The sequence below is a fragment of the Candidatus Kuenenia sp. genome, from assembly GCF_027493735.1.
Taxonomy (GTDB): Bacteria; Planctomycetota; Brocadiia; order Brocadiales; family Brocadiaceae; genus Kuenenia; species Kuenenia stuttgartiensis_A.
Genome location: NZ_JAOSKF010000005.1, coordinates 57672 through 115342 on the forward strand (window position 1 = coordinate 57672; position 57671 = coordinate 115342).

Below are 57671 nucleotides of genomic sequence, written 5' to 3' on the forward strand. Positions count from 1 at the left end.
ATTTTTCTCGTAAACTATGGGGCAACAGATAAAGGACTTGGTCCCCATTTTTTTAGCCAAATCCAAACTGTGCGGGGAAAGGGTAGTCTCTATTTCAGTAATATCATTTATCAAAAAGGGTTTTTGTTCACGAAAGGAAACGACAAACACCCCTTTTGATGGGGGTCTGTTTAAACGGAAACAGGTATTCTTCAGCACGCTTAACAATTCATCTGTATATCCGAAACCTGTGCGAAAGACCAGTCTCGTTTTATCCTGATTTGCCAAAAGAATCAAACCACGATCATAATCAAGTCTTTTCTCAAAAACTTGTATGACGTTTGACAGAATACCATCAATCTCCATCTGCTTGCTAACGGCCATGCCCATTTCGTTTATCATAAGGGCGTTGTTATAATTCACATCAACCTGTTCCAAAAGCTTATCGGACGAATCTCTCAGGCTGTTTATAGCTGCATTTAATTCCCTTTTTTCGATGATTCCAGCATAGAGGGTTAATAACAAAACAGCAAAAACGGAAATTGGAAAAACCGTTATCGGCGTTATCCATGGATGCATGAAATAAGAACTAAGGCACGCTGCTGCAAAAAATATGATTGCGTAATTTCTTATTTTTTTCCAAAAAGATGATGGTGATTCTTTCCATGAAACTATATAACGGCAAACCCTTCCCCCTTTAAAAAGGCATTCTGGATGTTCTACCCCTGGCAATCTATAATTAAATACCATGGCAATAGCCTCAAAAAAACCAATTCTGTTTTCACATTGGAATGGTTTTTCGCTGACACCCTCATTCGGAACAACCGTAATTTCTACTTTATTGGTTCCTCTTTTTGTTGATTTATAGATTGCCGATTTAGTGAAATTATGAGCGTACTTCCCTGCTATCTCATAGGCTTTTGCCGGACCAACAAGGCCAAGGACATACTGTCTCATTATTCCTATAGCTTCCGGTGATGCCGCATACCTGCCTGCTTCACGGGCAATATTTTTATTTCCCGTTAGTTTTACCAGCCTTTCGTAAAAGAGGTCTACCTGCTCCTGGGTAAACCAGTGACCTTCGTCAGTAACCTGGTAAGATTCCATTCCGGCATAGTTTAAAAGTTCACCTACATTTATATAACTATAGTTTCTTTTAATAAGCTTAATATAAGTATCTATTATACGGCTGTTATATAAAGGCCTATTGTCTATCTTTGGCGTTTTCATAGATATTTAGATTGCAGACAGTATGCTTTGCGTAAATAGAAGTGGAGTGAAAATTGCGTTTTTACGTTTATCAGGAATATCAAAAGAAAAAATGTGCGCTACCTACAACCTTGTTTAATGAAGCGATTTGCATTCATCCCGAGTTATAATCAAAGTTTTTAAATAAATTATCAAAAAAGGGATTTACCCAAAATTTGCGCTATTCTTAAATCTATCCTTTTGAACACGACTAAATAAACCCTCCATGAACTCAAAGTACTGATCCGTATACTGCATATTCAGTATCCACAAATTATACACCTTATCATAAGGTATTGACTGCTCTTCAGCATAGCTGACAGGGTAAAGGAGTATCGGGATTTTTTCCTGCTCATAGTAGTTTGATAGCTTATACAGGCAGGAATAAAGGGCATCGCGGGGAACATCTTCAGACTCCAGCACTATAATATGAATGCAATTGGTCAGGTCTGACATGTTCAGCCCTGTGTCAGAGATGTTTAACATGATAAAAGCCTTAAGGATACCCTCTTTCTTCAGAGAGAAGAGTCTCCGTTCCCTCTTAAAACCAAGCCGTTGATATTCTCTGCTGAGTTCGTCACTATCAAGCATACTTTGCTCCAAATCCAGGGCGTGTATCATAAGACCTCCGGACGTATATTCATAAAAGCTTTCAAGCTCCGTAAGGTCTTCCGGTTGCACTTTCGTAAGCGACCACAAAGCTGACATTTCTACTTGATTTGCATTTTTATGATGATGAAAATAGGCAAAAGGATCGATGGAAGACCCTTTAGGGTCATGTATCGATTCCGTAACTCCACCAAATACCCTATGAGGAAAACGGTTGTCTGGCCTGAAGTAGCAAATAACATAGTTCATGTGTGTTGAATAGAGGCGGTGGAAATCGTTTATATACCGCTCAACCTGGCTCAACACAACAAGACCCGCCATGCTGTCACTTGACCTGCTCGCGGCATGGTGGTGAAGCAACCACGTATTCTCATAAAAACGGAGTATAGATATATGTCCATGAATTATCCCATTACTCTGATAAATGAAATGCCTTGCTATACCGGGATTTTTTATGTACAGCTTCTCATACGTCTCTTTAAACCGTTCCTTATTGTTATGCATAAGGGCATATTTCCCTGGATATACAAAACCCGTCTCAAAAAAGAACTTCCACAGGGCATCCAGGTCCACCCAGTTGCAGGCGTAGGTTTTTTTGTTCGCTACATGATGCAGAATGCCTGAAAGCCTTCCCTGGTCATGAATATCCATATCCAGAAAAGCAATACCACACCTTACAAACATTGTGCTGTCTTTGGTTCTGGCTGTATTCCTGTAAACAACCTGTGCCTTGCACTTGAGCTTAAAACCATCTGCAAATTCTATAAAAAGTTCAGGCACGATTATACCCGGCAGAAGTATGGAATTGTAGTAATACTCCTTCACAGATAAACCCGAACCTGCCAGGTCTTCAACCTCCAGATTGATCATCTTACTGGTTAAGGGATGCAGGAAAATGATATTGGGTGAAGGTATCAGTTTGTGCCTTGAACTACGGTATTTTTTAGGTTTAAACCTGCGCATCTGTTTGTCAATGGATTCTAGTATGAATGACCTCGTTTTCTGACCATCGGTTTGTCTGGTGATTCTGCATGACCCTGAATAAAAAGTATCCTGTTCGTCTTTAAAAACTATATAGACGGGGCATTCAGGATTTACCCAATAGAAGGATTGAGGCGGTACTGTTGATACTTCTACGCAGAATGAAACAGCGCCAAAATCCAAAAGACGTCCGGAAAAAACTGTACCGTTTTGAATGAAATCAACCTGAACGCCTTCACATGAATACCTTTTTACCCGCTGATGTCCGAGTTCATAGCAGGTATCAGGGAGAGAGAAACGTATTCCTTCCTCGCGTATAGCCATCACATCAGTTTTAATACGAATAAGTTTTTCTCCCTCAGTAAGAAAAATATCGAGGAATTCATAGGCATTTAGCTTCAGTCCTTTTGGTCGAAGCCAAATGCAGTCGAAACTATCGTCAAGGCATGGTTTCGGCCTGGCTTGAAGGGATATGATATTGTTGTATTTCAAATGCTTGAAATTTATAAGGATGGTGCCGGACTGGAAGTGAATATAGTTCAAAATGTTGATCAAATGTTTTTTGCTGACCGTCTTCCAGTCTCCCGGCTGATTGTCCAGGCGGATGTTTTGAGCTAGTTGAATAATCTCTTGAAGGCTAACCACTTTTCACCTCAATCCCATGTTGTCCCGGTTCAGTAATTGTGAATGAGTACCAACGTTTTGCATTTTGTTTAAGAAAGGAATGTTCGCTTATTTCCCTTCTGAAAAGACTTGTCTGTATGTTGTCGCATAACATCGGCAGGGTGGATAATGGGGTGCGTAATTATTCTTTTCCCGTGAGCTAACTTGTTATCAGCAACGTAATTATTGCGCAAACCAGGCCTTAGGGTCAGATTGAAGGTAAAGTATCTCGGTAATCATATTCTCAATCAATAAATTGATATTGGCATTATAGTCGAGATACTTTAAAGAAGTTTTTATTCTCTCTAAAATCTTAAACAGGGTCTTTTCTGACAGAGATTTACTTTTCGCTATCAAGGCATCCTTCCAGTCATCGTAATAGAGAAGAAAATGCTCCCCGCCTGCTTTACAAATAAGTATGTCCCGGTAATACATCAAAAACAGCAAAAAGAGTTCTTTTACATGCGATCTTTTTTCCTCCAACACTTCCATGTCCTGTATATTCCATTCATTTAATAGCTCTTTGGAAAAGGTCAGATTATCCTTCAAACTTACTTCAAAAAGTTTTTCTGCAAGCCAATGTTTCTTCTCCAAAGCGTTTGCCTCCATAAACATTGCAGCTCTTTTAAGGCTGCCACCGGAGATTAAAGCAAGTTGTCCGGCCAGTTGTTTATCTAATTGGAACCGGTCAGTGAGTATATTCTCCATTGCTTTTAGTGATAGCGGAGAGAACCTCACTACCTGGCATCTTGACTTTATCGTTTCGCTGACAGATTCCAAAGAAGTTACTATTAATAATATAATGGCATATAATGGCGGTTCTTCTAATGTTTTCAGCAAGCAGTTAGAGGCTTCCTCATTCATCTTGTCCGCATCTTCGACAATGACAATTTTGTGCTTTGATTCTAAAGGTTTTACAAAAAGAATTTCCTGTAGATATTTTAATTGTTCTAATTTAATTACACGATGGTTTTTCTCTGGTAACAGAAAAAAGATATCCGTAAAATTATCGGCATCAATCCTTTTACATATATTGCAATTGTCACACGCGCCGTCGATTTTGCCCGATTGGCAAAATATCTTCTTTGCCAACTCCCTTGCAAACGACATTTTGCCAATCCCTTCCTGCCCGGCAAAGATGTAAGCATGCGCTAAACGTTCATTTTTAAGGGCATTTTTAAATAAAGATAAAACCTGCTCCTGGCCAATTATTTTCGCAAAAGACATAAAACCCTTAAATGAAGGCAAAGAAATTGAAAATTATCCATTGTCCATTTACCGCCGCACCTATTCTTCTTCGTCTTCATCCTCGTCCGCCTCTTCGTCTTCGTCATCCTCCTCCTCTTCCGTCTCAAGTGTTGCTAAGATATCACCTACTTTTACCACATCACCTTCTTGTACATGAATTTCAACTAACCTTCCGGTAATTGGTGCATTTATGTTGAAGGTCGTCTTATCCGTAATCATTTCAACAAGATCTTCACCTTCTTCAACCGCCTCATCTTCATCCACATACCAAAAAGAAACTGTTGCCTCATCCCCATTACCCTCTATTTCCGGCAATTCCACATCAACTTTCATAGTTATTCTCCTAAAAATCGTGAGACAAAAAAAGCTTTTAAAAATCAGTTTATTCCCTAAAAGGAAGGCGATTATACTGAACAGCGAAAAGCTTGTCAAGCGCCAAAGACCGCATCTGAAAATCACGAAAATATTATCTTTAACAACCTTCCCAACAACACTTAAACCTTTTAATATTAGATATATAATTAGCTTGACTTGGCAAAAAAGATAAATTATTATTGCAGTTTGGACTATTAATGAATGATGCGAAATATGCAAAATTGAGTTACACCTTGCCCTTATAATTATATTTTCGTAAGGAATTTTATAATTTTTCTCAAAAGAATATCCATTTCCAGTTAGTAGCATTTTCATTATTATTTCTTATTTAAAAATAGTTGAACGATTGAAAGGCTTCATCACTAAGGGTTATTTTTATTTGTCATACAATGTATTATTGTTGGAATCAGGGGATATGAAAAGCGACTTTCTCATTAATCTGAAAGTTTAATCCGATTTTTGACTGGGATTTCTCTAATGTTATTGTTAACAAAACGGTCAGCATCCAATATGATATTTATGGATCCAAAAGAAAAAATATACAGATAACAAAATCTGGTAAAATTAATCCCTCACGTTAATTTGCCGGAAATGCATCTTGGTAAGTATTTTCTCATATGTTTGTCACTGTTGCATTATTTTATCAAAATATAGCACATAACATTACATAGTATCCCGCTTTTTCATTCCTCATTAGGTCCCGGTAGCATATCCTTAGGTCTTGCCGTTCTCCGGCAAAGGCTTTTCGACCTTCAGAAGTAGTTTTTCCCATAGTTTGGTACGACCACTATTACGTTTTCATTTTTTCCCCGGAGGATGGGCGCGATATATCTGCTCATAAAAATATAATGCAAATCTATCAGTTTCCTTGTTATCTCCTTTTTCCTGTTTGTATTGCCATAGGCTATTTTATCTGCATTGCAGTAATTAGAAAAAAACAGGCTGCAAAGGAAAAGAAGGTACAGCAACTTATTGAAGATTCGAAGAGAGAGGCTGAAAAAATAAAAAAAGAAGCCGAACTCTCGGCAAAAGCCGAATTGTTTCAACGCAAAGAAGCAATAGAAAAAGAGATGCAAGAAACAAAAATCGAGCTGAGACAACAGGAAAGAAGGTTAAGCAAAAGAGAAGACAACCTTGAACGAAAAGTCGAGTTATTAACAAAAAAGGAAAAACACCTTGATACACTATCCACTAATTTGGGTATTAAAGAAAAAAAAGTTGATGAAAAGAACGTAGAACTGGAAAAAATCATAGAAGAAGAGAATAACACGCTCCTTAAAATTTCCAATATGTCAAGGGATGAAGCAGAAAAACTATTGCTGACCAGGCTGGAAAGAGAACTTGATATCAAATGCGCCGAATTAATCTCGAAAAAGATAGAAGAGGCAAAGGAAAATGCTGAACAAACGGCATTATCATTAATTACCACATCAATTCAACGGTGCGCCTCTTCTCATACCGCAGAAAATATTGTCAGCTCAATTGAACTGCCCAACAACGAAATGAAGGGACGTATTATCGGAAGAGAAGGCAGAAACATCCGCGCCTTCGAAAAAGCAACTGGTATCGACGTTATAGTAGATGATACTCCCGGAGTAATTGTCCTCTCCGGTTTTGATTGTGTACGCAGGGAAATTGCCCGGCAATCTATGGAAAAATTGATCGTTGATGGAAGAATCCACCCCGCCCACATTGAAGAAATCGTAAAAGAAACGGAAAAGGAAATAGAACAAGTCATCATGGAAACAGGAAAACAAACATGCTTCGACCTTGGTGTACACCACATCCATCCGGAATTAATAAGACTTGTCGGAAGGCTGAAATACAGAACCAGTTACGGGCAAAATCAACTAAAACACTCAATAGAGGTTGCGAATCTCATGGGCATCCTTGCTGGAGAATTGAAACTAGATGTTGCCCTTGCGAAAAGATGTGGACTTTTGCACGATATTGGAAAGGCAACCGGGTCTGAATCCGAAGGGACACATGCTCTCGTAGGCGCTGATCTTGCAAAGCGTTACGATGAAAGAAATGAAGTGATTAACGCAATTGGCGGACATCACGAGGAAAGGCCTGTTGAATCTGTTTACACTGTTTTGGTAAGCGCAGCAGATGCGATTTCTGCAGGAAGGCCCGGCGCAAGAAGAGAAACGTTGGAAAAATATATCAAGCGCCTTGAAAAACTTGAGGGAATTGCAACCTCTTTCAACGGCGTAGAAAGCGCTTATGCCATTCAGGCGGGAAGAGAAGTCCGCATAATGGTTTGTCCGGATAAAGTAAACGACAAGGCCGCGGCAAAGATGTGTTACGACATTGCAAACGAAATAGAAAAACAATTAGAATATCCGGGAGAGGTTATTGTTACCGTTATTCGGGAAACACGCTTTGTAGAACGCGCGAAATAACATATGCATACGGAGTTTGATGTTATTGTTGTTGGCGCGGGACATGCCGGATGCGAAGCCGCTTTAGCCTCGGCGCGCATGGGACTGAATACCGCCCTTCTCTCAATAAACCTCGATACAGTCGCACAAATGTCCTGCAATCCTGCAATCGGGGGTATTGCCAAGGGGCAGCTCGTGAGAGAAATCGACGCATTGGGCGGAGAAATGGCGCAGGTGATTGATGCAACGGGTATTCAGTTTCGCATGCTCAACACAAAAAAAGGCCCCGCAGTACATTCACCACGCGCCCAGGCCGATAAAAAAGCCTATCAGATAACCATGAAAAAAAGATTGGAGCACCAGGATAATCTTTTTATGAAACAGGAAATTGCAGACGGCCTTATTGTCGTTGACAATAAGGCCGCCGGCGTTGTCGGCCAGAGTGGTTTACAATACAAATCAAAGGCGGTGATCCTTACCACGGGCACATTTCTAAAAGGCGTAATCCACATCGGAAACTACATAACGAGCGGCGGCAGGATCGGAGAACTCTCTTCCGAAAGATTATCCGGGTCCCTTCGTGACCTTGGGCTTGAAGTACAAAGACTTAAAACCGGTACTTCTCCCCGTCTTAACAGCCGCACTATAAACTACAAAAACCTTAAACCACAACATGGCGACGAAAATCCGCGGCCATTTTCATTTTCAACAAAAACATTATCCGGTGCACAAGTACCCTGTTACATAACCTACACAAACCAGACCACACATGAAATTGTCATGTCCAATCTTAATCGCGCCCCGCTTTATACCGGTCAAATTAGTACGACCGGCCCAAGGTATTGCCCCTCGCTGGAGGATAAAATCGTGCGTTTTCCAGACAAACTGCAGCATCAGATATTTCTGGAACCGGAGGGACTCGATACACTGGAAATATACTGTAACGGCATTTCCACAAGTATGCCTCATGACGTGCAGGAAAGAATAGTCCATTCCATTGAAGGGCTGGAAGCGGCGGAAATCGTTCGATATGGCTATGCGATAGAATATGATTTCGTGCCGCCTACGCAACTAAAAGTATCCCTGGAAACAAAGGCGGTGGAGAACCTTTATCTTGCCGGACAAATCAACGGCACTTCCGGTTACGAAGAAGCTGCTGCACAGGGAATAATGGCCGGGATTAATGCCGCCCTGAAAATACAGGGAAAGGAGCCGTTTATTCTTGACCGTTCGGAAGCATATATCGGAGTACTCATTGACGATCTTGTTACAAAAGGCACCGAGGAACCATACCGTCTGTTTACTTCCCGCGCGGAATACCGCCTGCTTTTGCGTCAGGACAACGCAGACAGACGACTGATGAAATACGGGCACAAATACGGACTCATTTCAGATCAGCAATGGAGTACATTACAGGAAAAAGAACGCCTCATTGCAGAAACCCTTGCATAAACAAAAACATTATCCGGTGCACAAGTACCCTGTTACATAACCTACACAAACCAGACCACACATGAAATTGTCATGTCCAATCTTAATCGCGCCCCGCTTTATACCGGTCAAATTAGTACGACCGGCCCAAGGTATTGCCCGTCGCTGGAGGATAAAATCGTGCGTTTTCCAGACAAACTGCAGCATCAGATATTTCTGGAACCGGAGGGACTCGATACACTGGAAATATACTGTAACGGCATTTCCACAAGTATGCCTCATGACGTGCAGGAAAGAATAGTCCATTCCATTGAAGGGCTGGAAGCGGCGGAAATAGTTCGATATGGCTATGCGATAGAATATGATTTCGTGCCGCCTACACAGTTGAAACTATCTCTGGAAACAAAAGCGGTAGAGAATCTTTATCTTGCCGGACAAATCAACGGCACATCCGGTTACGAAGAAGCTGCTGCGCAGGGAATAATGGCCGGGATTAATGCCGCCCTGAAAATACATGAAAAGGAGCCGTTTATTCTTGACCGTTCAGAAGCATATATCGGAGTACTCATTGACGATCTTGTTACAAAAGGCACCGAGGAGCCATACCGGCTGTTTACTTCCCGCGCGGAATACCGCCTGCTTTTGCGTCAGGACAACGCAGACAGACGACTGATGAAATATGGGCACAAATACGGACTCATTTCAGATCAGCAATGGAGTACATTACAGGAAAAAGAACGCCTCATTGCAGAAACCCTTGCATACCTGAATTATAAAACGGCGGGGCAAGACGCGTTAGCAAAAATACTCAGCCGCCCGGAACAAACGTTTGATCAACTTCTCGGAATAGACTCCGAACTTGCAGAAAAAAACGTGCCCGGAGATGTGCAGGAACAGGTGGAGATTGAAATAAAATATAAGGGATATATAGAGCGCCAATACAGCCAAATAGAGAAATTCAAAAAGATGGAAAACCACAAGATTCCGGATTGGCTGGACTATTCACACATTACAGAATTAAGAAGAGAGGCACGCCAAAAACTTTCACAGATACGCCCACTATCTTTAGGACAAGCCTCACGCATTTCGGGGGTATCACCGGCAGATATCTCAATCCTTATGATCTACCTCGCAAAAAAAGCAAGAACGTAATCATTGAAATAAATAAAAACAAGGGAGACCGTATTACTATGCCAATTCAATGGCACAAAACAACATGCCCCTATTGCGGCTTCGGCTGCGGTTTGATGGCCGGAGTGGAAAACGGGAAAATCATTGAAATTAAAGGTATGCCAGGCCATCCGGCCAACGATGGAATGATATGCACCCTTCCCGCCAACTCTGTACCCGTTTTCTGCGCAGAGGACAGACTGACAAAACCAATGATCAGGCGGGACGGAAAGCTCTCCCCTGTTTCCTGGGAAGAAGCAATCACCCATGTCGCCTCCCGCTTTCAAGAAATCATAGAAACACATGGTCCCGGAGCAATTGCCATTCACAGCGGAGCAACATGTACGACGGAAGAGTATTATCTCATGAATAAACTGATAAAAGGATGCATTGGCTCCAACAATATCGAGTCCAGCACCCGTCTGTGTATGGCAAGTTCGGCAATGGGCTTTATGTCGACTATCGGCGCAGACGCCCCTCCGGCATGCTATGCGGATATAGAACAGGCAGATTTGTTCTTCATTGCCGGCAATAATATGGCCATCTCTGTGCCTGCCCTGTTCGCAAGGGTAGCAAGGTCGAAAAGAAAGAACGACGCAAAGGTTATTGTCGTTGACCCGCGCAGGTCGGAAACTACCGGCATAGCGGATATTCATCTTCAGATTAGGCCCGGAACGGACGTAGCGCTGAATAACTCCATAGCCCATGTTTTATTGAAAGAAGGGTATGTCAACGAAGAAAAGGTGGCGGAATACGCATCAGGAATCAAGGACCTTAAGGAACTTTCAGAGGAATACCCCCCTTCAAGAGCATCAGAAATCACCGGATGCCCCGAACAGCTTATCATTGATGCGGCGCGAATGGTTGGCCGGTCTAAGGCAATGCTCATTTTCTGGTTCCAGGGATATAACCACTCCACGCAGGCGGTATTTAAAAATAACACATTGCATAATTTATGGCTTCTGACAAATAATTTTTGCAAACCGGGCGCAGGGCCGTTGTCAATCACCGGGGAATGCAATGCGCTCGGCTGCCGCTGGGTTGGCGGATTATCACATCTTTTGCCCGGCATGCGGATGGTGGCAAACCCACAGCATCGGCAGGAAGTAGCCGATTTCTGGGGCATTCCCACAGAAAAACTCCATCCGGTTCCAGGCAGGTCCATAATGGATATAGTCAGTGGCCTTCATTCGGGCGACGTACGCGCCCTCTGGGTCATTGCCGCAAATCCCGCCGCATCGCTGCCGAATACAAAGTGGATTTTAGACGGGTTATCAAAGGCGGAGATGCTTGTTGTTCAGGATATTTTTCACCCCACTGAAACCACCAAACTCGCGGACGTAGTATTGCCCGCCGCCCAGTGGTGCGAAAAGGCAGGCACGTTTATTTCTTCAGAGAGGCGCATCGAACTGGCGGATAAAATAATCGACCCGCCGGGAGAAGCGAAGCCGGACTGCGAAATATTGTGGCTTGTTGCGCGTGCGATGGGCTTTGAAAAGGAATTTCCCTACTCTTCTCCGGAAGATGTCTTCGGAGAGTTTAAACAAATAACAAGTGGCCGCATTTGCGATATGAACGGAGTGACGTATGAAAGATTACGCGGGAATACGGGTATTCAACTGCCATGCCCGGATGTGAATCATCCGGGAACGCCTCGCCTGTTCACGGACAGATATTTCCCCAGAGCCGATGGGCGCGCCGCCCTGCTGCCTCGCGAATACCTCCCTCCAAAAGAAACCATTAACGAAATATATCCCTTTGTTCTTATCACCGGGCGCCAGCAATGGCATTTTAACACCGGTGTCCGGACAAAACGTATTCCCTATTTACACCAACGCGCACCGGATAACTTCGTCGAGATTCATCCGCACGATGCCGCACAACTACGCATACAAAACGGAGATGAGGTTGAAGTTTCCTCTTCACGCGGCACGACAAAAGGCTTCGCTCAGATTTCCGGCCGTGTGCTTCAGGGAAATATTTTTATGCCAATACATTACGGCGGCGCTATAAACAATAAAGATGCCAGATTAGCTAATCTTGTAACAAACAATATCTGTGACATCCACTCAAAACAGCCCGAATATAAATTCAGCGCCGTCAACTTAAAGAAATCTCAGCCATGTTGACCACAGCACATAATACAATGCCTGACCGTCTCATTAAAAATGAACTTGAAGCGGCGAAACGGACAATCCGGTTCTTTGAGGCAATTTTACGTTCCACGCACAATGGCATAATAGTCACTGACGCAACGAAAAATATTATTGTAGCCAATGATGTGTTTTGCGCTTTGTTCGGCAATACACTAAGAAATGTAATAGAAACAAATCTGTTTGTATGGCTCGAACAGCTCGACGGTAAAGCCGGCGAGCAATGGGCGACGCTGGCGGATAATGTATGCCGGAACGGCTTCAGCCAGGATGTGTGCTTTCAGAAAACAACCCCAGACGGCATTAGGTATTTCAGCGTCAATGCCTCTCTTGTAGAAAATCCGGATATGAAGGAGCAGGGCATCATTGTAAGTATCTGGCGCGATATTACCTTGCACAGACAGATGGAAAACGAAATTATTTCTTCAGAACGGCTCGCCGTATTGGGCAAAGTTTCCGGCAGTATTGCCCACGAAATCAAGAACCCACTCGGAGTAATCGACAGTTCCGCGTATTATCTTGGGCTAAAACTAAAAGACGCTGATGAAAAAATAAAGACGCATATCGACCGTATAAAGTCGCAGGTGAAAAAGGCTACGGGGATAATACAGAATCTAGTCGATGTGGCAAAAATGAAGGAACCATACACGGAAACAGCAGGGATACACGCTATTATTGAAAACGTGCTTACAACACTGAACCTGCCACAAACTATTGCCGTCAAAAAGAAAATAGAAGACACCCTTGTTGCCAAGGCAGACAAAGGACAATTAGAAATGGTCTTCAGAAATATCATTGTAAATGCCGTCCAGTCAATGGAAGAATGCGGAATATTATCAATATCATGTCTGGAAAAGCCTCTTGAGAAAAACAGATTTATAGAAATACGCATTCAGGATACAGGGCCTGGCATTATGCCGGAAGACAGGGAAAGAATATTTGAACCGCTTTTTAGCACAAAAACTACAGGCATCGGCTTTGGTTTGACTATTTGCAAGATGATTATTGAACGCCATGGAGGAACAATTACAGTGGAATCAGAAAAGGGGAAAGGTGCGGCTTTTATTCTGCAATTGCCCGTGACATATGAAGAGACAGCGTAGCTATTCCCTATATGGGTCATTCAGCAGTTTTTCAATAAGGGAGAAATAAATGTTGCAGGTAAATACCGTGGAAAAAAAACTTCATATTCTTATCGTGGACGATAATGCAGACTTTTGCACGAATTGCATTGATATTTTTGAGTCAAAAGGCTATTCGGCAACCGCAGTTCATGATGGATTTGACGCAATAGAGGCAGTGAAGGAAAACCCATTTGATCTTGTTTTAATGGATATAAAAATGCCCGTTATGAACGGCGTTGATACATACAAAACGCTCAAACAGATTAATCCACTGCTGCCTGTAATTATGATATCTGCTTATGCCGTTGAGGGACTTCTTGTAAATGCTCTAAGGGAAGGTGCTTTTGCCATTTTCCACAAACCTCTCAACTTCGGAAAGCTTTTTTCAACCATTGAACACACCCAGAAAAATGGAGCGTTCATTATGGTCGTTGACGATGACAACGATATTTGCGAAAGCCTGTCAGACCTTCTCCATGAAAAAGGCTACAGGGTAAAAACGGCAAATGACGGCAGCACTGCCGTGCAAATGTCCCGGGAAAATCTTTTTGACGTCATACTCCTGGATATGAAACTACCCACCATGAACGGTCTGGACGCCTACCTTGCCATAAGAGATATCCGCCCTTCTGTTGTCGTGATTTTAATAACAGGATACCGGAACGAATTAAGAAACCTTGTTGATAGGGCGCTGCAGAGAAACGCCTGTGTTTGTCTGGATAAACCTTTGGATATTGACAGGCTGCTGGATATTATACAGGAAAAAACCTGACCCGGGCGAGTCAGAAGGAAAATGCGATATAATGACAAAACCATTTAACATACTCCTCGTTGATGACAACAAAGAGCTTGGGGAAAACATCAGGGACATCCTGGAGATAAACGGCTACGCCGCCGAAAGAGTTTCTCTTGGCAGCGACGCTCTTCTCTCCGCCCAAAACAAGCATTTTGATTTAGCACTTGTTGATATTGAACTTCCCGATATTAAAGGCACAGAACTTGTCGGAAAATTAGCGAGTATTTCACCTTCCACGCAATACATATACATAACCGGCCATGCAACGCTCGACAGCACAATCGAAGCTATTAAGCAAAAAGACGTGATCTCTTACGAGGTAAAACCCCTCGATATCGACCGCATGCTGCTCACCATCCAGCAGGCAAAAATAAGAATACAAACAGAAACGGAACTGCATAAATCTGAAGAAAGATACCGGAGACTGATAGAAGGCCTTCAGGATAATTATTTCTTCTTCACACGTGATGCCAGCGGTGTTTTTACATATATCAGCCCTTCCATCAAAAACATCCTCGGCTATACTCCTGAAGAGTTTTACACCCGCTACCGCGAATATCTGACCGATCATCTGGTAAACAACGATGCCGCCCAATGCCTGGCGCGGAGCGTAAAGGGGATCAAGCAGCCGCCTTATGAAATTGAAATGTACCACAAAAACGGTGCAACACGAACACTGCAGATGCAGGAAGCGCCCGTATTCGACAGCAGTAAAAACGTCATTTCCATAGAAGGCATTGCCAGAGACATTACCGAGATAAAAACCTCTCAATCGCAGCTTGTATTTTTAGCAGATCACGACCCTCTTACCTGCCTGTTTAATCGCAGGCGTTTTAAGGAAGAACTCGAACTACGCCTTCTGGAAGCACAAAGAAACCATATCAAAGGAGCACTTTTATTTCTGGATTTGGACAATTTCAAATATGTCAATGATACCCTTGGCCATCAGCACGGGGATGAATTGCTGATAAAATTGTCCTGTATTCTGAAAGAAAGGCTGCGGCAGACAGACATTCTCGCCAGGCTTGGAGGGGATGAGTTTGCCGTGATATTGCCTAATACCGAGGAAGAACAGGCACAGCACATCTCAAAACAACTTGTGGAGTTGACAAGAAACTGCCTTGCGCTTGACAGTCTGAATCCACTGCATATAACCGTCAGCATCGGCATTGCAATGTTTCCCGCACACGGCGATACTGCGGAAACACTGCTCGCCAACGCTGATATGGCAATGTATCAGGCAAAAGATGAAGGGCGAGACCGCGGCTGTATCTTCTCGCTGGAACATAAAATACACATCGAGACGCAATACGACTGGAAGCGCAGAATCAAAATAGCGCTGGAACAAAATAGCTTTGCACTGTATTTGCAGCCGATAATAAATGTGAAAACCCGCAAAATTACTGCCTATGAGGTATTGCTCCGCCTGACTGAAAAAAATCAGGAGGTTGTCCCACCTTTAAAATTCCTCGGCACCGCCGAACGATTTGGCATTATACACGAAATCGACAGATGGGTAGTCGTCAACGCAATCCGCATTATAAAAGAACTGAAACTGCATGAAAACGGTATATTTCTTGAAATAAACCTGTCAGGCAAGGCATTTTCCGACAATGAACTATTGTCCATAATAAAAAGGGAAATCGGGGAAAATATCCTTCGTCCCGAAATGCTCATTTTTGAAATAACAGAGACGGCAATCATAGAGAACATCGCAAAGGCGCAGCATTTTATCGCAACGCTTAAGTCAATAGGATGTCGTTTTGCCCTGGATGATTTTGGGAGCGGTTTTTCATCATTTAATTATTTGAAACATTTGCCAGTGGATTACCTCAAAATAGACGGCAGTTTTATTCAACACCTTTCACAAAACTCTGTAGATCAGCATTTGGTCAAGGGAATGGTAGAGGCTGCACGCGGATTAAAAAAACTCACCATCGCCGAATTTGTTGAAACGAAGGAAACATTTCAATTACTGAAGGAAATAGGCATAGATTACGCGCAAGGCCATTATTTTGGGAAACCACTTTCTGTATGTGACGCACTGCAACAGTTTAATTTTTAGCAAAACAGCAATGGTTAAAAATGTCTTTGTGCTGCTGCTATGCAGAGGGAATTCACGAATTGCCGCTAAACAAATTCTCTCCGCCGATTCCCAAACTCTTGTTTGGTAATGTAATGGCACTGGAAACTACATTTGGTGATGTGATTGATGAAAAGGTGCGGTTGTCAGCCGCCGGGGAAATGGTAGCGGGCAAATGGCAAAAAACACCGCAGATGCGTAAAAATGTTTCCATGGATACATGGATTATGGAGAATCAGGAACACATCCCATATTTCTTGCTTAATCTTGTGGAAAAATATGGGATGTGTCCCTATATTTATATTTGATTGAAATACTGTGAGTACCTCATATGAAGCGTATTAAATGTGCGTGCAAATGAATCCTCTTTCTCAGGGACACAAACATGCTTAGTCATAAGACAATATGCCCAGATTTTTAAGGGGTATTTTGTACTGTATTCCTGTAGCCATTGAAGATATCGGATGAAATCTGATTCATCTTCAAAAACTGGCTGTTGATAGTTTCCTCTTTGAGTTACATGATGTGGATAACCGGAGGCTACCGTTCTTGCAATTCGTGGTATAAAATACACATATAACCATTTTGCCTTGACTTGGTAATGATAAATAGCCGCTGTCCCTATTTTCCCTTCTTTTTATGCGACAACTTTTTTCTCTATTTGTTGGTAGGATATGTCTGGCAGATGCGCTGTTGTTTTCGCATGTTCAATTGTCATGCTAACAAGATTGCCATTTTCATCAATGTCGATATATATATTCTCTGATATCTCTCGTGTTTCTTTTACCTGCTTTTCTGTAAATTCCAGCAGAGCCGTGTCCGTATCATTAAAATATTTTATTTTCATAACTTACACCTTTAATTTTTGCCCATTTTCTTATTCGCCCATCGGATTGTATTTGAGTTTGAACAGGATTCTTGATAGTGAAACCAATCCATTCATCTTTTATATATGCCCTGTCAGGTCTTTGGCGTGTGTAGAGAAAGTATTGTGTGTATTTCATTTATATTATTCCGCCTAACTACCACAGGAAACAGGAACATCGAATATTTATTGGTTTTGCCTGATCTTCCCCACGGAAGATTCCTTAACCTTCTTCCAAATAATGTTTCAAGTTTTTTCATAAAGCCATCATTACCATACGGTCTTCCTGTCATTTAACATCTCTTTATACTACTATCCATCAATTTCTTGTTTTTTATGCGTGTTTTTCATGCCGCCATTTCCGTAAGTGCTTTAATATCAAGGGCTGAAGCGGTCATCAGTGAACAAGAGAACTTCTGGCCTTTCTCCGTCAAAACATAGCGGTTGGCCCTCGGAACTTTGCGGATTAGACCGTGTGCCCGCAGCATCTTTATCCGTCGGGTCGTTCGTCCGGAATATTTCTTTTGCTGATCCTTGCCGGATTGTTCGGATTCCCGGTAAAGCCACTTACGCAAATCATGGTTGCGGAATCCATTTATCGCGTTTTCGCCTTTGGACAGGAACATCAGCATCTGGTAATCATCCTGCTGCCAGGGATTCAAACCCCGATACCTCTTGCCCTCTTTGACAACCTTGTTACAAGCGCTGCTCACCACTTCTTTCAGTTTCTCCTCTACCTGAGCCGCCGCCAAAGCATCCCCATAACGATCATTGCATTGTTGGCTCACCTCACACCGTCGATGAAGATCGCTTACGCCCTTACGCATCTTCTGCCATGACGCCGGTTTGCCTTCATCATCATTGGGACTCCGAAAGACCTTAAAGTCCCGCGTATTATTGATCGTTGTCTCAATACGCAAGAGACTACCGCTCTTGTTATACATCTTCACTGAATTATAATTCACACTGTGCTTGACCCGTATACCTTCATAGCGTCTTCGATAGTCGCTGATAACCTCATCAGGGGCAGCGCCTGCAAGGTTACGCCTACCCAAATACTTCATCACCGAAGAACTGTCGCAAACCCGCATCGCATGATGAACAAACGATGGAAACAACTCCTCCAATGCCTCAACCGATTTAAACATGATGTCCGTCGCCCACTCCGTCTCATCCGCAGACCAGTAATACTCCGGTTCCAACGGACGAAGAATCTGCGACAATGCCGGGCAACTGCCCAACGCAAGCCCGTTCAGCAGCTTCGCCCAGTCAGTCTTAAGCTGCTCATGGAGCAGAACCTGCGCAGCCGCAATATCCTCTATACGCACAAAACAGTTGCCGTCCTTAACATAATCAATACCTTGCTTCTGAAGTTGCCGCTCCAGCCAATGACGACCATTGAGACAAATGAAAATATTAAACGGCGCCCAACTCTGGATACGAACATGACCAAAACCAAACACTGGATCATTAAAATAATGATACACAAAGACACACTTGCGGGGCGCCATTACCAACTCGAGCTTCTTGCTGGCCTTGTTGCCCTTGACCATCGGCGCAATACAAGGCTCTACCACACTCAACAGGCAGATGGAACCTTCCGTAATCCTCTTATCCGCCGCGATCTGGCGAGCCAACTTCTCCTTATCAACACCGCTGCTCATCAAATACCGCACCTCGATACCCAAATCTTTCGCCCGCGATTCACAACTGTCTCGCACCTGTGCCGTAAGCCCATTGACCCAACCGGAAAAATCCTTAAGCAGAATTCTCGCTTGGTTCATGAATGTTCCCATCCCACGCTCACTGGCCAACCACCGCAATGTCCCGCGAAAACGAATCCTGTCCAGACCGCTTATTGCACCCACGATCCTGTCTCGATATAATTCCATCAACTTATTCATAAGTAGTGTCCTCCAAATTGTCTGATTACTATTTACGAGGATACTACTATACTTTATAATAAACTAAAAATCACCTTTTTGGTTGCGGCCAAAGGCCGCGCTAGGTTCTCTATGGCTTGTTCTTCCTCTTTTTCCTTTAAATATTATGACCAATCGTCTATCTCTTTTCCCAGATAACAATCTTGAGACAAAATAGGATTTGCCTCTTATTCACATAACTGCCCGCAAATGTCTTTCATCAAGGATACAAGAGTAAAATCTACCCTGCCAGAGGTGTACTTTCAATTTTCTTTTCTGATTGAAATACTGTGAGTATCTCATATGCAGTGTATTAAATGTGCGTGCAAGTAAATCCTCTTTCTCAGGTACACAAACAAAATGAACATGATTAGTCATAAGACAATATGCCCAAATTTTTAAGGGGTATTTTGTACTGTATTCCTGTAGCCATTGAAGATATTGCCTGAAATCTGATTCATCTTCAAAAACCGGCTGTTGATAGTTCCCTCTTTGAGTTACATGATGTGGATATCCGGAGGCTACAGTGCTTGCAATTCGTGGTATAAAATAAACACATAACCATTTTACCCAGACTTGTTAATGATAAATAGTCGCTGTCCCTGTTTTCATCGATAAACGGGCTTCCGGATTTGGAAAACCAAAGCCAAAAACAGGATGAAACCATGAAGTTTTTGTGAATTTTATAAAAAGAAAGGAATGGTGTTGATATTAAGAATCTATGCCTTGACTTAGTAACCGGGAACGTTAGTTCCACATGTAATAAAGCTAAATACCTTCTTTAAGGCCGTCAAGCTTCCGAAGTATTTCATTTAATGTCTCCCCGCATTTGGCATAATTATTAATTATATCATCTATTAATGACTTATACACCATCTTTATACTTTCAGGCGCTTTATCAAGTTGCCCCGAAACACTTTTCAGGCTCAATGTGCTCAAATCCTTGCCCTCCATGCTGTTACGGTAATAAATAAGCTGACCTACCACACTTGATAGACCAGAAAGCAAAAAGGCGAGTTCACGCATAGATGAATGTATCTCCGTGGGGAGTTCATTAAGTGTTTTTATGAACTCTTCTTTTGATATGACCTCCGCCTTTACATCGGTAATGGCTATTGTAGACGCCAGCCTTCTTTTTTCCTCTAAACAAGAGAGTTTCCCGATAACCGCTCCTTTTCCCAGTTTCAATATAGGAACTTCCCTGCCGTTTATATTTTTTAGTAACTGTGCTTCTCCCTCCAGGATTCTGTACACATAGTAGGTAAAATGGCCCTCTTGTGCTATTGGTTCGCCTTTTTTAAAGACAGTTGTATCCATGGTATGCCTCGCTTTCTTTGTAAGTGTGTTAGTAAAAAAACAGACTGTATAGAATGGTCTCTCTCAGACCCCTTGCACAAATAGCGTTGGCAATGATAGCGTAACAGTTTTTAAAACGCAAATATTTTCCTTAATTACCAATATGAGTATTTGCGCCTGCTTGCTGTATGCTTCCCATATCTTTAAGAGATATTTCATCAACTGCAGACATGGACATGGTACGGCACAACTCTTATGCCCGAACAAAAGGGTTATCCGGAGTTTTTTGAGTTCTTCGTAGATATATGAGTTAATATCCGGGGTTAAAGGGATAAGTCCGGTTTTTTAAAATTTCCGGGTAGGAACGTCTCCGTTAATATAAGAGGATGCATCTTTTAAATCCCAGTAACACACGCAAATGGGTTAACACAAACGGCCCGTTTGGAAGACTGACAATATTCGCGTGGGAAGAAGTATTTTTCATCATGAGTTAATCTTCAGCAATCCTTTGAGGTGGGCTTCGATACATAAGGGTAAACCGGATAAATGATATCCTCCCTCCAAACAGGATAAAAGCTTACCGCCGCAATGTTTTTCCGCCGCTTCCACAACGATTTCAGTTAATGTATAAAAATGCTCTGTCTCAAGGTTTAAACCGCCAATGGGGTCTTTTTTGTATGCATCGAAACCTGAAGATAAAATGATGAATTCCGGCGCAAATCTGTTTACGCTGCCTTCTATTACCCCGGAAAACAATTCAATGTACTTTTGGGGGTGAGTATCCATAGACAATGGTATATTGATATTGAACCCTTTTCCATTTCCCTCGCCTGTTTCATCTTCTGCCCCAGTCCCGGGATAGAATGGATAGCGGTGCATTGAAAAGTACATTACCGTAGGGTCAACATAAAATGCATCCTGCGTGCCATTTCCATGATGAACATCCCAGTCGATTATAAGAATCCTTTTCTGTTGGTAATTTTTCTGCAGGTATCTTGCCGCAATGGCAACATTGTTAAAAAGGCAGAATCCCATACCCCTGTCAGGGGTCGCATGGTGTCCGGGTGGGCGAACAAGGCAAAAAGCATTTTTTGCCTCTCCTTTCATAATTAAATCTATCGCGGTGAGGGCTGCTCCTGCGGAATATAATGCGACATTGTATGAATGGCCGGACACGGCAGTATCACCATCTAACCAGCCGCCGCCGGAATCAGCAATTTGTTGAATGGTACTGATATACGTTTTTGGATGGATAAAGCCTATTTCTTCAGGTAACGCCGCACGGGGCTTTTCTATCGTTACGTGCGCCAAAAAATTATCGGACTCCAGATATTTAATGGTATTTTCTATCCGCCTGGCATTTTCAGGGTGTCCAATACCGGTATCATGTTCCAGGTATATATTGTCATATATCAGCAGTGTCATACATTTTCAGTTTTGTAAATGGGAAAAAATATCTCTTCAGGCTTTAATGCAAAGTAATAATAAAATATGGCATGAAAAAAGTTGGTAAACCATCTTATAAAAAGCACATATCTAAAGCAAGTTTTACTTGAAATTACGATTTAAATTTGTTATTTATAGCCACTGCCTAATCCGCGCTTAATGTTTTTTAACGTGCGGTATAATTGCCCGACTAACAGAAAAAAAGGAATGTTTCATTTATACTATATAACTTATCACCTGTTTATTTGTGTGACAGTGTATAGTTTACTTGAAAATTTAATCGTAATGAAATAGTACATTGGAGGTTTTCAAAAAGAATGAGAAATTTTCTATTAAATCTATTAGAACGGTTCGAGACAACTGTACACAAATTTAATGGAAATGGAAATGGAAACGGCAATGGAAAACATCCTATTCCAGAGTTGATTAAGCATGAATTGAGTTTGGAAAATACTTACTTCAGAACAACTGCATCTACAACGCAGAAAACAGAGAACCCTTTGGATGATTCGATAGACAGGGCGCAGAGATATCTCATCAATCAGCAAAATATAACGGATGGTCACTGGGTAGGGATTTTGGAGGCAGATACCACATTGACGTCCGAATACATTATGCTGATGCATTTTCTTAATAGGGTAGATTATGAAAAACAGGGTAAGGCTGTCGCATTTCTCCTGAAACAGCAACTGACCGACGGGGGTTGGAATATTTATTATGGCGGAGCAAGTGAGATCAGCGCATCGGTAAAAGCATATTTTGCATTAAAATTAGCGGGATATTCGGAAAATGAATCATTCATGAAAAAAGCGAAAGAATGCATCCTTGGCATGGGTGGAATCATGAACGCCAATTGCTTTACCAAAATTTATCTTGCCATGTTTGGCCAGGTTGATTGGCAGGCGGTGCCTGCCGTTCCGGTAGAAATGATTTTGTTCCCCGCAGGATTTTATTTTAGTATTTATGAAATATCCTACTGGTCAAGATGTATTGTCGTTCCCCTTTCTATTGCCATCGCCAGGAAACCACATGTTACCGTAGGCGATGATTTGCTGAAGGAGTTGTATCTTGTCCCGCGTGAAGACGTCGTATATCGTATAGAAAGGGATCAGGATGGGTTTTGCTGGTACAACTTTTTTATTGATGCGGATAGTATCTTCCGCCGGTATGAGCAGCATCCCATTAAATTCATCCGGAGAATTGCGAAGAAGATGGCTGAAAAATGGTTGCTTGAACATATGGAAAAATCGGGCGGATTAGGGGCTATCTGGCCGGCAATGATTAATTCGATTTTTGCCATGAAGTGCCTTGATTATCCGGATGATCACCCCGCTTTGACCGCACAGATGAAAGAGGTGGAAGCGCTGGTTATCTATGAAGGCGATATGCTTTATTTGCAACCGTGCGTATCTCCGGTATGGGACACTGCATGGTCCATTATTGCAATGAATGATTCTGGTATTCCAGGGTCTCACCCTGTTCTGCAAAAAGCAGGTAAATGGTTATTGAGCAAGGAAGTCAGGGATTTTGGTGATTGGAAATTAAAGTGTAAGGTTGAGGAACCGAGCGGGTGGTATTTTCAATATGCGAATGAATTTTATCCCGATACTGATGATACCGGCGCGGTGCTCATGGCATTGCAGAGGGTCTCTCTTCCAGAAGACATGCATAAAGAAAAAACTCTTTTACGCGCCTTACGATGGCTGCAGGCTATGCAATGCGATGACGGAGGATGGGGGGCGTTTGACCGCAACAATAATAAAACGATTTTGAATAATATACCCTTTGCCGATTTTAATGCGCTTCTTGACCCAAGCACCAGCGATGTAACAGGCAGATGTATAGAATTTTTTGGCCGTATCGGATTTAATAAGACATATTTAAATATCAAAAAAGCTGTTGAATTTCTGAAAAAAGAGCAGGATGAAGACGGTTCATGGTTTGGGCGTTGGGGTTCAAATTATATTTATGGTACATGGTCTGTGATTTCCGGGCTGATAGCGGTTGGTGAAGATATTAATAAGGCATACATTAAAAAGGCAATTGCCTGGCTGAAGAGTGTACAGAACTCGGATGGCGGCTGGGGAGAAACAATAAAATCGTATGAGGACAGTGCATTAAAAGGAATAGGCAAAAGCACTCCTTCTCAAACAGCCTGGGCATTACTGACCCTGATTACTGCCGGCGAAATAAAATCGTCTTCCACAGAGAGAGGAATAGATTTTCTTTTGTCCACTCAAAAAGAAGACGGTAGCTGGGATGAGAGAGAATTTACGGCAACAGGTTTTCCCAAAGTCTTTTATTTGAAATACCACATGTATCGCAACTATTTTCCACTAATGGCGCTGGGAAGATATCGCCACTTTACTCATAAATTGGCAACTTCTCAATAACTTGAGGTAAACATCCCATTGATCCCTTTACTAATGGGAAGACTGTGCTCTCGGCAAATTGCAGATTGCGGCCAGTTAACAAAATTTTTTATTACCATTTTCTTAACTAAGCCCCCATTTTGCCATTTCATAAATGTCTGACAAGCGTTTTCCCCCTTCCAGCACGACCGTTGGTTCGAAACCACAATGCATCATGCAATTTTCACAGCGCGGGTCTCGTCCTTCCTGGTATTTTTCCCAATCAGTTTGTTTCATATACTCATCAAAGGTTTTATAATGTGTGTTCGTGATAAGATAACAGGGGCTTTTCCATCCTGAATAATTACGGGTAGGATTACCCCAGGGCGTACATTTCAATGTCCTTTCCCCTTTTAAAAATTTCAAATAGAGGGGCGAATTTAATATTTTGTATTTTTTTGAAATACCATAAATAAACCCAAATCGTTCTTCTATTTCCTTTTGACAAAGAAAAATTGCATTTTCATTGTGTTCGAATCCATAACCAGGAGAAACCAGCATGCCGTCAACGCCAAGTCCCTGCAAAAATGAAAATAATTCCACAATTTCTTTTTCGCTGGTATCTTTAAATATAGTAGTATTTGTACAGACTTTAAAGCCTGCTTTTTTTGCTTCCCTGATGGCGTTTGTCGCCCGGTCGAATATTCCTTTGCCTGCTATTTTGTCATGCGTTTCCGCAAGCCCGTCTATATGAACATTAATATTGAGATATTTGTGCGGTTTCAGTTTTTTTAAAGCATCGACTAATAATATTCCGTTAGTGCATAAATAAACGTGCCGTTTCTCCTTTATTATCCCGGAGATAATTTTGTCTATTTCCGGATGCATAAGCGGCTCTCCCCCTGTTATGGTAACCACCGGGGTCGGGCACTCATGAATCGCCTGCATACACTCCCCAACGCTTAACATTTCACGCATGGTATCATGGTATTCCAGAATACGGCCACATCCTTCGCAGGCAAGATTGCAGAGATGGGTTACTTCCAGCATTAATACGAGAGGAAATCTTTTTTTAAATAACAACCTGTTTTTAATCAAATATTTTGTCAAAGAAAGGCTTAAAGCCAGTGAAACCCTCATTGTTGCATGTGCTCCGTTCCATAGTAGGTTTTAAAAAGGTACGCCAGTCAGGTGAAAATTCATAAGCAAAAATGCTATATTAATCAAGGTATACTGTCAAGTTTTATTTAATGTGTGAAAACTACTTCCGTTGGCTGTTTTTATCTAAAACAATGCCGCTTTAAGAGGAAAGAAAAATATATAAATGTAGACACTATGAACTGTTTTATGCTTGGGTTTGAGAAGATTCTTCGTTCTTACTTCCGGCAATTTTGACCTCTTTTCGAATTCCTCTGGAATCAAACTCCGTAATCAGCAATATATTATTTAAACGTTGAATGCGTTATGCCAGCCTCATGATAATACTATCTTTGATTTTATCGCGGATACTCGTCCCTAATGAATCAAACATTTCTTTATTAACTTTAACCACAAGAACGGTATCATCCGCAATAATAGTAGCGGTTCTTGGGGTCTTGATGAGAATTGATATTTCTCCAAAAAAAACGCCAGAAGACCGCCCTGCAATTGTATATGAACTTGTTCCTTTAACCACCTACACTTTGCCGGAGAGTAAGATAAAAAATGCGGAATCCATGTCTCCCTCCGAACAAGGTATTCTCACTTTTGAAAAATGATAAAATGCGAATTCAGACATACCATTCTATTTTTTCCCTGCATTGATAAGTTGCTAAAGAAAAGGGGTTTTTCTATGATGTTTAACATTCTTTTTAAATCTACCTGGTTAATTATTTGCATCCATTCATTCCTTAAAATAGGGGTACTCTGTTGGCTCCAGTTCCAACTACATATTGTAGTGATTGGTCTACATCCCCTCATGGGTAGTCTTTCACGCCCCAATATACCGTATCATGGGGCTACTGGAGATAACAAAATACCTCCATATTTGTTATTTGACAAAAGGCTTTCATTTGTTATAATCCCCGCTGATTATAAGATTTACTCATTGTTGCATGCAAGTGTTAAACATTTATTAGGAGAATTATAATGCTTTTTTGGCAAAAAATGAGTATTTGCATGTTTTTCCCCCTTCTTTATTTCATGAGCGGATGTTATTCTCCACCAACAATTCCACCAACATCGACTATTATGAAACCAAGCGCGAAACTACCTGAAAAAAAATTGGACTTCTACCTGAGCAGCGATATTAAAAACCAATTGGAACGTTGTTTTGTTCGCGACTGGAAGTACATTGTTGTCCATCACAGCGCATCCGATACCGGAAGCGCTGAAGAATTTGATAAATATCACCGGCAATCGCGCGGATGGCAAAACGGGTTGGGATACCATTTTGTTATAGGAAATGGAAAGGGTTCCGGCGATGGTGAAATTGAAATGGGTGATAGATGGAAAAGGCAGATAGATGGTGCACACGCAGGGATAAAGGAATATAACCAATTTGGCGTAGGAATATGTCTGGTAGGGAATTTTAATAAAACGTATCCTACGCAAGCACAGATGAAATCACTTTCCGCATTAGTGGAATACATACAGGAACGTTGTCACATCCCTACTGATAATGTTCTTATGCACAGGCACTGCAAACAAACCGATTGCCCTGGACGGAATTTCCCCTATTACAAACTGCTTGCCAATACCTTTCAGTAAGTAACTTCTAAATAAATTTATGTAAACAACTCCACTGTTTTGCTTCCTTTTTTAATGGGGAATTTCTATATAGTCAGCACACTGCAATCTACCGTCGGCAAATTGCAGAGTGTGGACTATAGAAATTATTGCTAAAATCTAAACTTATTGAGAAGTTATTTCAGTAACAAAAGGTAACTATTCAGCGTAATTTATTAAACTACAAGAGATCAGAGCGCAACTCGTTCCCAAACAGATACTTCACTATGCTCAGTACAAGGTTTGGAACGAGACGTGTATTGTTTACGCTGAATAGTTACAACAAAAGAGTATAGTTTTTTAAGAGATGAATTTTTACCATTTCGGCCAAAAAACAAATGATACCAATCCGAGACCGAAATCCATCCGGAACATTCCCGCTTATCACGGTTATTATTATCCTTATAAACGTACTGACCTTTCTTTTTGAACTCTCTTTAGGAAGGAATTTAACATATTTCCTTTTCTCCTATGGCATAGTTCCCCTCAAAATTTTCCAGTCGGCGGATATCCCGGAGGTGAATATGGCAAATACATATTTCCCTTTCCTGAGTTACATGTTCCTCCATGGCGGGCTTATTCATCTTTTAGGTAATATGTGGTATTTGTGGATTTTTGGAGATAATATCGAAGACATATTGGGGCGTTTCGGCTTCGTGGTTTTTTACTTAATTTGCGGCATTGGTTCAGCGGTGGTGTATATTTCCTTTAACCGCCAGTCAGGTGTGCCTTGTATTGGCGCAAGTGGCGCGGTTGCGGGTGTATTGGGTGCTTACATGATAAGCTATCCGCGGGCGCGTGTGCTGGTTTTGCTACCGCTCTTGTTTATCTTTGAATTGCCGGCGTATATTGTATTGGGATTCTGGTTTTTCATACAATTTTTTAATGGTACGGCGGCCATTGCAAACACCCGGGATGGCGGCGTAGCGTGGTGGGCACACATCGGGGGTTTCGTGATAGGAATTATTCTCATAAAACTGTTTCCCAGAGCATACTACCGCCATTATTAACAATCATTCCGATTAAATCTTATATCATGCGGTACCAAATGCAATGCTCACCAAACAACCGTTTTTCTCATTGTTTTTCTTCTGCGCCCGTTCTTTTTCTTAGCGGAAAGGGTGCTATTCTCCGACAAAAGACAATGCCAGCATCACCAACACCCCTAATATGAAAAATACTAACTGGAGGATTGATTTCGTAATTTTCACCTCTCTGTGCAATTCCGGTATAAGGTCGCAACTTGCAATATAAATGAAGCCTCCCGCGGCAAAAGGCACTAAAAAAGTGGTTAATCCCTCCACATAAGATCCCATTACCAGGACGATAATTGCGCCGAGTATGGCGGTTAATGCGGAAAGAAAATTGAAAAAAAGCGCCTTTATTTTACTGAATCCGCCATGTAATAAAGAACCGAAATCTCCAACCTCCTGGGGGATTTCGTGGAAGACAACTGCCATTGTCGTGGCAAAACCTAGCTGAATGCTCACCATGTAACTTGCTCCGATGATCAATCCATCGATAAAATTATGCACGGCATCTCCAAACAACACCATTAAAGAAAAAGGGTGGGGATGTTCTTCTGTTGCTGGTATGTGGCAATGTCGCCAGCGGACAAATTTTTCTACGCTAAAGTAGACAACTACCCCGCATAAAACAAACAGGGAAGTGCTTAACCGAAAGGTTGAACCTGCTTTTTCAACGGCCTCCGGAAGCAGGTGTAAAAAAGCGTTGCCAAGTAAGCTTCCTGCGGAAAAACTAACAAAATAAATAAGGACTTGCTTTAGATTCGTTTCTCTAAATGATAACGTTACAACCCCTATCAATGAACATATACTGATAGCAAAAACACTTGCCAGCGTATAAAACCATACGGTAATCATTTTTAGTATATCTCTCTATTAATCATTAATACCTTATCAGTAATTTTTTGTAACTATTCAGCGTAAACTATTAAACTACCGAAGTACAACTCGTTCTCAAACCTTGTACTAAACATAGTGAAGTATCTGTTTGGGAACGTAGGTAAAATCCAATGCCCAAATCCCTGTTTGGAATCTGGAATTTATTTGCCATTTGTTCTGCGAATAGAAGGCTGGATTGAAAGTATAAAACGTTTGGTTCTGGTTGCAAACCTGAACCCGCCGGGATCTTTTAATCTGTACTACTATCCATCAATTTCTTGTTTTTTATGCGTGTTTTTCATGCCGCCATTTCCGTAAGTGCTTTAATATCAAGGGCTGAAGCGGTCATCAGTGAACAAGAGAACTTCTGGCCTTTCTCCGTCAAAACATAGCGGTTGGCCCTCGGAACTTTGCGGATTAGACCGTGTGCCCGCAGCATCTTTATCCGTCGGGTCGTTCGTCCGGAATATTTCTTTTGCTGATCCTTGCCGGATTGTTCGGATTCCCGGTAAAGCCACTTACGCAAATCATGGTTGCGGAATCCATTTATCGCGTTTTCGCCTTTGGACAGGAACATCAGCATCTGGTAATCATCCTGCTGCCAGGGATTCAAACCTCGATACCTCTTGCCCTCTTTGACAACCTTGTTACAAGCGCTGCTCACCACTTCTTTCAGTTTCTCCTCTACCTGAGCCGCCGCCAAAGCATCCCCATAACGATCATTGCATTGTTGGCTCACCTCACACCGTCGATGAAGATCGCTTACGCCCTTACGCATCTTCTGCCATGACGCCGGTTTGCCTTCATCATCATTGGGACTCCGAAAGACCTTAAAGTCCCGCGTATTATTGATCGTTGTCTCAATACGCAAGAGACTACCGCTCTTGTTATACATCTTCACTGAATTATAATTCACACTGTGCTTGACCCGTATACCTTCATAGCGTCTTCGATAGTCGCTGATAACCTCATCAGGGGCAGCGCCTGCAAGGTTACGCCTACCCAAATACTTCATCACCGAAGAACTGTCGCAAACCCGCATCGCATGATGAACAAACGATGGAAACAACTCCTCCAATGCCTCAACCGATTTAAACATGATGTCCGTCGCCCACTCCGTCTCATCCGCAGACCAGTAATACTCCGGTTCCAACGGACGAAGAATCTGCGACAATGCCGGGCAACTGCCCAACGCAAGCCCGTTCAGCAGCTTCGCCCAGTCAGTCTTAAGCTGCTCATGGAGCAGAACCTGCGCAGCCGCAATATCCTCTATACGCACAAAACAGTTGCCGTCCTTAACATAATCAATACCTTGCTTCTGAAGTTGCCGCTCCAGCCAATGACGACCATTGAGACAAATGAAAATATTAAACGGCGCCCAACTCTGGATACGAACATGACCAAAACCAAACACTGGATCGTTAAAATAATGATACACAAAGACACACTTGCGGGGCGCCATTACCAACTCGAGCTTCTTGCTGGCCTTGTTGCCCTTGACCATCGGCGCAATACAAGGCTCTACCACACTCAACAGGCAGATGGAACCTTCCGTAATCCTCTTATCCGCCGCGATCTGGCGAGCCAACTTCTCCTTATCAACACCGCTGCTCATCAAATACCGCACCTCGATACCCAAATCTTTCGCCCGCGATTCACAACTGTCTCGCACCTGTGCCGTAAGCCCATTGACCCAACCGGAAAAATCCTTAAGCAGAATTCTCGCTTGGTTCATGAATGTTCCCATCCCACGCTCACTGGCCAACCACCGCAATGTCCCGCGAAAACGAATCCTGTCCAGACCGCTTATTGCACCCACGATCCTGTCTCGATATAATTCCATCAACTTATTCATAAGTAGTGTCCTCCAAATTGTCTGATTACTATTTACGAGGATACTACTATACTTTATAATAAACTAAAAATCACCTTTTTGGTTGCGGCCAAAGGCCGCGCTAGGTGATCTGTGGTTCCATTTTCGTATTTTTTATTTCTTTCCTGCCTGCCTGGTTTCTTGCTATGCCTGCTTAGACTCTTTACTGGGCTGTTTTTTTAAGCAATAATCCTACAGTCATAATTTCATCATTATAGCCAAAACGTGTCGTAATCCATGGGTCTTTCGTAAAACACACAACCGTTGTTTTGTAGCGCTTTTCCTGAGTTTCTGTAACGGAAACAGAAATATCTTCTCCCACAATTACCAGTGGTATGGAAAGGTACATCTCACCGTATTTTTCAGCAATTTTGGTCTTTACTCCTCCAGCAATCATATTGAGTACTTCACCCACTGCATCTTTTACTTCAGTGGACAATGTTGTTTGCTCTTCCATCAGCATATTTGAAGCAACTTGTAATGCAAGCTCCTTTGTACAAAATAAACTTACAATGCCATGGTATCTGCCGGTGAAGCTTATCATGCATACCACATCGCTTTTTATTTTAGTCTCGTCAACCAGTGCATACTCTTTGAATTTCATATCCATCATAATCATTGTTTCAAATAATGATGTTGTTGCTTCCCTGATATCAACGGATATGTTTTCTGCAACGGCATTGAGATCTATAGGCTCATCCGCCTTGTTTGTTACGTCTGTTCCAATTGTTTGCAGAGTACAGGCGTTATCGCCTAAGAGTATATCCGTTTGTTTTTCATAGATTGCGGCGGTTTCATTCTCTGCATTTTCCTTTATGACACTATCTTCCGGCAAAATATCTTCTTTTGGTTTTTCAGCAAAAATGCCTTCTGTGTTTTCTGTTTCCAGTATCAGGGAAACCTCCTTTCTGAAATCCTCGTTATCACTGTTTCCTCCGCTAAGGTCTTTTTTGTTTTCATTTATCCGGTTATTTTTTTCACCATGAGTCTGCCGTCCGTCTTCACAAAATATATTATCAATATTAAGTAATAGTTTTAGTTTTTCCTTTATTTTTGCAATTCCCAGAAAAAAATCGGCGTCAATGTTGCTTTTCGATTGGGGAAAAGGCTCCATATCATCGGCGTTCACAACGAGCACCTCCGATACCATATCAACGATTATCCCTTTCAGACCATTGCATGTCTCAACGATAATGATACATCTGCCGTCTCCGGCCATTGATTCCCGCATTCCTAATTTTAACCGCAAATCAATGACAGGAATAATCTTGCCGCGGAGATTTATTATGCCTTTTACATATTCAGGGGTTTTTGGCACAGGCGTAATTTTTACCATCCTAATAATCTCTTTTACCCTTAAAACTTCTATGCCATATTCTTCCCCGCATATTTCAAATGTAAGATACCTTGCTTCCTGTTCAGATACGTTCGAAATGTTTAATGTATTTTTTTTTGTTAGTAATTGTTGCATACAATAAGCCGTTCTTAACTATGTAAATGCTATTTCAGTAAATTAATGGGGATATCCCGCTATTTTCTGCCAGCAGGATGTTTGATAAAAAAGAATAAAACGGTACGTGTTGTCATACGTAAAGTTTTACGATTATGTCATAACATGCAGGTATTTTCAATTACATTCATTTTTTAATAAAGTCCTCCTTGCAGGATATGAAACCTAAGATTTCATGAGTTATACCGTTTTTGGCGGGTAAAATTCCGCAGATTATCCCTATTATAATTGCGGAGGAGTTTTTGAAACACCTTCTGCTTCTTCAAGCTTTCCTTCGGAAATTTCTTCTTCCAGTTTTACCACTTCACGAAAAGCAATTCCTTCCTTCCAGAGAAAGAAAAAACCCATAGTTGTGGCAGGGAAGATAGATATTGCCCACAAAATAATAGCATAACTCTGAGCTAACGTTGTTTCTATGCCAAAGATATGCAGCGATTTTAAAACGGCAATGTGAAAAACGCCGATATAGCCAGGGGCTTGCGGCAGTGCTACTGCCAGGGCAAGGCAAACAGCAACAAGACATGCCCCGGCAAAAGGAAGCTGCAAATCGAAGGCAAACCCCAGTATATAGATTTCTATTCCACCCATGAGCCATACAATCAGTGATAAGATAAGTATCCATATCGTCTTTGATTTATTTTCCAGTATTTTCAGGCCAAATACGAATGAATCATACAGGTTGAAAATTTTATCTTTAAGTTTGTGGGGAAGAAATGAACACCATGTGGTGAGTATGTTTTTAAAAAAAAGTGGTTTTGCCACGATAAGAAAAAGCAGGATAATGGTCATGCTACCAAAAGCGGCAAAGACTTCTGTCCATTTTTTTAATGAAGGAATTATCGACCCTCCCGTTTTTACCACATCAGTGGTTATTAATTCGAAAGACGGGATATGATGGGAGGTATCAGGGTTGGGAAGCAGGAACAACGTTGCAACGGCAAAGAGAATGAGTCCCAGCATGTCGAAAATTCTTTCAACAACAACCGTTGCAAATGAGGTAGAGAATTTAATGTTCTCTTTTTTATAAAGGAGAAACGGCCGCAATACTTCTCCAACCCTGGCAGGAAGTATATTGTTTGCCATGAAACCAATGGAAGTAATCGATAGCAAGCTCCATGGGGAAATTGGTTTTATGTGCGACAGCAGACCCTGCCATCGAAATGCCCGCACCACATAGAGGAGAAGCGCCAATATCGTAGCGGGGATTATAAACCAATAATTTGCCTCAATTAACGCATTCTTCAAAGACGCCCATTCTATGCTTCGTATGAATAGCCATGAACAACCAAGGCTTACTATAATGCTCACAATAAATAGGATGTTTTTCTTGCTCAATGTTGTTTTTTGCCTTTCGTAAAATATATTTTTGTACGACTCATAAAAAGTAGTAACACTTTAGTTTTCTGAAAAATTCCAATAATCGCAGTATAGGGGCGAAGCATTTGCCGTAAATTGTCATAAATGCGTTCAAACACAAACAGAGCAAATGCTTCGCCCTTATTTTTTCAAAAAACTAAAGTGTTACAAAAAGTATGGTTTTAAGTATGCGCCCGTATGGCTTGTTTTTATTTTAGAAATTTTCTCCGGCGTTCCGCATCCGATTACATATCCCCCTTCATTGCCCCCTTCAGGGCCAAGGTCGATAATATAATCGGAGGATTTAATAATATCAAGGTTATGTTCCACCACGATGAGAGAATGTCCCGCCTGGAGCAATCTTTGAAAACAATTCAGTAATTTCTGAATGTCATCCATATGCAGGCCGATGGTTGGTTCGTCAAAGACAAAGAGCATTGACTCCATATTTTCCTGCGATATATACGTGGATACCTTGAGACGTTGCGCTTCACCCCCCGACAAGGTTGTTGCTGGCTGACCCAATTTTAAATAACCTAGCCCGGTTTCCTGCAAACACTTCAATACCTTTGTGATATTCACAGATTCACGAAAAAATTCAATTGCTTCATCCACCGTTATGCTCAGAACTTCATGGATATTTTTATTTTTATATTTCACCTCTAGTACTTTTTTGTTAAACCGCTTTCCGCCGCATTTCTCACATGTGACAAAGATATCAGCAAGAAATTGCATATCAACCTTTACATATCCCGCGCCTTCGCAAAACTCACATCTTCCGCCGGCAATATTAAAAGAGAATGAACCGATGGTCAATTTGCGCGCTTTTGCCTCCCTCGTGAAGGCAAAAAGTTTTCTTATTTCATCGAATATTTTTATATACGTTACGGGATTAGAACGTGGTGTGCGCCCAATAGGGGATTGATCAACGAGAAGGATGTCATTGATAAACCTCTCACCTTCAATGGCCGTATGTTTTCCCACAAACCCTGAATAAATTCCCAGCTTCTTTTTCAGTGCGCCGTAAAGAGTATCCTGTACGAGCGTACTCTTTCCCGACCCCGAAACGCCCGTCACACAGACTAGCATATTAAGCGGAAATGTGACATCGATATTTTTTAAATTATTTTGCGACGCGCCTTTTAAAACGATAGCCTTTCTGGAAGGCTTTCTCCGGGAAGAAGGTATTTTTATCGCCTTTTCTCCTTTTAAATACTGCCCAGTCAGAGAACAGTTATTTGCGGGCAGTTGTGCAAAGGTGCCATGATAAACAAGCCTCCCTCCGTTTTCTCCGGCGCCGGGTCCTAAATCAATAATCATATCTGAGTTCTTTATAACCTCCGCATCATGCTCCACCACAACAACGGTATTTCCAATGTCCCTTAACCGCGTCAGTATATGAATCAACCGGTCAGTATCCCTGGGATGTAGCCCTACGCTCGGTTCATCCAGTATGTACAAGGTGTTTACCAGAGAAGAACCTAATGATGTGGTAAGATTTACCCTTTGGGCTTCACCGCCTGATAACGTACGAGTCATACGGTCCAGAGTGAGGTATCCGAGTCCGACCTTGATCATATAGCCAAGACGTTTTGTTATCTCCTGCAGGATTAAGTGCGCAATATTTCTTTCATAGTCAGAAAGCTGCAGCTTTTGAAAGAACATGTGCGCCTGTTCTATGGTCATAGTGCAAACTTCCGCAATACTTCTCTGCTGAATTACTATGGTAAGCGCCTCTTTTTTCAATCGGGTTCCTTCGCAGGTGCGGCACACATTATAGCCCCTGTATTTGCTAAGGATAACACGAACGTGTATCTTGTATTTTCGGCCTTCCAGCCAGTTGAAAAATTCGTTAATACCGCAAAAATCCTTTGTTCCTTCAAAAAGCAGATTCAACTGTTTTTTTGTCAATTTCCGGAAAGGAACATCCATGGGAATGTCATATTTTGAGGCGGCAGATTCAAGTTCCTCATACAACTCCCTGTATGCGGGGGTATTCCAGGGAACTATCGCACCCTGTTCAAGAGATTTCTCTTTATCGGGAATAACGGCATCCATATCTATGTCTATCGTGTGACCGAATCCCTGGCATTTGGGGCATGCCCCTATTGGATTATTAAAGGAAAATAAGGCAGGGGACGGTTCGGGGTATTCAATTGCACAATAACTGCAAAAAAACTTTTTGCTATATTTCATTTCAACCCATGGTGAATCCTGAATGCGCACAAGATCATCTGTTGATGGTTTTATCGCTTCACTGGAAAGCGCATCGTTAGTATAAAAGATACTTAAGTGCCCTGAACCCATACGGTATGAGGTTTCCAGAGAATCGATAAGGCGGTCTTTTATTGTGTATTTTACAACCAGCCGGTCGATAATTCCGTACACAGTCTTTGCGGCACGGATGTCAAAACTGTTTTGTTCGTTCGTGATGTCAACAATGTCGTTATCAGCCAGGATTCTCACTATGCCGCGTTCTTTCAGGAGATTTATTTGTTCCTCACCCGAAATTTTTTGGCTGATATTGAGAGGAAATGTGACTAGAAATTTCGTGCCCTCCGGCAAGGAGAGTATAAATTCTACAATATGCGAAACAGTGTCAATCCGTACCTGCCGCTTGCAGCTTTTACAATACGTCTTTCCAATGCGGGCATAGAGCAACCGCAGGTAATCGTTGATTTCTGTTGCGGTGCCTACAGTCGAACGACGGTTTTTTACAGGATTTTTCTGCTGAATAGCGATTGCAGGCAGGATACCTTCTATGTGATCGACATCAGGCTTGTCCATTTTTTCAAGAAATTGCCGCGCGTAAGCAGAAAAAGATTCCACATACCTTCTTTGTCCCTCTGCAAAAAGGGTATCAAATGCAAGGCTGGACTTGCCAGAACCGCTCACACCCGTAATGACAACTAATTTGTTATGTGGAATTTCAACGTCAATATTTTTTAAATTATGTACACGTATACCGCAAGCGACAATAGAGTGTTTCATTTTTTGTAAGTTCTTGTATATTTGTTAAAAAGCAATTATCACTACAGCGACATTTTATTCTTACGTCCTGCACAAGAATATGATAAGTTTTCCCCCATCATGTGGTGTGGGTAAAATCCGTCAAGCAGTAGGATGGATTAAGGCGCGGTTTTTTCGCACCGAATCCAACAATTATTAATATGGAAAGGTGGATTCGCTGTCGCTTAATCCACCCTACGCGTTTGAAACACCAAATGAAACAACATAGTATTTGCAAGCATGGTGTATTAACCCTGACAGGGTTCCAAACCCTGTCAGGGTAGTTTCTTTCATTTTCAGATGAAGTATACAAAAAATTGCCGCAATATCTGAAATAAAAATACCGTTGTAGTGTTATAGCTGGGAAGGTGAATTCGCTATCGTTTTAACCCACCCAACCATAAAATAAAATCAGTGCCACCCTATTAACAACTTAGAATTCACATTTTATAAGCATCTTGAGTATATTACAACTTTCTCATGTTTGTCCGCATTTAATAAAAAAAGCCCATGATATTATACATATCATGGGCTTTTTATTTTTGTATGCCGTCGCTCTTTTACTTGGAGATTGTCTTTTCAATCCCGGCTAATCTGCGTAAACGAGCAGCTTCTGCCTGTATCCTTGTCATTTCCATCATCATAGGAGCCTGTCCCCACCACCATGAAACATCCTGCTGGGCGTGTGCAGTTCCTTTGTACCCCTGTAGTTTATACCAGAACCATAATCTGTTGTACATATTTTCGATGTCAGACGGATTATCCTGCATTTGCAAGAACATACCATAGACGCCAAGAATAGGTCCTACAACAGGGAATTTACCCTGGAGCGTCTTAAATGCATTATAAACCGGTTCGCCAAGGAAATCCGCACTAAGTTCTTTAACAATCCCATCGCTTAACGGATAGGGATCTCTGTTCGCTGCATCAGGATATAAAAGACCATCAGCAATCAGGTCTTCAACGATTTTTTGCGCCTGATCAGCAAGGGTGTGCGCCTGAAACATGAATTGATCCAATGATTTCAGGTAGGTATCCGCAAAACGGTCGCTATGGCACTTAGCGCAAACCTCTAACCAATATGACCTCTTGGCAACATTTTCCTCTGAGTAAATATCGATCTTATCTGCGATGATCTTAATTCCGTAAGGATAGTCCTTGAGCGAAGAGGTATACTCTAAGTTAGAAGGCGGAACCGTTCCCATACGCCAAATACCCTTCATAACAGGATTATGAATAAATCTGCCATGTTTTTCGTACATGTGGCAGTACTGACATGTAGGCGTACGATAATCCTCTCCGGGACGAACTTCTACGAGTGGCTTTGTAAAGTCGTAATGTTCTTCCTCTTTTTCATAAATCTTGCCATGTTTTGATTCGCCATAGGATTCTGCATCAGGATGATCAGGACCCATATGGCACGTCATACAGGCTTCTGGCTGCCTGCCCTCTACAGCGCTGAACTTGTGCCTGGTATGACAAACATCGCACTTTTCAGCCCCGGAATGGCACATATCACAACCATGCTGTCCATATAAATAGCCCCTTCTCGCAGCCTCTGCATACCAAGGAACTATAGTATTCGCCTCCCATGATTGTAAGTGGTTTGGGCGGCCAACCTCTCTTTCCCTGAGGAATTCATCAAACTGCTGCCTATGACATCCGCCGCATACTTCACCGGTAGGCATCCTTATCTGATTCTTTTCCGTATCGGCATGGCAATCAAAGCAGTGTACCTCGTCTAGAACCCTGCCGACGTTTTTCTCTATCTGGGCGGTCTTGCTTGAAAGATAGGGGGTGCTTTTTGGATGTTTATGTCCGGAACTCCTCCAGTCCGCTACTATGCCTGGGGTGGCTTCCTCGTGACATATAACGCACAAATCCCTCCTCTCCTGTTCAATGAAAATTGAATGGTCCAGATTTTCCATTGGTTCATAATGTCTGTTCGGCTGCCAGTACATATCCAGCATCTGTGCCTTAAAGTACTTGGTAAATGGACCTGAACCCTCACTCAGCCCAACATTGTCTTTGTAAACTGCCTGGTACCAGGCAGGCGTATCCTTATACAAATCTGGCGGTGGAATCTCTTCGGTTTTTTGTTCTGTAGCCCAGGCTACATTTGACTGGCCCGAAGTCCATTCCACTATAGCGGGCAACATCACAGCAAACGCAACCATGCCCAATAATATCTTTTTCATTTCAAAACACCTCCGTATGGTCAACATTTAAAGACAGAAAACTATTAATTTTTTATTTTCTACATTTCTCTGGTTGAACGAGTGACATAACATAATGGGTTAAATACCATCTTTCGTCATCGCTAAGTTCTTTCGCGAAAGAAGGCATTGGTGTTCCGTTCAAGCCCGTGGTAAATCTCAGATAAACATCAGTTGGCGAATTGCCGCCTTTAAACTTACCAGTAGTAAAATCGAATGGTTTTATCGGAAATCCAAAATCGTCTTCCTGTTCCGATGCGCTTGGGCCGTCTCCGCGACCTTCAACACCATGACACTTCCAGCATTCTAATTTTTCTTCATATATTTTTTTCCCTGCCAAAATGGTTCTTTCTGTCGGTCTCAACGGCAGACCAACATCAACGGAAGGTTCCGGTTCGCGATACTCGAAGGCTTCTGAAAAACTCTTGAGAACCGGCACTACGGAAGCACGTTGCTCCTCGGTTAAAATATCCCAGGGAATCATGGTAGAATTTGGTACACCATATGATATCGTCCTATAAATATCTTCATCTGTAGGAAGCGAACCGCTTGGTGTCGTCCTAAACTTATAAGCCCCCAGTGTGAAATTGCGAGGTTTGGGGAGCATCGATCTTGAAAGTAGTCCATCTCCGCCACCCTCTTCACCATGGCAAGGGGCACAATACTTCTTGTAAACATTTTTTCCTTCTTCAGTAACTTCTTTGGGAATTTCAATTGCTGATGCAGTATTAGGGCGCATGACAACAGTCAGCACTGCACAGGAAAATACTGCGGCGCTCAGAAAGCCAAATGTATAAAATAAACCCTTAGGTTTCATATCAGCAAATCCTCCTTTCCGGTTGCGAATGTAAAAAAAACCTAATTAAAAATCACCCGTCATTGTTACAATGTTCATTTCCCATTAATTCTGCTCATAAACAATCTCTATACTTTCTGTTTTTCTCGGCCGTATCATTACCTCCTTTTCTCGTTTTCCTAATTCTTCATGCCATACCCTAAACACATAAGTGCCTTCAGGAATATCGCATATTTCAAAATATCCGTTCCTATCCGTTACATCAAAATAAGGATGCCCAAAAACAACAATCCAGGCATATTCATGGTGTATATCACAAGACAGTTTTATCGTCTCAGGATAATCAAATTTTTTCAAGACTCTTTGTTTATACGACATGCCAAGATTAAAAGGTTGATTTCTCATTGATTTGGTATGAATGTTGTGCATTTCCTCATCACCATTCAGCAAATCAACCGTTGTGCCGGCGAGTATAGCCGTTACACGAGGAACGAATACCCCCCTTTGCTGATCTATGACGGGATGAATTGGCGGGACTATCCCCTTTTTTCCCCGCACAATATTAGAAATAGAGACGATGGCATTCTTCACACCGTTGTTTACCCTGTTTACTTCTAGCTTTTCAGAAATAACCTGGGAAGATTTCGGCAATTCCCACCCTGCATATAAGTCTATTGAAGGCATCCCGGCGTCCCCCCCACGGATGACATATCCGGTAATGCATCCCCCATCCTGCACCTCTACCACGGTATAATGCTCACCTGCCAGCATCTCTTCTGAACAAAAAAGAGTGCAATAAAAAAACCACGCAAAAATACACAAAGATAAAGATAGTGTTTGTTTCATTCAGCCCCACCGTTTTCCAAAAAGTTTAACAATCCTTTGTAAACGGACAAAAACCGTTCCCTCGCCGGACAAAAAGAAATGAAAGTTGAAATATCCCATAAGTTGCTGATTTCAAACACATTAAACCATGCAAATATGCCTGCTTCACACGCCGTTCCCGCAAAAGCAATTTCAACTATGAAATGTTGCTTTCAAAAATACAAATCCCATTAAACACCCTTTGCAATATATATTCGCAAGACAAGTCAAATCTAATAGTAAAACCCGAAATGCTAAATACGAATCCACTTCCTGCATCCACGCCAGCGGGGAACATTCTCCCCCTTTGGGGGAGGTAATGAGGAAAATTTCTGCTTGTTCCCAAACTCTCTGTTTGTAACGAGTCTAGGAAATATTCAAAACCCGGTTTTTAATTGGGACTTTGTATTTTGAAAATCGTTTCGTATTTCGTACTTCGAATTTCGTATTTTTTATTTATTGTTTGTTTGGTCTGCCTATGCCAGCTACCAAATCATTGAAGGGTTTTTTGCAGCGGGCTATCCCCGATGCTAACGACCTCTTTCACCCTATTATTTCCGTCAGAAAAAACAAGATAACTGTATTTCCCATAATGTTGAATTTTGTATCCTGCTTTATTTATCGCTTCGGGGCTAAATCCCGCAAACAAAGCAATCCCTTTTTCCTTATGAGAAGGATGCTTTATTGTTACCAGAAAGGCATCCTTTTTATCGCCGTACATAACGGTATCAGCGCCAAAGGCATCTTTTGTGAGCGATAATCCCACGGGTAAGTTATTTTGAACGAGTTTGCTTATTTTGTTTTCTTCCACGCCACCCAGTATAAACAAGCTTGTTTGCGCTATTTCCACTTCGGTAATTTCGGTATCCGCCTTAATAGAATCCCGTTCATTCGCCAGGATATGCGCCAGTTTCTTATATTCCACCTTCATGGAATCTTCACAATTTGCCGGATAGATGATAATTTTACTGTCTCCCATTACAAGGTCTATCGTAGGAGGAATCTCATCCGCATGCAAGCGCCGGAAGACCTCTGTGTAAGGATCTATCGCAATGTTTTCGGGGCGGGATTTTACCGGCAGGGAAATACGGTCAGAAGCGTTTTTTATTTCGGCGGTCGTATGAAAAATGCCCTCCTCCAGTTGTACGTAGACAGGCAAATGAAGACGATACGGTTCGTTCGTTTTTTGCAGGATTTCAGCCTTTACAACCCACGCATTTCCTTCCTTATTAACAGTCGTTTCACCCAATTCGATAACGGGGGCGCCTTTTTTGTTCACCCACTGATCAAAAAACCACGCCAATTCCAGGCCGCTCACTTTTTCAAATACCTTTTCAATATCCTCCCAATTCGCACGCTGCCACAGCATATTTTTATAAAAATCTCTGAGCGCCTGGTAAAAAACCTCATCGCCCAGCATTTTTCTCAGCATATGGAAAACCATTGCCGTTTTTCCATATCCAATAGCCTGCGTTGCCTTGTCGCTTCTGCCTAGAAACATTTTCAGTGGGAAATCATTCTGCGTGGTAACATAATGGGTATATTTTCTGCAAATCTCGTTACGATAGGTCGTTGCGGCAACGTCACCTTTTATTTCCTTATAATAGTAATCCGCCATATAGGTCGTGAGACCCTCGCACCAGTTCCCCCGGCTATCATCAACAAAAACAGAGTTTCCCCACCAGTTATGCAAAACTTCGTGCCCTAATGAAATGTCAACAATAAAGGGGAGCTTCACTACTTCGCTGCCCAGCAGGGTAAATGACGGCATACCATAACCTGTTTGAAAGAAGTTTTCAACAATGGCAAATTTTTTATACGGGTATTTTCCAATTAAATCCTGGTATATATCCAGGTATCGTTTTGTTGCATCCAAATATGTATCAACCAAGGGCTGTTCTTCCGGATAAAAGTAAGCGTAAATGTCAATATCATTATGCCGCACTGCCGTCACTTTATATTTCCCCGCCACAAGGCTGCACCCCTCGGACACATTGCCTTCCTCCCACGTTATAGAAACTTTATTATCTGCTGTTTTTTTACTCACAAGAATCCCCTGGGTTACGGCCTCATATTCTTTCGGCATAACGACGGTAACCTTGAATGTTGCCAGTGAATCAGCCATATCGGGATACCATCTGCACGCGGGACTCAAATAAACACCATATTCTCCAATAATGCCGGAGGTAGCGCCAATGTCTTCTCCGCTGAAGGAGTCAGGCAGAGAAGGAAGAAGTCCTTCATATTTGATGTCAAAACAAATAGTTTCCTTACTTTTTACCGTTGCCGGGACGGTAATCTTCATTGTTTGAGCATTTCCCATTTTTCCCGGCTTAAATGCCAGATCCTTACCGGAAGACGCTATTGACGTCACCTTAAACGACTTGTTGATGAGAAACAGCACCTCATTGCTCTCGCCCTTTTGCACACATACATGATCCTCTGCTCTGAGCTTATTTTCATTCAGAGAGAATTCGACCTCAATGACGTGGCTTTTAATGCTGCTACTTACCCCTCTGGCATGCGCATCCAGGGATATTACACTCAACAAAACAGAGAGAAGAGGCACTATTCGATACATTAACCTCATAATCAAAAACATGTTTTCCGCAATAATCCTTTATAAAAACATTTATGTTGTAGTACTACGAGGCTACTTTAGCAAATGCCTCAGCAATTATCAAGGAAACAGAAAAAATACCGGAGAGATTTACGATTTATCATTTTTTTATCTGAGCAATCTGTGGTTTCTCTTTTTACTATTTACGATTTGGGATTTGGGATTTGGTGAGCGAAGTGGCGCTTCGCTCGTAACGGAGCAATCGCAATGAATTACTCCGGTAATAAAAGACAATCTACTTCCCGGCGTCTTTTAAAATTTTAGATACGGTTATGCCAATATCCGCAGGGTTATCCACCATAAAGGCGCCCGCATCCTGCAACGCTGCGACCTTTGTAACAGCCTTGCCTTTATCACCGGCAATGATTGCTCCGGCATGTCCCATACGCTTGCCGTGCGGCGCTGACCTGCCGGCAATAAAGCCGATAACCGGCTTTGTAATTTCCTTCTTTATATACTCAGCGGCCTCTTCTTCCATACTTCCGCCTATTTCGCCAATAAGCACAATCGCCGATGTTTCTTCATCATGCTGAAACATCTTAAGGATATCAACAAAATGCGTTCCTATGATGGGGTCGCCTCCTATCCCGGCACATGTTGATTGCCCAATACCTTGTTGCGTAAGTTGCCATACAATCTCATACGTGAGGGTACCGCTGCGCGAAACAACTCCAACGCTGCCTTTTTTATGAATGTATCCAGGCATAATGCCGATTTTACAAGCGTCAGGCGTAATAATGCCGGGGCAATTAGGGCCTATAAGCCTTGATTTTCCGGCGGCAAGGTATTTTACCACCCTTAACATATCCAGTGTGGGTATTCCCTCCGTAATACATACCACCAACGCTATCTCCGCATCCACTGCTTCCATTATAGCGTCCGCGGCAAAAGAGGCCGGGACGTATATTACAGAGGCATTTGCCCCCGTTTTATTAACAGCCTCGAGCATGCTTCCGAACACGGGAATTCCATTATGTATCGTACCACCTTTACCGGGAGTTACCCCTGCAACCAGTTTAGTCCCATACTCCAGCATCTGCATTGCATGAAAACTTCCGGCTTGTCCCGTTATACCCTGGCATACAACCTTTGTTTCCTTATTGATTAATATACTCACCTTTTGACGCCTTTACCGCAAAACGTGCCGCATCCTTCATATTCCCGACAGAAATAATTTTTAACCCGGAGTCGTCAAGAATTTTTCTGGCCAAATCCACATTAGTACCTTCCAGTCTTACGATAAATGGAATATCCGCTTCTTTGACGACCCTTATGATGCCTTCGGCGATCACATCGCATTTCATTATGCCGCCGAAAATATTGATCAAGACGGCTTTTACTTTTCTGTCGGACAAAATTATTTTAAACGCCCGCGTCACCTGTTCCAGAGACGCATCACCGCCGACATCGAGAAAATTTGCCGGTTCCCCCCCGCAAAGTTTAATACTATCCATGGTGGCCATTGCAAGGCCTGCACCATTTACAAGACATCCGATATCTCCATCAAGGTGTATATAACTCAGCCCATGCTTCTTTGCCAATGCTTCATCAGGCGGAATATCCTGTTCCGCCAAAATGTACTCTAACTCCGGATGGCGAAAAATGGCGTTATCGTCTAACTCCATTTTGGCGTCAAGCACAACCAGTTCATTATTCTCTGTGAGCACCAAAGGGTTGATTTCCAGCAACGAACAATCTTTATTTATAAAGACAGAGAATAGTTTTTTTATCAGTTCGTTTACCTTCTCTGACAGTTTCGCTGAAATCATTAATTTTTCCGTAATACGACGCAACTGAAATGGCAGCAGTCCAAAAAACAGGTCAACAGGTTCTTTGAAAATTTTTTCGGGCGTCTTTTTCGCGACATCTTCTATGGCAACACCGCCTTCAGCGCTCACTATTAATAGAAGTGATTGTAAGGAACGATCAATCGTTATGGCAAGATAGAACTCCTTTTGAATCGAAACAGCTTCTTCCAGAAGAACATGTTTAATTTCAAAGGATTCCTGGTTAGTTTGATATGTTGTAAGCCTTGAGCCGAGCATGCCGGAGATACATGACTCTGCTTCTTCGGATGAATTGACGAATCGGACGCCGCCACTCTTTCCGCGCCCGCCGGCAAGTATTTGCGCCTTTACCACACACTTACCGCCGCCGATTTCTTTATATGCCGTTCGGGCGTCGTCGGCTGCTGACACCACCCGCCCACGGGGAACACAGATGCTATACGTCTTTAATATGTCCTTTGCCTGAAATTCATATACTCTCAAAGTATTCTTTCAAAACCGTAACGCTTTAGTTTTTTGAAAAATAAAAATGTCAGGGGCTTTAGTACCCCTTATCAGTGATTTCTTAGCATTTTTTGGCAAAATATTTACTGGTAACTTCTACAATCTACAATCTGTAATCGGCAAATTGCAGACTGAAAACTGTTTTCGTGCTTTTTTGGTTTTTGCCATGTTAGCTTAGGCATGTAGGGTAAAACACTGCCTACCGGAAATTGGGTGCCGATTATACGCCGTGAAATTTATCATGGCAGACATTACCATGCCTTATGCTACCTGCCGGCAAAAACGTCTTTGAGGTGAATATTTACCAGTTCAACCATTTCTTTCTCGGAAACAGAAGTAATCCTGCCCATGGCATATTGTTCATCAACCCACTCCTTGATCTTTACCACGCCCGGATGGTCCTTAGAAATTCTCTCATCTCCCTGCAATTTATAATAAATATCAATCCACTGAACGATCCCTGCAATTCCTGACTTATCCGTGATAGAAACACCTACAGGCCTTTTCAACAACTTAGTGGTATCGAAAATATTATAGATTTCTTCATTTTTTAATAAACCGTCCGAATGTATGCCCGCCCTGGTCACATTGAATCCAGAGCCTACCAAAGGCTGATTTGGCGGGATCTGATATCCAATCTCATTCCGGTAGTAGTCCGCAATGTCAGTAATTACCGTAGTATCAATTTCGTCATCGTTGCCCCGTAACGCAAGGTACTCAATAACCAGGGCTTCTATTGGCGTGTTCCCCGTACGTTCCCCCAAACCCAGCAACGCCCCATTAATAACACTACACCCATACAGCCAGGCGGCAGTTGCATTGCTCATCGCCAAATACAAATCATTATGTCCGTGCCATTCCAGGCATTCGGAAGGGACGTCCGCAAAGTGCGTCAACCCGTATATAATTCCGGGAACACTGCGCGGCGGCGCTGCACCGGGGTAGCTTACCCCCACTCCCATGGTATCACAAGCACGGATTTTTATGGGGATACCGCTTTCTCTCGACAGCTTCATGAGTTCCTTTGCGAATGGTATTACAAACCCATAAAGGTCTGCTCTTGTTATATCTTCAAAATGACATCTTGGAATCATGCCCTCTTCCAGGGCCGCGCGTACGATATCCAGATACATTTCCAACGCCTGTTTTCGCGTCTTCTTTAATTTTAAATAAATATGGTAATCAGAAGAGGAACATAAAATACCCGTTTCCTTAAGCCCCATTTCTTTTGCCAGTTTGAAATCGCTTTTTACCGCACGAATCCAGCCCGTTATCTCCGGATATTTATACCCTCTCTCCATACATTTTCGTACGGCTTCCTTATCCTTTTCATTATACAGAAAAAATTCACACTGCCGGATAAGCCCTCTTTTGCCGCCAAGCTTGTGTATCATATCGAATAAATCCACTATTTGTTTCACCGTATAAGGCGGCATTGACTGCTGGCCATCCCGGAATGTAGTATCGGTAATCCAGATTTCTTCAGGCATATTCATTGGATTAAGCCGGTAATTGAATGGTATCTTGGGCACTTTGTCGTACGGGAATATATCGCGAAAAAGATTCGGTTCTTCCGAATCTTTCAATTCAAAATGATGTTCTTCGGGTTCTAAAGTATTACGTTGTTTGTTTAATCGGAGCATCTTTGTTTTCCTTTGTATTTAAGTTTCCCAATACACCTCGTTAATTAATGAGTCAAAAGTCGCTAAATTCTATATGTATCATTTTTGCAAGTCAAGCTAAATGATTGCTCTGTAAACAATATTAGCAAAATAACATTGGTATTTTTTACGGAACAACCTGGTATTATAAAAAACAGCACCGTCATTTCTCTTGAAAATACCCAAAAAAACGTTTTCTTGCCTGGAAACTATTTTTTTGAGTATAATCTTGTACTACGTTAAAAAATTATTTGAACCGGATAATTCTTTATCATGAAAACAGAAAATACCTTTACTTACAGAATACGATTTCACGGAAGAGGCGGCCAGGGCGCAAAAGTTGCCAGCAGAATACTGGGGACAACAGCCTTTTTAGGAGGATTTTATGCGCAGGACTTTCCGCTTTACGGGGCGGAACGCAGGGGCGCACCGATACTAGCCTGTACACGTATTTCTTCAGAACCAATACAGGAACGGGGAGTAATAAGCGACCCCGATGGTATCATAATAATGGATGAGACCCTTTTGGACGATACCGCAGCAAGTCCTTTATCAGGATTAAAAAATGGCGGCATTGTTTTTATCAATACCACCCACACCCCTGAAGAAATAAAAACAAAATACCATCTTACCGGACAAACAATAACGCTTGACATTACAAAAATCAGTTTTGAAATGCTGGGGAAACCAATTCTAAGCACACTGTCGGGGGGTGTTGCGGCAAAGATTACCAGGATGGAAGAAGATTTCTTAAGACAAGCTGTCGAAAAGGAAGTGTCAGAAATAATACAGGATAGGGGCCTCATCGAAAAAAATATCAAGGCCTCTCTTTATTGTTTCCATGCCATTTCTTCGGTAATGATCGATGCAAAGGAAATTGTTCATAAGGATAATCCCGTCTTCTCTGTTACTTTTGAACCTGCAACTATTTCGAGCCCTGCGGTATATTCCGTAGCAAACACTCCCCGGCGAAAAACCGGCAACTGGAGAATATTTAAACCCCAATGGAATTACGATGCCTGCACAAAATGTATGATATGCGTCAACAGATGCCCGGACAGTTGTATTTCCGTTAATAAAGAGGGTTTTCCCTTTGCTGATTATGACAACTGCAAAGGGTGTATGATCTGTGCGGAAGAATGTCCCACAAAAGCGATAGAAAAAAAACGGGAGGTTCACGCTTGGTAAACAACACCAAAGCCTCCCTTGCGGTAATTGGCGGTAGCCAGGCCTATGATTTGCTTCTTAGCGGTTGCATTAAAGGCAAAAGGCTGGGGGAGATCAATACCCCTTACGGGCGGTCGCAGCCGGTATATTTCATCAGAGATGCTAATGCAGAAATGCTTTTTTTATCGCGTCATGGCGAAAAAGGCTACGGCGTTACCGCACCCTTTGTTAACTACAGGGCAAATATCTACGCACTAAAAGAACTGGGCGCCAAGCAAATAGTGTCATGGTCAGGCCCCGGCGCTATGAATGAAAATTACAAAATCGGCGAATACGTATTGATAGACGATATTATCGACGAAACGCATGGCAGAGAATCAACCTTCTATAAGCATCTGGGAATCGGATTTATACGTCAGTTTCCTGTTTTTTGCCCCACCTTAAGAGAAAGTATCCTGCACACACTAAAATTTCTAGGCATTGGCATTACCGGCAAAGGCGTCTATGTGTGCACACAGGGGCCGCGGCTGGAAACACCCGCTGAAATAAGAAAATATAAGTTGTACGGCGGAGACCTTGTCGGCATGACGCTTGTCCCCGAAGTCTTTCTTGCCAAAGAACTAGAAATGTGTTACGCATCTATCTGTTACGTCACAAACTACGCGGAGGGAATCGCAAGCAGACCTTTTAAAGCGGGAGAATTGTTTGAGGGACTCGCAACTGACAGCGACCGCGAAGCGGTGAGAAGTGCTGTCGCACTTTTTCCTCAAATTATAAAGAAAATAGCAGAAAATAGTAGTCAGCAAAAAATGACCTGCCAGTGCCAATCGTTAATGGAACGCTACAAACGCAGGGGAGATATAGGCCCTGATTGGCATAGTTGGGTGGCAATGCCTTAGTACTATCAGTAATTTCTTTACATTTTTTGGCAAAATATTTAATGGTTACTTTTGCAATCTACATTTGGCAGTCCACAATCTGCAATCTGCCGACTGCTACGGTATGACGAAAAATTACGAGTCCCTTAACATGAACCTTAGGCTCATACTTTCTGAAATCATTTCGATTATCTTTTGCAATACAAAACATATTACTCATGATAGTCATAAAAGCAAAGTATCTTGTACAAGACAATAACCACTACATTGAAAATGGCGCCATAGCTATCGAAGGCACCAAAATACGTAAGGTGGGTACATTTGATGAAATCAGGAATCTGGGGGATAATGCGGCAATTATTGATTTGAAAAATACTGCGTTGTTGCCAGGGCTTATAAACGTACATACTCATCTTGACCTGACGGATAGTAAAAACCTTATTGCCCCCACCAGCAATTTCACACACTGGGTATTTCAACTAATCGCACTAAAATCAAGATGGAAAGCAGACGACACCATTGCTTCAATAAAAAAAGGAATCGCATTGTGTATCGCCGGCGGCACAACTACGGTGGCAGATATTGCAAGTGCTGAACACTCGTTTTCCGTATTGGAAAAAAGCCCGATTCGCAAGGTTGTTTACAAAGAGATCATTGGGCTGAATCCTGCATATGCGCAAAAAATAATAGCAAAAACTTCCATGGAATTGGCGAAAATAAAAGCCACAGACCTTTACCATGCAGGCATTTCTCCCCATGCCCCTTATTCTGTTTCGAAAGAACTGTATGTGGCCGCTTCCCAACTTGCCAAAGAAAGAAACATTCTGATTTGTACCCACATAGCAGAAACAGAGGATGAAATTGAATTTCTCGCAAAAGGATCCGGGCATTTGCCTGTTTTGCTGCAAAAATTAAAGGCAATGCCTGAAGGATGGCAACCTCCGGAACGTAAACCCATACAATATTTATATGAAGCGGGGGTGTTAAACGAAAAAACACTGCTAATTCATTGCAATTATCTTACTGAAGAGGAGATTCAATTACTACATGCATCAGGCGCCAGCATAGCTTTTTGCCCAAAAAGTCACCACTTCTTCGGCCACAAAAATCATCCGCTGCCAAAACTACTGGAAAAAGGGATCAACGTAGGATTAGGCACGGACAGTTTGGCAAGTAATGATACATTAGACATACTGGAAGAGATGAAATTTTTACATACCCATTATTCATTACCACCAAAGGTACTATTTTCAATCGCTACAAAAAATGGCGCAAAGGCGCTAGGGATGGAAACAGCTATCGGCCAGCTAAAAGAAGGCTTTGAAGCGGACATGTGCGGTATCAGATTGCCCGGCAACCCGACCGGCAGCGTCTATGATCAAATACTTGATTCATCGGCTAAAAATATTTTTACCATGATAGCAGGTGCTGTTTGTTATCATGCAAGTAAATGAAGAATGAGAATGAGGAAAGTATTTGGCGTATTATTATAGAATATTTACCCTATTTACCGCTCACCATTTCATTTATCGCAATTTAAAATGACCACGACACGGCGTTTTCAATTTTCACTCAATATTTCTCCGGATGAGTATCTGGCTTACTATAGGGGCACTGCGAAATACATACAGACAACTACCGCGTCCGGCGAAACAATAAAATTTCCCGCATCGTCGTTAAAAAAACACCTCACTCACAATGGCATACACGGACATTTTGAAATTGAAATATGCGAAAACAATAAATTATTGAATATTAACAAGATAAACGTAAAATCAGATAAAAATGGCATATGGCTTTGATCTTTTATCATATTGAAAATATACAGGCGGCTTCCCATGTATAACGATAACGACAAACAACAACTCAATCCCTCGTCATATGGATTTCAAACAATACAGATGCTCACCTCCACAGAAAGTGATTACCTGATAGAAAGCATCCGTGCAGAGATACGAAAAACCGTTCCTCCGGAACAATATGACCAATGGTTTTCCCGCATGGAAATCTCCTCTATTACCGATAACAGCATTACGTTTGCCGTGCCAGGCGATTCCATAAAAAACCGGATATGCGCAGATTACCTGGAATTCATTTCTAGTATAGTGTATAAACTGCTGCACCCCTCATTTGAAATCGACATTATTTCGGCGGAAAAACCTGCCATCACAACGCAAATGCAATTACAATCCAAAGACAATGACATCTCTAATGCAAATGCATCGTCTATGAATATTGTTTCTCTCTCATCAATAAACAAAAGATATACCTTCGAAAACTTTGTTGTTGCCGCATATAACCGTATGGCGCACGCAGCGGCAGTTTCCGTTGCCGGCTCTCCGGGATATGCATATAACCCTCTTTTTATCCATGGCGCCAGTGGATTGGGGAAAACGCACCTTATGCACGCCATTAATAATTTCATCCTTCAACAAGGCCGTTTGAAGACGTTCTATTTATCCTGTGAACATTTTGTAAACCACTACATTTCCGCAATACAATCCAACAACATGGAAGCATTTAGAAAGTTTTACCGGAATGTGGACGTGCTTTTGATGGACGATATACAATTTTTTGAGAATTCCTACGGAAGCAGGGAAGAGTTCTTCCATACCTTCAACGCCCTTTATAATGACGGAAAACAAATTGTCATCACAAGCAATTATCCCCCGGAATCTATTGCATACATGGAAGACCGTTTGGTATCCCGCTTTAAATGGGGGCTTGTATGCGGCATTAGTACGCCTTCCCTGGAAACACGAGCCGCAATTGTTGAAAAAAGGGCTGCCGCCTGGAATATTAAGGTTTCCCATGAATCTGCCGTATACCTCGCGGAAAATATACCGGGCAATATCCGGGAACTGGAAGGCGCCATTGCGCGGCTGAGCAATGAAGCAAAGGCAACAAATAATGCCGTTTCTTTCGATTTCATCAGAAAGGTCTCCCGGGAAATATCGGGCAGTAAAAAAACCGTTAGTATTGAAGCGGTTCTCGGCGCTATCTCAAAAAAATTTAATGTGAGCGTTTCAGAGCTTTTATCGAAGCGCCGCACGCGTACCGTGGCGCTGCCAAGGCAAATTGCTATGCATCTTTCGAGAAAATTAACCAATATGTCCCTGACAGAAATAGGGGGATACCTTGGCGGGAGAGACCATTCAACCGTAATACATGGTGATGAAACTATCATCAAAAAGGCAGGGAATGATAAAAATCTTTCGTTTATTATACAAAAGCTGGAAGGTGAATTGTTGAAATAAGGAACACTTTAGCCTTTTGAAACTGGAAATCGTAATTTGTAGTGCGACGAACCTCGTCGCACTACATATTCTACTATCCATCAACTTCTTGTTTTTTATGCTAGTTTTTCAAAATGCATTACGCAAGGTTTGGAGTATTGAGTTTTTTGTCACTTGAAATTATTTCATATTTCGATATTCGCATTACAAATTTGGTTGCGGCCAAAGGCTGCGCCAAGTAATCTGTTGTTTAAGTTTTTTTTACCGGCCAAAGGCTTCGCCTTACCGGCATGTGTATAGTAACAAACACGTGTTTACCCCATTTTCACATAAAAACCAGGAACCATAACAATGAAAATACTATTTTCAGGAGACGCTTTACATAAAGGTTTTAGCTTAACGGCAAGTGTAGTGCCCTCTTCCGCCATGAAACAAATTCTGCAGGGTGTAAAGCTGGAAGTGGCGGACAACTGTGCCGAGTTAACCGCAACAGATCTGGAAGTGCTTGTTAAATACAGGATACCGGCAAAGGCATGCGAAGGCGAGGGCGGTATTGTGTTGCCTGCATCGAGGGCTAATAATATTTTCCGGGAATGGGCGGGCAACGAAGAAATTTCTGTAACGGTAGAAGCAGGCCATTGTACATTGCAATCAAAGGGGGGTAGTTTTAAGATTTTGGGGGACGACTGCCTTCAGTTCCCCAATATAACAAAAACAGACGTAACCTCATTTGTCGAAATAGACGGTGAAATACTTGGTAAGATGGTGGAAAAGGTTGCATATGCGGTATCTTCCATAAAAGCGCTCAGCATTTACAGCGGGATATCGGTTAAAATTTTTGGCGATACCATTATCATGGTAGGCTCCGATATGAACAGGCTGGCAGTGGTAAAACGAAAGGTCCGTAATCCGGAAAACGTTTCCATGTCGGGAATAGTGGGCGTAAAATGCCTCGCTTTTTTGCAGCGTTTTGTATCTGAATGCAAAGGTACATTGATGGTCGGGATGGGCGAATCACAAATACATTTCATCGGAGAAAAAGGAGAAGTAATATCGCAACTCATAGAGGGAAAATATCCAAACTATGATGAGGTGATACCCAAAAATAACGATAAAAAGATTGAAGTAAACCGGGATGAACTATTATCCATAGTAAGAATGGCGTCATTTGTCACCAATGACGAATACCGCGTGGTCGAATTTTCATTAACAAAAAACAAACTGTCAATCTTTTCGAGCGCCGCAAATGTCGGGGAGGCTGCATTGGAAATTGCTGCGCAATATGACGGACCTGATTATACGAATACCTTCAATCCCGATTACATTTTAGATTTTTTAAGGGCTTCAGATTGCGAAACGATCACCATTGAACTTGGCGAAATCGACGATGCAGCATTGTTTAAAACCGGGCATGAAGAAATAAACGTCATGATGCCCGTTGAATGGAAGTAATAGGTCACATCACAAGCCTCAACCAAAAAGGTTGAATTTCTAAGTTTGGTCATTAGTCATTGGTCAATTTTAGGGTCGTCCCTGCAACATTTATACAATTATGGATTTTTGCTTTATGAAAGATGAATTGCGTGACCGATACTTTATTAACAAAAACAAGCCCAAACATATTGGCGATTTACTAAAGGAACTCTTTCCCCCCAAAACCCTCTCCCGCACCAATGCCCTCCATAATAATATCAGGAACGCATGGCGAAACATCGTCGGCGATGAAATATACCAGATTACCAGGATCGATGGGTTAAAGAACCGGATTTTGTATATAAATGTTGAATCCTCCGCCCTGATTCACCATTTGACTAACTTTGAACGGCATGCTATAATTCAAAAGATCAACGAGTTAATGGGGAAAAAATCTATAGATGACATTCGTTTTAAGGTGGGAAATATAAAATAATGACGAACAATGATACTTTGGACGCCGTTTTGGAAGCAGATGCCTATGATGCAACGTCAATAAAAACATTAGGGGGAATTGAAGCCGTCAGAAAGCGCCCGGCAATGTATATTGGAGATACCACCGCCAATGGGTTGCATCACCTGGTTGAAGAAATCGTTTGCAACAGTGTGGATGAAGCCCTTGCCGGTTTCTGCGAAAACATTGCCGTAAAAATAAATGTCGATGGCAGTGTAACCGTTGTTGATGACGGACGCGGCATCCCTGTCGATATACATAAGGAAACAAACAAATCTGCATTGGAAGTCGTTATGACAATGCTGCATGCCGGGGGTAAATTTGAACATAAAAGCTACAAGACGTCAGGGGGATTACACGGCGTCGGGGTGTCTGTCGTAAATGCCTTAAGCGAATGGTTTGAAGTGGAAGTAAAAAGGAATGGACATGTATACTTCCAGAGGTACGAAAAGGGGGAAGTTATTACACCGGTGGAAACAAGGGGAATAACGAAAAAACGGGGCACCAAAATTGTTTTTAAACCAGACCATGAAATATTTGAAGACACCGCATTTTGTTATGAAACGATCGCAAAGCGGTTGCGGGAATACGCATTTCTCAACAAAGGGCTAAAAATAACCTTTACCGACGAAAAAACGGATAAAAATGAAACGTTCCAGTACGAAGGCGGTATAAGGGCATTTGTAGAAGAACTGAATAGCGGCAAAGAAGTGATTCATAAGGATATCATATATCTTGAAAAGGAAATTAATGAAATCGTCGTGGAAGTGGCCTTTCAATACAATGAAAGCTACAACGAAAATATCTATTCGTTTGCAAACAACATAAATACGGTGGAAGGCGGTACTCATTTAAGTGGTTTCAGGGCTGCGCTTACCCGAACACTAAACAACTACCTTAAAAATAAAAAAATACAAGGCGAAGAGAAAGCCCCCACGGGAGATGATTACAAAGAGGGGCTTACGGCGGTTATCAGCATCAAACTACCCGAACCTCAATTTGAAGGACAAACAAAAACAAAACTGGGGAACAGAGAGGTTCAGGGTATTGTTGAAACAATCATCGGGGAACAACTTGGCATATATTTCGAGGAAACGCCGTCAACAGCAAAGGCCATTATTAACAAGGGAATCGAGGCTTCAAGGGCAAGAGAAGCCGCAAGAAAAGCCAGAGACCTTACCCGAAGAAAGGGAGCGTTAAGCAGTTCTAACCTTCCCGGGAAACTGGCGGACTGCTCTTCCAGGGATTTTGAAACATCGGAGCTTTTTTTAGTGGAAGGCATCTCTGCAGGCGGTACCGCAAAGCAAGGAAGAGACAGGAGGGTTCAGGCAATCCTCCCGCTCAAAGGAGTCATATTAAATGTTGAAAAGGCACGCATTGATAAAATGCTCAGCAATGAAGAAATCAGAACCCTCATATCCGCTTTAGGCACAGGCATCGGGATTGATGATTTCAACCTGAAAAACCTGAGATATGCAAAGATCATTATTATGACGGATGCGGATATTGATGGCGCCCACATCAGAACCCTTTTGCTCACCTTTTTTTTCCGCCAGATGATCGAATTGATAGACAAAGGACATGTTTACATAGCGCAGCCGCCGTTATTTAAAATAGTCAAAAACAAAAGACAGGAATATATCTATGACGATAAGGGACTGCAAAAAAAATTAATCACGTTCGGCATAGAAGGAACGGTAATGGAAATATGCAGTGATAAAAAAGAGACGCTCGACAGCCAAACGCTGGAAAAACTATTGCCACTCCTTGTTCAGATGGAAGAGCACATTAAATTTTTAAGCAAAAAGGGTGTCTCTCTTAGAAAATTTTTGTCGCTGAGAAACAAGGAAACGGGAAAACTGCCTTATTATAAAGTAACATACAAAGACAAAATAACGTATCTTTCTTCGGAAGAGGATCTGGAAGCGTACATAAAAGAGAAACAACAAAAAGAAGGAAAAGAACTGGAAATCCTGGAAGAAGATGATATGGCTGATGAGAAAGAAAAAGGAGAAGGCGGGGCAATCGAGGTAATTGAATATCACGAATGCAAGGAAATTGAAAAAACAATCAATCTGATAGAGGGTTTTGGCTTTACAATAGATGAATATTTTCGCGGACAAAATGATGAGAAACCAAAATACAAATTAATAGCCGGCGAATCAGAGATTAATGCATTCTCTCTTAATGAAATACTGGAAAAAATAAGGGAAATCGCAAGGAAAGGCATGGAGATCCAGCGTTATAAAGGTTTGGGAGAAATGAACGCAGAAGAACTGGCGGAAACAACCATGAACTTCAATACAAGAACGTTGCTGAAAGTAAAAGTTGAGGATGCGGCAAAAGCAGATTCCATTTTCAGCACCTTAGCCGGCAAAGACGTTCAAAGAAGAAGGGAATTTATAGAAAAACATGCCCTGGAAGTACGAAATTTAGATATATAGTCAAACAAATAATGTTTTCGAAAAATTTACACACCCCAGTCCCCTCTTTTTAGAGGGGACTGGGGTGTGTTTGATAATATGCTTAGTCAAATAAATCTGTTTTTTAGAAAGCCATTTTATCGCCAAATTTCTAAAATCATATTTGTTTGGCTATAACTCTTAAGGTACTAAACAACATTGCTGCAACATTTTTATTTCCCGGGTAGGGTTGATTAAGGAGCGGTTTTTTTCGCATCGAATCCATCAATAATAATGAAGGAACTGTGTATTTGCTGTCACTTAATCCACATTACTGTCTAATAAATTTTACTCACACCTTATGAGTGAAAACCTATCATATTCTTGCGCAGGATGTAAGAATAAAATGTCGCTGTCGTGATAATTTGATCTATTCGCCTATCTAAAAATTCCCGACCTATGTTATAAATGCACATTACATTGATTATATCGCCTTTGTCACAAAACGCATTTTTTGCGCCAATACCCTGAAAATATTGCCCCTCCTTAGAAACCCTTGTCTAATAATTAAGACCATGGCAAAATTTGCATCATTCATGTAACGCTTATTAAAATAAATACTTACAGAATATTCATTGAAATTTTTGCCTGAAAAAAGCGAAATTAACACCTTTTTTAAGAGGAAAGGCTTGATTCCCGCAAAAACAATCCTTAACTATTTTTATTACCATCTCATAATAGTTTTTAAATACATAAATTGTTTTTTTGATGTACTTTATATCCCCACAGTTTCTGGTTTTTCCCGGGAAAAATGTATCCATTTTTCAACATACGCATATGAATACATTCTTCGGGCACTATAATTGCGAAAAGTGATATCAGAATTTTTATAAACATTCATCACCGATAGTTATTTAATTGAATAAAAGAGGAGTGAATTGTTCATGAAAAAGTATAGCAAAAAAAATTGTTCTGTCTGTATTGAATACCCTTATGGTTGCGATGATTGTTACAGCGAAATGAAAACTTTTATGACAACAAAAAACAAGCTGTTGCTTAATAAAAGGCAGC

Annotated in this window: 42 protein-coding genes and 1 pseudogene (2 of these 43 cut by a window edge); 21 read left to right on the plus strand and 22 right to left on the minus strand. The window is 41.9% G+C overall.

The window, feature by feature from the left end; genetic code table 11:
- The 4 genes from M5U24_RS04125 to M5U24_RS04140 form a co-directional block, all read right to left on the minus strand.
- Positions 1 to 1209 carry the 5' portion of an HD family phosphohydrolase gene (locus tag M5U24_RS04125; RefSeq protein ID WP_197705166.1) on the minus strand. It extends 711 nt beyond the left edge of the window, so 1209 of the gene's 1920 nt are visible here — the first part of the coding sequence; its start codon is at positions 1207 to 1209; the stop codon falls past the left edge of the window.
- 183 nt (positions 1210 to 1392) lie between these two features.
- Positions 1393 to 3462 carry a hypothetical protein gene (locus tag M5U24_RS04130; RefSeq protein WP_298201663.1) on the minus strand — a complete coding sequence of 690 codons (2070 nt, stop codon included), beginning with the start codon at positions 3460 to 3462 and terminating at the stop codon, positions 1393 to 1395.
- A gap of 201 nt (positions 3463 to 3663) precedes the next feature.
- Positions 3664 to 4707, minus strand: a complete 1044-nt coding sequence (gene holB, locus M5U24_RS04135; protein ID WP_298201665.1) for a DNA polymerase III subunit delta' — start codon at positions 4705 to 4707, stop codon at positions 3664 to 3666.
- A 60-nt stretch (positions 4708 to 4767) separates the two neighbouring features.
- Entirely contained in the window at positions 4768 to 5061 is a 294-nt protein-coding gene (locus tag M5U24_RS04140; RefSeq protein ID WP_164995669.1) for a lipoyl domain-containing protein, read from the minus strand.
- 890 nt (positions 5062 to 5951) lie between these two features.
- Between M5U24_RS04140 and rny the strand changes: the two genes are divergently transcribed.
- From rny to M5U24_RS04180, 8 genes and pseudogenes are all read left to right on the plus strand, one after another.
- A complete protein-coding gene (gene rny / locus M5U24_RS04145; RefSeq protein WP_099325372.1) occupies positions 5952 to 7508 on the plus strand; it encodes a ribonuclease Y in 1557 nt (518 codons plus the stop codon).
- A gap of 3 nt (positions 7509 to 7511) precedes the next feature.
- Positions 7512 to 8939, plus strand: a complete 1428-nt coding sequence (gene mnmG / locus M5U24_RS04150; protein ID WP_298201667.1) for a tRNA uridine-5-carboxymethylaminomethyl(34) synthesis enzyme MnmG — start codon at positions 7512 to 7514, stop codon at positions 8937 to 8939.
- A gap of 18 nt (positions 8940 to 8957) precedes the next feature.
- Positions 8958 to 10070: pseudogene (locus M5U24_RS04155) on the plus strand (FAD-dependent oxidoreductase); the annotation flags it as partial.
- Between the two features lie 38 nt (positions 10071 to 10108).
- On the plus strand, positions 10109 to 12217 hold the full coding sequence (locus M5U24_RS04160) for a nitrate reductase (protein WP_099325370.1): 2109 nt from the start codon (positions 10109 to 10111) through the stop codon (positions 12215 to 12217).
- Positions 12211 to 13344, plus strand: a complete 1134-nt coding sequence (locus M5U24_RS04165; protein ID WP_099325369.1) for an ATP-binding protein — start codon at positions 12211 to 12213, stop codon at positions 13342 to 13344. The genes M5U24_RS04160 and M5U24_RS04165 overlap by 7 nt, the downstream gene beginning before the upstream one ends.
- Before the next feature lie 49 nt (positions 13345 to 13393).
- A complete protein-coding gene (locus tag M5U24_RS04170; RefSeq protein ID WP_099325368.1) occupies positions 13394 to 14137 on the plus strand; it encodes a response regulator in 744 nt (247 codons plus the stop codon).
- Between the two features lie 31 nt (positions 14138 to 14168).
- A complete protein-coding gene (locus M5U24_RS04175; RefSeq protein WP_099325367.1) occupies positions 14169 to 16226 on the plus strand; it encodes an EAL domain-containing protein in 2058 nt (685 codons plus the stop codon).
- A gap of 20 nt (positions 16227 to 16246) precedes the next feature.
- Complete coding sequence (locus M5U24_RS04180; RefSeq protein WP_099325366.1) at positions 16247 to 16552, plus strand: hypothetical protein; 306 nt, start codon at positions 16247 to 16249, stop codon at positions 16550 to 16552.
- 329 nt (positions 16553 to 16881) lie between these two features.
- Here the strand turns inward: M5U24_RS04180 and M5U24_RS04185 are convergent, their stop codons facing one another.
- From M5U24_RS04185 to M5U24_RS04205, 5 genes are all read right to left on the minus strand, one after another.
- Entirely contained in the window at positions 16882 to 17091 is a 210-nt protein-coding gene (locus M5U24_RS04185) for a DUF2283 domain-containing protein (RefSeq protein WP_099325364.1), read from the minus strand.
- Complete coding sequence (locus tag M5U24_RS04190; protein WP_169704089.1) at positions 17072 to 17248, minus strand: hypothetical protein; 177 nt, start codon at positions 17246 to 17248, stop codon at positions 17072 to 17074. The genes M5U24_RS04185 and M5U24_RS04190 overlap by 20 nt, the downstream gene beginning before the upstream one ends.
- 208 nt (positions 17249 to 17456) lie before the next feature.
- Positions 17457 to 19013 carry a hypothetical protein gene (locus M5U24_RS04195; protein ID WP_099323647.1) on the minus strand — a complete coding sequence of 519 codons (1557 nt, stop codon included), beginning with the start codon at positions 19011 to 19013 and terminating at the stop codon, positions 17457 to 17459.
- Positions 19014 to 19799: 786 nt separating this feature from the next.
- On the minus strand, positions 19800 to 20348 hold the full coding sequence (locus M5U24_RS04200) for a cyclic nucleotide-binding domain-containing protein (RefSeq protein WP_099325362.1): 549 nt from the start codon (positions 20346 to 20348) through the stop codon (positions 19800 to 19802).
- Between the two features lie 462 nt (positions 20349 to 20810).
- Positions 20811 to 21752: a histone deacetylase gene (locus tag M5U24_RS04205; RefSeq protein WP_099325361.1), complete on the minus strand. Its 942-nt coding sequence runs from the start codon at positions 21750 to 21752 to the stop codon at positions 20811 to 20813.
- A 338-nt stretch (positions 21753 to 22090) separates the two neighbouring features.
- On the opposite strand from M5U24_RS04205, the gene shc reads away from it, so the two are divergent.
- Positions 22091 to 24166 carry a squalene--hopene cyclase gene (shc, locus tag M5U24_RS04210; protein WP_298201672.1) on the plus strand — a complete coding sequence of 692 codons (2076 nt, stop codon included), beginning with the start codon at positions 22091 to 22093 and terminating at the stop codon, positions 24164 to 24166.
- Between the two features lie 102 nt (positions 24167 to 24268).
- On the opposite strand, the gene hpnH is transcribed toward shc, so the two are convergent.
- Positions 24269 to 25264, minus strand: a complete 996-nt coding sequence (gene hpnH / locus M5U24_RS04215; RefSeq protein WP_099325359.1) for an adenosyl-hopene transferase HpnH — start codon at positions 25262 to 25264, stop codon at positions 24269 to 24271.
- Positions 25265 to 25599: 335 nt separating this feature from the next.
- On the opposite strand from hpnH, the gene M5U24_RS04220 reads away from it, so the two are divergent.
- The 3 genes from M5U24_RS04220 to M5U24_RS04230 all read left to right on the plus strand — a co-directional run bounded on the left by M5U24_RS04220 (position 25600) and on the right by M5U24_RS04230 (position 27900).
- Entirely contained in the window at positions 25600 to 25881 is a 282-nt protein-coding gene (locus M5U24_RS04220; protein ID WP_230409970.1) for a hypothetical protein, read from the plus strand.
- A 370-nt stretch (positions 25882 to 26251) separates the two neighbouring features.
- The gene (locus M5U24_RS04225) at positions 26252 to 26872 is read left to right on the plus strand and encodes a peptidoglycan recognition family protein (protein WP_099325356.1); all 621 of its coding nucleotides are present in this window, start codon (positions 26252 to 26254) and stop codon (positions 26870 to 26872) included.
- 356 nt (positions 26873 to 27228) lie between these two features.
- Entirely contained in the window at positions 27229 to 27900 is a 672-nt protein-coding gene (locus tag M5U24_RS04230) for a rhomboid family intramembrane serine protease (protein ID WP_099325355.1), read from the plus strand.
- A gap of 114 nt (positions 27901 to 28014) precedes the next feature.
- Here the strand turns inward: M5U24_RS04230 and M5U24_RS04235 are convergent, their stop codons facing one another.
- The 12 genes from M5U24_RS04235 to M5U24_RS04290 all read right to left on the minus strand — a co-directional run bounded on the left by M5U24_RS04235 (position 28015) and on the right by M5U24_RS04290 (position 46972).
- On the minus strand, positions 28015 to 28773 hold the full coding sequence (locus M5U24_RS04235; RefSeq protein ID WP_099325354.1) for a ZIP family metal transporter: 759 nt from the start codon (positions 28771 to 28773) through the stop codon (positions 28015 to 28017).
- 319 nt (positions 28774 to 29092) lie between these two features.
- Positions 29093 to 30649 carry a hypothetical protein gene (locus M5U24_RS04240; protein WP_099323647.1) on the minus strand — a complete coding sequence of 519 codons (1557 nt, stop codon included), beginning with the start codon at positions 30647 to 30649 and terminating at the stop codon, positions 29093 to 29095.
- Positions 30650 to 30830: 181 nt separating this feature from the next.
- On the minus strand, positions 30831 to 32138 hold the full coding sequence (locus M5U24_RS04245; protein ID WP_157820531.1) for a chemotaxis protein CheW: 1308 nt from the start codon (positions 32136 to 32138) through the stop codon (positions 30831 to 30833).
- A gap of 261 nt (positions 32139 to 32399) precedes the next feature.
- Entirely contained in the window at positions 32400 to 33512 is a 1113-nt protein-coding gene (locus M5U24_RS04250) for a lysylphosphatidylglycerol synthase transmembrane domain-containing protein (protein WP_298201676.1), read from the minus strand.
- Between the two features lie 186 nt (positions 33513 to 33698).
- Entirely contained in the window at positions 33699 to 36524 is a 2826-nt protein-coding gene (gene uvrA / locus M5U24_RS04255) for an excinuclease ABC subunit UvrA (protein WP_099325352.1), read from the minus strand.
- A gap of 578 nt (positions 36525 to 37102) precedes the next feature.
- Entirely contained in the window at positions 37103 to 38740 is a 1638-nt protein-coding gene (locus M5U24_RS04260) for a multiheme c-type cytochrome (protein ID WP_099325351.1), read from the minus strand.
- 52 nt (positions 38741 to 38792) lie between these two features.
- Positions 38793 to 39575 carry a cytochrome c gene (locus tag M5U24_RS04265; protein WP_099325350.1) on the minus strand — a complete coding sequence of 261 codons (783 nt, stop codon included), beginning with the start codon at positions 39573 to 39575 and terminating at the stop codon, positions 38793 to 38795.
- A gap of 84 nt (positions 39576 to 39659) precedes the next feature.
- A complete protein-coding gene (locus tag M5U24_RS04270) occupies positions 39660 to 40400 on the minus strand; it encodes a hypothetical protein (RefSeq protein WP_099325349.1) in 741 nt (246 codons plus the stop codon).
- A 511-nt stretch (positions 40401 to 40911) separates the two neighbouring features.
- Positions 40912 to 43020: a M1 family aminopeptidase gene (locus M5U24_RS04275; RefSeq protein ID WP_099325348.1), complete on the minus strand. Its 2109-nt coding sequence runs from the start codon at positions 43018 to 43020 to the stop codon at positions 40912 to 40914.
- A 253-nt stretch (positions 43021 to 43273) separates the two neighbouring features.
- Positions 43274 to 44155 (minus strand): succinate--CoA ligase subunit alpha, encoded by an 882-nt coding sequence (gene sucD, locus M5U24_RS04280; protein WP_099325346.1) that lies wholly within the window; start codon positions 44153 to 44155, stop codon positions 43274 to 43276.
- On the minus strand, positions 44136 to 45308 hold the full coding sequence (gene sucC / locus M5U24_RS04285) for an ADP-forming succinate--CoA ligase subunit beta (RefSeq protein ID WP_099325345.1): 1173 nt from the start codon (positions 45306 to 45308) through the stop codon (positions 44136 to 44138). The genes sucD and sucC overlap by 20 nt, the downstream gene beginning before the upstream one ends.
- A 287-nt stretch (positions 45309 to 45595) precedes the next feature.
- Complete coding sequence (locus tag M5U24_RS04290) at positions 45596 to 46972, minus strand: 2-isopropylmalate synthase (RefSeq protein WP_298201679.1); 1377 nt, start codon at positions 46970 to 46972, stop codon at positions 45596 to 45598.
- A 291-nt stretch (positions 46973 to 47263) separates the two neighbouring features.
- Between M5U24_RS04290 and M5U24_RS04295 the strand changes: the two genes are divergently transcribed.
- From M5U24_RS04295 to M5U24_RS04335, 9 genes are all read left to right on the plus strand, one after another.
- Positions 47264 to 48178, plus strand: coding sequence for a 2-oxoacid:acceptor oxidoreductase family protein (locus M5U24_RS04295; RefSeq protein ID WP_099325343.1), 915 nt, complete (start codon positions 47264 to 47266; stop codon positions 48176 to 48178).
- Positions 48172 to 49056, plus strand: a complete 885-nt coding sequence (locus M5U24_RS04300; protein ID WP_197705165.1) for an MTAP family purine nucleoside phosphorylase — start codon at positions 48172 to 48174, stop codon at positions 49054 to 49056. The genes M5U24_RS04295 and M5U24_RS04300 overlap by 7 nt, the downstream gene beginning before the upstream one ends.
- A 197-nt stretch (positions 49057 to 49253) precedes the next feature.
- Positions 49254 to 50489 (plus strand): amidohydrolase family protein, encoded by a 1236-nt coding sequence (locus M5U24_RS04305; RefSeq protein ID WP_298201680.1) that lies wholly within the window; start codon positions 49254 to 49256, stop codon positions 50487 to 50489.
- A gap of 87 nt (positions 50490 to 50576) precedes the next feature.
- Positions 50577 to 50837: a DUF2835 domain-containing protein gene (locus M5U24_RS04310; protein WP_099325340.1), complete on the plus strand. Its 261-nt coding sequence runs from the start codon at positions 50577 to 50579 to the stop codon at positions 50835 to 50837.
- Positions 50838 to 50873: 36 nt separating this feature from the next.
- Entirely contained in the window at positions 50874 to 52292 is a 1419-nt protein-coding gene (gene dnaA / locus M5U24_RS04315) for a chromosomal replication initiator protein DnaA (RefSeq protein WP_099325339.1), read from the plus strand.
- A gap of 330 nt (positions 52293 to 52622) precedes the next feature.
- Positions 52623 to 53723 carry a DNA polymerase III subunit beta gene (dnaN, locus tag M5U24_RS04320; RefSeq protein ID WP_298201685.1) on the plus strand — a complete coding sequence of 367 codons (1101 nt, stop codon included), beginning with the start codon at positions 52623 to 52625 and terminating at the stop codon, positions 53721 to 53723.
- Between the two features lie 115 nt (positions 53724 to 53838).
- Positions 53839 to 54180, plus strand: a complete 342-nt coding sequence (locus M5U24_RS04325) for a DUF721 domain-containing protein (protein ID WP_157820528.1) — start codon at positions 53839 to 53841, stop codon at positions 54178 to 54180.
- Positions 54180 to 56642 (plus strand): DNA topoisomerase (ATP-hydrolyzing) subunit B, encoded by a 2463-nt coding sequence (gyrB, locus tag M5U24_RS04330; protein WP_099325336.1) that lies wholly within the window; start codon positions 54180 to 54182, stop codon positions 56640 to 56642. Before M5U24_RS04325 ends, gyrB begins: the two co-directional genes overlap by 1 nt.
- A gap of 902 nt (positions 56643 to 57544) precedes the next feature.
- Positions 57545 to 57671, plus strand: partial view of a hypothetical protein gene (locus tag M5U24_RS04335; RefSeq protein ID WP_099325334.1) — the 5' portion only. It continues 80 nt past the right edge of the window; only the first 127 of its 207 coding nucleotides appear in the window; the start codon lies at positions 57545 to 57547; its stop codon lies beyond the right edge, outside the window.

What these genes read in the sequence shown, in the direction of transcription:
- holB (WP_298201665.1), bottom strand. Translation starts at nt 4,707, where the DNA reads ATGTCTTTTGCGAAAATAATTGGCCAGGAGCAGGTTTTATCTTTATTT.
- M5U24_RS04140 (WP_164995669.1), bottom strand. Translation starts at nt 5,061, where the DNA reads ATGAAAGTTGATGTGGAATTGCCGGAAATAGAGGGTAATGGGGATGAG.
- rny (WP_099325372.1), top strand. Translation starts at nt 5,952, where the DNA reads ATGCAAATCTATCAGTTTCCTTGTTATCTCCTTTTTCCTGTTTGTATT.
- mnmG (WP_298201667.1), top strand. Translation starts at nt 7,512, where the DNA reads ATGCATACGGAGTTTGATGTTATTGTTGTTGGCGCGGGACATGCCGGA.
- M5U24_RS04160 (WP_099325370.1), top strand. Translation starts at nt 10,109, where the DNA reads ATGCCAATTCAATGGCACAAAACAACATGCCCCTATTGCGGCTTCGGC.
- M5U24_RS04165 (WP_099325369.1), top strand. Translation starts at nt 12,211, where the DNA reads ATGTTGACCACAGCACATAATACAATGCCTGACCGTCTCATTAAAAAT.
- M5U24_RS04170 (WP_099325368.1), top strand. Translation starts at nt 13,394, where the DNA reads ATGTTGCAGGTAAATACCGTGGAAAAAAAACTTCATATTCTTATCGTG.
- M5U24_RS04175 (WP_099325367.1), top strand. Translation starts at nt 14,169, where the DNA reads ATGACAAAACCATTTAACATACTCCTCGTTGATGACAACAAAGAGCTT.
- M5U24_RS04180 (WP_099325366.1), top strand. Translation starts at nt 16,247, where the DNA reads ATGTCTTTGTGCTGCTGCTATGCAGAGGGAATTCACGAATTGCCGCTA.
- M5U24_RS04185 (WP_099325364.1), bottom strand. Translation starts at nt 17,091, where the DNA reads ATGAAAATAAAATATTTTAATGATACGGACACGGCTCTGCTGGAATTT.
- M5U24_RS04190 (WP_169704089.1), bottom strand. Translation starts at nt 17,248, where the DNA reads ATGAAATACACACAATACTTTCTCTACACACGCCAAAGACCTGACAGG.
- M5U24_RS04195 (WP_099323647.1), bottom strand. Translation starts at nt 19,013, where the DNA reads ATGAATAAGTTGATGGAATTATATCGAGACAGGATCGTGGGTGCAATA.
- M5U24_RS04200 (WP_099325362.1), bottom strand. Translation starts at nt 20,348, where the DNA reads ATGGATACAACTGTCTTTAAAAAAGGCGAACCAATAGCACAAGAGGGC.
- M5U24_RS04205 (WP_099325361.1), bottom strand. Translation starts at nt 21,752, where the DNA reads ATGACACTGCTGATATATGACAATATATACCTGGAACATGATACCGGT.
- shc (WP_298201672.1), top strand. Translation starts at nt 22,091, where the DNA reads ATGAGAAATTTTCTATTAAATCTATTAGAACGGTTCGAGACAACTGTA.
- hpnH (WP_099325359.1), bottom strand. Translation starts at nt 25,264, where the DNA reads ATGAGGGTTTCACTGGCTTTAAGCCTTTCTTTGACAAAATATTTGATT.
- M5U24_RS04220 (WP_230409970.1), top strand. Translation starts at nt 25,600, where the DNA reads ATGATAATACTATCTTTGATTTTATCGCGGATACTCGTCCCTAATGAA.
- M5U24_RS04225 (WP_099325356.1), top strand. Translation starts at nt 26,252, where the DNA reads ATGCTTTTTTGGCAAAAAATGAGTATTTGCATGTTTTTCCCCCTTCTT.
- M5U24_RS04230 (WP_099325355.1), top strand. Translation starts at nt 27,229, where the DNA reads ATGATACCAATCCGAGACCGAAATCCATCCGGAACATTCCCGCTTATC.
- M5U24_RS04235 (WP_099325354.1), bottom strand. Translation starts at nt 28,773, where the DNA reads ATGATTACCGTATGGTTTTATACGCTGGCAAGTGTTTTTGCTATCAGT.
- M5U24_RS04240 (WP_099323647.1), bottom strand. Translation starts at nt 30,649, where the DNA reads ATGAATAAGTTGATGGAATTATATCGAGACAGGATCGTGGGTGCAATA.
- M5U24_RS04245 (WP_157820531.1), bottom strand. Translation starts at nt 32,138, where the DNA reads ATGCAACAATTACTAACAAAAAAAAATACATTAAACATTTCGAACGTA.
- uvrA (WP_099325352.1), bottom strand. Translation starts at nt 36,524, where the DNA reads ATGAAACACTCTATTGTCGCTTGCGGTATACGTGTACATAATTTAAAA.
- M5U24_RS04260 (WP_099325351.1), bottom strand. Translation starts at nt 38,740, where the DNA reads ATGAAAAAGATATTATTGGGCATGGTTGCGTTTGCTGTGATGTTGCCC.
- M5U24_RS04265 (WP_099325350.1), bottom strand. Translation starts at nt 39,575, where the DNA reads ATGAAACCTAAGGGTTTATTTTATACATTTGGCTTTCTGAGCGCCGCA.
- M5U24_RS04270 (WP_099325349.1), bottom strand. Translation starts at nt 40,400, where the DNA reads ATGAAACAAACACTATCTTTATCTTTGTGTATTTTTGCGTGGTTTTTT.
- M5U24_RS04275 (WP_099325348.1), bottom strand. Translation starts at nt 43,020, where the DNA reads ATGTTTTTGATTATGAGGTTAATGTATCGAATAGTGCCTCTTCTCTCT.
- M5U24_RS04290 (WP_298201679.1), bottom strand. Translation starts at nt 46,972, where the DNA reads ATGCTCCGATTAAACAAACAACGTAATACTTTAGAACCCGAAGAACAT.
- M5U24_RS04295 (WP_099325343.1), top strand. Translation starts at nt 47,264, where the DNA reads ATGAAAACAGAAAATACCTTTACTTACAGAATACGATTTCACGGAAGA.
- M5U24_RS04305 (WP_298201680.1), top strand. Translation starts at nt 49,254, where the DNA reads ATGATAGTCATAAAAGCAAAGTATCTTGTACAAGACAATAACCACTAC.
- M5U24_RS04310 (WP_099325340.1), top strand. Translation starts at nt 50,577, where the DNA reads ATGACCACGACACGGCGTTTTCAATTTTCACTCAATATTTCTCCGGAT.
- dnaA (WP_099325339.1), top strand. Translation starts at nt 50,874, where the DNA reads ATGTATAACGATAACGACAAACAACAACTCAATCCCTCGTCATATGGA.
- dnaN (WP_298201685.1), top strand. Translation starts at nt 52,623, where the DNA reads ATGAAAATACTATTTTCAGGAGACGCTTTACATAAAGGTTTTAGCTTA.
- M5U24_RS04325 (WP_157820528.1), top strand. Translation starts at nt 53,839, where the DNA reads ATGAAAGATGAATTGCGTGACCGATACTTTATTAACAAAAACAAGCCC.
- gyrB (WP_099325336.1), top strand. Translation starts at nt 54,180, where the DNA reads ATGACGAACAATGATACTTTGGACGCCGTTTTGGAAGCAGATGCCTAT.